The organism is Haloarcula ordinaria, from assembly GCF_029338275.1.
Lineage (GTDB): Archaea > Halobacteriota > Halobacteria > Halobacteriales > Haloarculaceae > Haloarcula > Haloarcula ordinaria.
In genome coordinates this window covers 1449210-1503705 of sequence record NZ_CP119789.1, presented here as the reverse complement: position 1 = coordinate 1503705, position 54496 = coordinate 1449210, and the positions used below count along the sequence as shown (strand labels likewise).

Below are 54496 nucleotides of genomic sequence, written 5' to 3'. Positions count from 1 at the left end.
CCTCCGTGGACTCGGACTCCGCGTCGGCCTCAGCATCGCCATCGGACCCGGCCGCGACTCCCTCCCTGTTGTCTGCATCCTCGGTGGCCTCCGTGTTATGTGTATCGGCCCGTTCGTGACTCACCGAGTCGCTGTTGCCGAATCCGAGGTCTTCGTCGACCGCGTTCTCGAGTTCGCGGAGTCTGACCTTGCATTCGACGAGTTCGTCTGTGAGTCCCTCGACGGAGGCTTCCAGTTCCCTGACGTGCGCTTCGAGTTCCTCGACACGGTTGCCGCACATATGAGAACACCAACCGGTCCGGCCACTTATACCTACGTCAGACATTGACAGAGAAGTTGACAGGTCGGGCGCGCCACACAGGTGTCGGTTCGGTGCGAATCGGTCACTGTCCGGACCAGTCACGAACCGTACGTGTTCTCGACGTAGTCAGTGACGGCGTCGGTCACGTCGCTGTCGAAGGTCCAGCACCCTCGCCACTCGTTTTCCCCCGTCTCCTCGGCTACCAGCGCCGCTTTCGCAGCGTCCGGGCAGTCGGTGTGGACGACGAACCAGGAGCGGCTGAGCTCCTCGGCCGGCGTCGTGTAGACGGAGACGTCCTCACTCACCGACGGCTCTCGGTCCGGGACGCCGTAGACGTTGACGTCCACGTCCTGCTCGACGAGGCGTTCGTACACCCGTCGCGTCCCTCGTTCGTCGTCGATACGCGAGAGGTACTGGAACCCCGAGTGGAGAGCCCCGTCGGCGTGCTGGACCGCCAGCGACTCGATGTGCCGGGACATCTGGATGAGCAGCATCTTCTGTTTGCCCGAGACGGGGAACGTCGTGTCGTCGAGGTTCGCCAGCACCTCGGGCGTCTCGACCCTGTCGACGGAGCGCGTGCCGGTGATATAGAGGTCCGAGTTGACCATCAGGACGCTTCTGGCGATGTCGCTGAGCGACGAGATACCGAGGTTCCTGCCGCGCTCGTCTTCCAGCGTGACCGCGTTCACCACCGAATCCCCCGCTGTCTCCCCCTCTCGCACGTCGACGGCCGGTGCGTCGACCATCCGCCGGAGCATCCGAACCAGCGGTTCGGGTTCGTCCTCGTTGTACACGGTCAGCGTCTTCCCCCCGGCGCTGACCGCGTCGATGAATCGTGCGATTGTCACACACAGCCGTATTAGTTCGATGATATTAGCAGTTGTCCCGGAGCAGTGCGCAGCGGGTACCGGACATCGGCTCGGAGAGCCAGAACGAGCCGCCTTTGCCCCTGCACACGCCACCCACAGCCGACTGGGACGACAACAGTCGGTTCGGGGTCGTTAGCCTTTAGCCACCGGACACCGAACGCCGGGTAATGACTGCACAAGCCGCCGAGTCCGGCGAACTCGCGGCCGTCATCGGGCTTGAGGTCCACGTCCAGCTCGAGACGGACACGAAGATATTCTGTGGCTGCTCGACAGACGTCGCCGACGACGAACCCAACACCCACACCTGTCCGGTGTGTCTCGGCCTCCCGGGTGCGCTCCCGGTGGTCAACGAGGGGGCCGTCGAGGCCGCCGTGAAGGTCGGCAAGGCCATCGACGCCGACATCCCCGAGGAGACTGCCTTCCACCGGAAGAACTACTACTACCCCGACCTGCCCAAGAACTTCCAGATAACGCAGTACGACGCCCCCATCTGCCAGGACGGCGAACTGGAGTTCGGCGTCGCGGGCGAGCGCCGCTCGGTGAACATCCGCCGGGCACACTTAGAAGAGGACCCCGGCTCGATCAAACACGTCCGCGAGGGGACCGGGCCGCTCGAATCGCGGACCTGCTCCATCGACCGGGCCGACTACACGCTCGTCGACTACAACCGCGCGGGGACGCCGCTGATGGAGGTCGTCACCGAACCTGACTTCCGAGCCCCCGGCGAGGTCCGGGCCTTCCTCGAGAAACTGGAGGAAGTCCTGGAGTACCTGGGTGTCTTCGACGCAACGCGCGACGGCAGCCTCCGCATCGACGCGAACCTCTCGATGGTCGACGCGAGCGAGGTGGGTGACGACGGGGCCATCGACGAATCGGTCCTCGAAGGTGCCAACCGAACCGAGGTCAAGAACATCTCGAGCCACAAGGGCGCCGAGCAGGCGCTGGCCTTCGAGGCCTCGCGCCAGCGCAAACTCATCGAGTCCGGCCGCGCCGTCGAACAGGAGACGCGCCACTTCAACGAGACCCACGGCAACACTGTCTCGATGCGCTCGAAGGAGGAGGAGAAGGACTACCGCTACTTCCGCGAGGCCGACCTCCCGCCGCTCCGGGTCAGCCACTGGAAAGAAGAACTGTCGATTCCGGAACTGCCCGACGCCCGCCGGGAGCGGTTCGTCGCCGAGTACGACCTCAGCGAGGAGGCGGCCTCGAAACTCACCTCCACCAAGCAGGTCGCGGACTTCTTCGAGGACGTCGCCGAGCAGTTCGACGCCGACCTCGCGGCTACCTGGGTCGCCGACAACCTGCTGGGCGAACTCAACTACCGGGACCTGCAGATTACGGACGTCTCGGGCCGGTTCGACGAAGTGACCCGCCTGGTCGAACTGGTCGCCGAGGACGAGATCACCGCGAAGAACGCCCGCGAGACGGTCCTGCGAGAGATGCTCGACGAGGGCGACGACCCCGACACCGTCGTCGAGCGCGAGGGCCTGGGTAAGACCTCCGGCGACGCGGTCCAGCAGGCCGTCGAGGAGGCCATCGACGAGAACCCCGAGGCCGTCCAGGACTACTATTCGGGCGAGGGCGGCGCGATCAACTTCCTCGTCGGCCAGGTGATGCAGAAGACTGGCGGCAGCGCGGACCCCGGCGAAGTGAACGGACTACTACGAGACGAACTGGACGACTAGTATCCGAAGCGCGCAGCGCTTCGGTTCGAAACGAACCTGAGCCTACAGAAGGGATTTTATCGTCCGGACAGCAGCCGTTGCCATGCCCTCCCCGCAGTCCCGCCGCCGGTTCCTCCTCGCCAGCGGCACCCTCCTGGCAGCGACGAGCGGGTGTCTCTCCGACACCGGCGGTCGAACACCAACAGAGACCGACACCGAGACGCCGACGCCGACACGGTCCCGTACCGACCAGTCCTCGGAGCCGACCCCAGCGGTCGACACCGTCTGGGTGACCGACAGCGTCGTCCACGTCGCCAACGTCGACAGTCTCGTCGTCGCCGGCGCGCCGGACGGCGAGCGACTGGTGCTCGCGACCTACGTCGACGAGAGCCGCATCGACCCCGAAGCCTTCGACCTGGTCGTCGACGGCAAGTCGTTCGTCCCACAGCCACCGCCGGGGACGTACACGGACTTCGAGACCATCGCCCGGTCGAGCGACCGCGTCGCGGACGGTCAGGCACTCGTCGGCTTTGTCGTCCCCGTGCAGGACGCCGTCGAGCGGGTATCACTCACCTACGGCGAGGGGTGGACGCGCGACCTTCGGGCGTCCACCCGCGACCGATTGACCGTCGAACCGGCGTTCGAGGTCCGCGAGTTCTCCCTGCCCGACATCGCCGAGCCGGATGCGCCGATTCCGGCGACGTTGACGGTCGCGAACGTCGGGGCCGGGGTCGGCGTGTTCCGGGCGGTGGCTCCTGCCTGGGGAATGCTGCCGACCGTTATCGAGCGCGAACTCGCGGCCGGCGAGTCGACGACCTTCGAGACGGAGGTCGGCGAGCAGTACAGCGGCGGCCTCACGGGCGCGAGTGCGGGCGAGACCCGCGAGGTGACGCTGTCCTGGGCCGGCGGCGAGACGACGGCGACAGTACGATTCGAGGAGCGCCAGTCGACCACGAGCGTGACCTAGCTCTCGGTCCCCTCGTTCGTCTCGGCCCGCGCCTGGCGCTCGTCTGGGATGATGGCCGGGTCCTTCCACAGGAGCGTGACGAAGATGGCGATAGCGCTCATCTCGATGATCTTGATGACGCCCTCGACGGGTTCGACGACGAAGTGGTCGAGGACGAGCGCGATCGTCCCGGTGTCGTGGCTGTGGCCCCCGCCGCCTGCCGACGGCGCGCTGAATCCGTCGACGAAGATGGCGCCGTGACCGGTGGTGTGCCAGAACACCCAGGCGGCGATGGAGGCCAGCAGGACGACGGTCCCGGCGATGTAGGCGTCACGCAGCCCGATGACTCGCCGCGTGACGAGGTACGGCCCGGTGAAGAGGAGCGCCGCCATCGCGACGAACAGGAACGGGCGGGGGTCCGGTGGCAGGCCGCGGCCGGTGAGACTCTCGATGGCCTGGAGGTAGATGAGGCTCCGTGGCAGGCCCCACCAGAGGTGGTAGGCCGCCGTGGCGAAGACGAGGGCGGCCGCGGCCCCGCGTAACACTCTGGCAGTCCGGGTGTCCATACCGGGACTCCGGTCGACAGCCCCAAGAGCGCATCGGAAGGTCCGCGTCGGGCCGGACTGGTTCGGTCGCGGTGACTCGAAGGGATTAATCCGCACCGCCCCGCAGGCAGTGGTGTGCTCTCGAGCATCCGGTCGCGCCGCTGGCTCGTCCGCGGCGTCGTCGCCCTCCTCGTGCTATCGCTGCTGACCCCGATGCTGGTCAGCGCCGCGACACACGACCCGTCGGACGCACAGACGCTGCAACGCGGCACGCTGACCAGTCCCGCCAACGGGACGACGGTCGTCAGCGCGCAGGGCTACACCTTCCAGGGGAACACCAACCGCAAGAAGCCCGCGCGCCTCGTCGCGGTGGACGAACGCGGCCGCCTCGAGTGGACCCACCAGAACCCCGAGGGGACCAACGGCTGGTTCTTCGACGTCGACCCGCTCCCCAACGGGAACCTCCTGGTCGTCTCGCCGCGCGAGGGCAACACCCTCATCTACGAGTTCGACCCGGAGACCCAGGAACGGGTGTGGAAACGGCTCCTTCCCTACGAGGACACCCACGACGCGGACATGCTGAACGACACGGCACTGGTCATCTCGCACATGCGGGCGTGGGAGGAGTCCAACCAGACCTCGATGGACGAGATCGTCGTCTACAACCTCACGACCGACGAGGTGACGTGGTCCTGGCAGTACCGGAACCACTTCCCGCCCTCGACGGACGGCGGGATGAACGACGACTGGACCCACAGCAACGACGTCGACCCCGTCGGCGACGACCAGTTCCTCGTCTCGCCGCGCAACTTCGACCAGGTGTTGCTGATCAACCGGACGACGAAGGACATCGACATGCGACTGGGCGCGGACGGCAACCACAGCACCCTCGACGAGCAGCACAACCCCGACTTCCTCCGTGGCGAGGACGCGACGCCGACGATGCTGGTCGCCGACAGCCACAACAACCGCGTCGTCGAGTACGCCTACACGAACGGCACCTGGACGCGGACCTGGAGCGTCGGGTCGAACACGCTGAACTGGCCACGGGACGCCGACCGCCTCCCGAACGGCAACACGCTCATCACCGACACGCTGAACCACCGCGTCATCGAGGTCACGCCCACCGGCGAGATCGTCTGGGAGTACTACGCGACGTGGGGCCCCTACGACTCTGAGCGTGTCGCTCACGGCGACGGGTCGAAGGGGCCGACCATCCGCGAGCAGAACGCCACCGGTACGTACGACATCACGGGGAGCGCCAACCTCACCGCCGGCGGCGAGCAGAGCGTGCCGGTCGGGACCTACATCAGAGCCACCTTCGCCGGGACGCCCCTGTCCGGGGTCGCCACCGAAGTCGGTACCGTCTGGGGCCACTACGCGCCGTGGCTCCGCCCGGTGTGGATGACCGGGTGGGCGCTGTTCTACGGCCTGCTGGCCGGCCTCCTGGCGCTTGGCTGGCTCCTGACCGAGGTCGGCCTGGTCGGCTACCGTCGGTTCAAGGCCCGGTCGAGCGAGAGCCCCGACACGGCGCAGCGTTAGGGAAGTAACACACCTCTCACGCGGGCGCGGGCCCGTACCCGCATCCGCCCGCAACCGCACGCACACCCGCGCTGTCCGGTGTTTTACCCGAAACCCTTTAGACTCCGTGCCGGCGTATCGACCGCTAATGACAGCGCAAGGTGAGACGCCGTGGAGCTGATCATCACCGAGAAGGACAACGCCGCGCGCCGCATCGCGGAGATTCTCTCGGAGGGCAGCGCCTCGGCCGAGCGACGCAACGGGGTGAACGTCTACCGCTGGGGCGACAAGCGGGTGGTCGGCCTCTCGGGCCACGTCGTCGGCGTGGACTTCCCGCCGGAGTACAGCGACTGGCGGGACGTCGAGCCACAGGAGCTTCATCTACGCCGACGTGACGAAGGAACCGACCCAGGAGAACATCGTCACGACCCTCCAGGAACTCGCCCGCCGGGCCGACGCTGCCGTCATCGCGACTGACTACGACCGCGAGGGGGAGCTCATCGGCAAGGAGGCCTACGAGCTCATCCGCGCCGAGACGGACATCCCCATCTCGCGGGTCCGGTTCTCCTCGATTACCGAACGGGAGGTCACCGAAGCCTTCGCCGACCAGGACGAGGTGGACTTCGACCTGGCTGCGGCCGGCGAAGCCCGCCAGATAATCGACCTGGTGTGGGGCGCCGCGCTGACGCGCTTCCTCTCGCTGTCGGCCCGGCAGCTGGGCAACGACTTCATCTCCGTCGGCCGGGTGCAGTCGCCGACGCTGAAGCTCATCGTCGACCGCGAGCGCGAGATTCAGGCGTTCGACCCCGAGGCCTACTGGGAGATATTCGCCGACCTCCAGAAGAACGGGTCGGGCTTCGAGGCCCAGTACTTCTACGACGACGACGGCGCCGAGGCCGAGCGTGTCTGGGACGAGGACGGGGCCGACGCCGCCTACGCCGACCTGACGAGCGTCGACGCCGCGACGGTCACGAGCGTCCGGCGGCGCACCCGGGAGGACAGCCCGCCGACGCCGTTCAAGACCACCGCGTTCATCTCGGCGGCCAGCTCGCTGGGCTACTCCGCCCAGCGAGCGATGTCGATGGCCGAGGACCTCTACACCGCCGGCTACATCACGTACCCCCGGACCGACAACACGGTCTATCCCGAGGACCTGGAGGAAGACGCCCTGCTCGACGCGTTCGTCGGGTCGCCGGAGTTCGGCGAGGACGCCGAAACGCTGCTCGAACAGGACGAACTCGTGGCGACCGAGGGCGACGAGGAGACGACCGACCACCCGCCGATTCACCCGACGGGCGAGCTCCCCTCGCGGAGCGAGCTCTCGGACGCCGAGTGGGAGATATACGAGCTCGTCGTCCGACGGTTCTTCGCCACCGTCGCAGAGGCCGCGACGTGGGAGCACCTCCGCGTCGTCGCCGAGGCCGCCGGCCGCTCGCTGAAGGCCAACGGCAAGCGCCTGGTCGAGCCCGGCTACCACGCCGTCTACCCCTACTCCAGCGCCAGCGAGAACCACGTCCCCGACGTCGAGGAGGGCGAGGAACTCGCCATCACCGAGGTCCGACTGGAGGACAAGGAGACCCAGCCACCCCGGAGATACGGCCAGTCACGGCTCATCGAGACCATGGAGGGGCTTGGGGTTGGCACAAAAAGCACGAGACACAATACCATAGAGAAACTCTACGACCGCGGCTACATCGAGGACGACCCGCCCCGGCCGACGGCGCTCGCGATGGCCGTCGTCGAAGCCGCAGAGGAGTTCGCCGACCTCGTCACGAGCGAGGAGATGACCGCCCAGCTGGAGCGGGACATGACCGCCATCGCCGAGGGCGAGGCCACCTTAGACGAGGTGACCGACGAGTCCCGCGAGATGTTAGAGCAGGTCTTCGAGGAACTGGAGGACTCGCGCGAGGAGATCGGCGAGTACCTCCAGGAGTCGCTGAAGGCAGACAAAACGCTGGGCCCGTGTCCGGAGTGCGGCGAGGACATGCTGGTCCGCCGGTCGCGTCAGGGCTCGTACTTCGTCGGCTGTGACGGCTTCCCCGAGTGTCGCAACACCCTGCCACTGCCCTCCACCGGCAGCCCGCAGGTGCTCGACGAGGTCTGTGACGACCACGACATGAAGCACGTCAAGATGCTCGCCGGCCGGAACACCTTCGTCCATGGCTGTCCCCGTTGTGAGGCCGAGAAGGCCGACGCGAGCGAGGATGAAGTCATCGGCCCGTGTCCGGAGTGTGGCGTTGCTCCGGCGGAGCAACGCGGCGGAGGCGGCGAAGCCGCCGAAGCGGAACCCGACGGCGGCGAGCTCGCCATCAAGCACCTCCGCTCGGGGTCGCGCCTCGTGGGTTGTACGCGCTACCCCGACTGTGACTACTCGCTGCCCCTGCCGCGTAACGGCGACATCGAGGTGACCGACGAGTTCTGCGAGGAGCACGACCTGCCCGAACTCGTCGTCGACCCCGACAGCGACGACCCCTGGGAACTGGGCTGTCCCATCTGCAACTACGAGGAGTACCAGGCCCGCAACGCCGTCGAGGACCTGGAGGACCTGAACGGCATCGGCGGCGCGACGGCCGAGAAACTCGAGGCGGCCGGCGTCGACTCGCTGGACGCCCTGCGCGACGCCGACCCGGACGTCGTCGCCGGGGAGGTCCAGGGCGTGACTGCGAACAAGGTCCGCGACTGGCAGTCGCAGTTAGAGGCCTGAGCCACCCCGGGTGGACAACATCTACAACGACTGACGCCCTTCCGTCTGTATGGGTTCGGCGACACGGTGGTTGTCTCGGTCCACCTACCAGCTTCGGTCACGTGCGCTCGTCAAGACGCTGCTGTACCGACTATTGATGCTCGTCGTGACCGTCACCGTCGCGCTCGCGGTGACCGGGGACCCGGTGGCGGCGCTGAACATCGGACTCGCCGCCAACCTCGTGAAGACGGTGACCTACTACGGCTACGAGCGTCTGTGGGACCGTATCGAGTGGGGCCTGGTCACCGAGTGAACCATCACAGCGACAGGTGCGACGTCGAGTCGGGGCCCTCGTCGTCGTCGATGCCGCCCTCGTGGCGGAAGGTGTAGTCGTCGTCGGTCAACACCACCGTCCCGCGGTTCGTCGCGACGGCCACGCCGGGGAGCGTGGTGCCGGCGGCCTCGCCGTTGTCACAGTCGCCCTCGCAGGCGTCGAACAGCGAGCCGTGCTTCGGACAGACCAGCTGACCGTCGCGCATCGGGACGCCCCGTCCGGTATCGAAGCGCTGGGCCTCGTGCGTACAGCGGTTCACCCACGCGCTGACGCCGTCCTCGCAGGGGACGAGAACGACCTCTTCGAGCGAGCCGTAGGGGTCTTCGACGGTGAACAGCCACGACCCCTCGTCGTGAACCGTCTCGACGTCGGCCAGTTCCTGCATAGTGGCCGATTGACCGCCACCCGATAAGGCGTGTCGGTCGATTCGGCCGTGGGAGCCCAGTGAGGGGCGGTGTCGTGAGACTTTTCCCCTCCCGCCGCGGAATCCGGGTATGTTCGGCGGAGGCGGCGGGATGGACCCGCGCAAGCTACAGCAGATGATGGAACAGATGGGCATCGATATGGAGGATATCGACGCCGAGGAAGTGATTATCCGGACCCCCGACGAGGAGCTCGTCTTTACCGACGCGGAGGTCCAGTTGATGGCAGCGCAGGGCCAGAAGACCTACCAGGTCGTCGGCGAGCCCGAGTCGCGGCCCCGTGACGGCGAGTCGACGGCCGAGAGCGAGGCCAGCGAGACGACCGAGGGAGATGCCGGCGACGACGCGGACGAGAGCAGCGACGAGTCCGGCCCGGTCACCATCTCCGAAGGTGACATCGAGCTCGTCGCGATGCGGGCCGGCGTCGACGAGGAGACCGCGCGCCAGGCGCTGGAAGACAACGGCGGCGACCTCGCCGACGCCGTCGACCAGCTGGAGTAACGTGGCCTACCTCTTCGTCCACGAGGACCGCGAGTACCTGCTGGACCCCGGCGAGCGCTTCGAGTCCGACCTCGGCATCCTCGAGGTGCCCGAGGACGTCGCGCCCGGTGACGTCGTCGAGACGCATCTCGGGACCGCGTTCACCGTCCGCCGACTGCGCGGTCCGGACCTCTTTACCCACTTAGAGCGGACCGGCGCGCCGATGATGCCACGCGACGTCGGCCTCGTCGTGGGCAAGACCGGCGTCGCCGCCGGCGACCGGGTGTTAGACGCCGGGACCGGAACGGGCATCCTCAGTGCGTACATGGGCCGGATGGGTGCCGACGTGGTGACCTACGAGCGGGACCCCGACTTCGCCGAGGTGGCGCGGCAGAACATGGCCGTCGCCGGCGTCTCGGAGACCGTCGAGGTCCGGACCGGCGACGTCACCGAGGACCTGGACGAACTGTCCGGGTTCGACGTCCTCACGCTCGACACCGAGGACGCCCCCACCGTGGTCGAGCGGACGCCGACGCTGCTGGAGCGTGGCGGCTCGCTCGCAGTGTACTCACCGTTCGTCGAGAACACCCGCGCGGCCGTCGAGGCAGCGCGGTCGGTGGGACTCGACGGCATCGAGACGCTCGACACCGTCCAGCGCGAGATGGACTTCGACGAGCGCGGATCCCGACCCTCGACGGCCGGTGTCGGCCACACCGGCTACCTCACCTTCGCCCGGCGACCCTGATTCGGTCGTGGTTATGTTAGTGATTTTGGGAGTGGACAGCCAGAAAGCCCCTGCGTTCGAGGCATACTTTCAAACGTCATCGAGCCGTACAGTCAATCGTATGAGCGAATCAGACAGGCCGGAAGAAACGACCACCTGGCCGGAGCTCGCAATCAGTCTCTACGACCGACTCACTGGCCGGAACGCCGAGATAACCTACGAGTTCGAAGACATGGAGGTCGACGTGCCGAGCAAGACGGGTGAGGACCCCGAGTACGCACACTGGCGGCTCGACGGGGCGCTGACCGTCAAGACGCGCGAGCGCGACTGAGAGAAAGTGAGCCAGCCAGTCCAGTCGGGCGAACCGATAACCACCGCCGCGGAGCTGCTGGACCGCCTCGAGCGACGGCCGGACCTGGCCATCGACTGCGACCTCGACGTGACCATCGACGGGACGACAGTCAACGTCCTGGGCTACGAGGACCTGGTGGCCGTCGACTGCCCGTCGGTCCGGAGCGCCGTCGACCTGGCCCGCCGGCACCGGACGGAGTCGATGGACGCTGCCGCCGCCCTGGCCTCGACCGGCCTCACCGCCGAACTCCGCGTCCGTGGCGTCCCGCTGGCCCGGGTCGGCGACGGCGCGAGGCCGAGCCGGCTAGCGCAGTGGCTCGGGCTCGGACCGGTCGAACTAGTTCCGGAGGGGGCTCTGCTGGCCGCCGTCACTCGACGGCGCGGATAAGCGAGAGCAGGTCGTCGCGGTACTCTCCGGGCGTCCGCCGGAGTTCGTCCGGCGCGTCCGCGATACCGAGCAGGTCCGCGACGGGGTCGTCCGGATACGCCCCGGCCGCGATTCGGAAGCCGTCGCTGTGCCAGACGGCGACCCAGCCCGTGACCGACAGCGTCTCGCCGACGCCCTCGAGGTCGACAGCGGCCGAGTACGACCGGAGCCGGGCCCGGTCGCCAGTACCGACGCGAATCCGTTCGCGTCGCCCCTTCTCGACGTGGCTAAAGCCGCGGTCGCGGAGCTGGTCGGCGAACGCCGACTGGGCCTCCGAACGGACCGTCGGGAGCACCATCGGCGGGCCGATACCGGGCGCGAGCGGCGGTTCGAACGTCAGTCGCGTCGCGAAGAAGAAGCGCCACTGCTGGTCGATATCGGTCGCATCGCGCGCCGCCGTTCGCGTCCGAGCGTCGTCGTAGAGACTCGTCGCCCCGACCACCCGCGCCGTCGGCATCCGGAACACCGTCTCGACGCTCTCGTCGGCGAGCGTCCACCCGCCGTCGTCGAGGCGGTCGGTCGGGAGCACCGGGAACGGAGCGTCATCGGACACGGTATCGCCTCAGTGGTCGTCCTCGCGCCACTTGTGCTCGCACTCGGTGCAGGTGAAGAAGCGCGTCTCGGACTCGTCGGCCGCGCGGATCTGCTTCATCTCGTAGAAGGCCCGCTCGTTGCCACACTCCGGACAGCGCGCGCCCGTCGTCGGCCCCATGTCCTCGGCGTCGACCTCGGAGGTGTCGACGACTTCAGACGCCTCCTGTCCCTGCGTCGTGACCGCCGTCTGTTTCTCTACCTCGGCGTCACGCGCTTTCTCGTAGCCGCAACTACTACAGACCCAGGTGTCGTCCTCGGTCTTCATCATCGAGCCGCATTCGTCGCAGAACTCCATTGGTGTACACCCGTGTATGCTCGGCGAGTGTGTTAAACGCCCGGGTTCGATGCCGGTATCGGAAGCCGGAGCCGCTCAGTCGTTGCGTACCCACGCCGAGCAGGGTTCCATGTCGTCCATGACCGTCTCGTGGAAGGTGCAGTACGGCTGGATGTCGTCGTCCTCGTCCATCACGTACTGGAAGTGCCGGCAGTTGCCACAGTAGGTGTCCGGTTCGCCCCGGTGGGTGGCCGTCTCGGTGATGGGGTCGTGGCCCGTCTCCGTCGTCGTGCCGCCGTCGGTCGAGGGCGAGGCCTCCGGACCGGCGTTGGCGATTCTGGGGTCGAGCGAGTGCTCCGAGGGACCTCGAACCGGCGTGGGGTCGGTGTCCGCCGTCGAGCGCTGAGACGGCTGGTCGGCGGACTGGGTCTGCGAGGACTGTGTGGACTGTCCCGCGTCGTTCGCCTGGGTGCCGCCGTCGCTGACGGTGCCCGACGTCGCGCCGGGGCGGTTGGTCTGTGTCTCGACGGTGCCGTCAGGGTCCTGACCGAAGAAGCCGATGCCGCCCAGGCCGGGAATCGAGCGCGCCTGCTCGACCAGCCTGATGGTCCCCTCCTCGGTGACCTCCATGTGTGCGGTGCCGCCCGGGTCGTTTCGCGTCTTGAACGTCGCGAGGGCGACGAACAGACACCAGAACGTGGTCACCACGCCGCTGAAGTAGACGATGCCGGCCAGCAGCGCCAGCAGCGGCGCACCCTCGAGCCAGCTGTACGGGTACAGGTGCTGGAACAGCGCGACGCCGAGCACGGCGACGCTGACGCCCAGCACGGCCGTCGCTCGCGTCTGTCGACCCGCCGGCAGGACGACGAACACGCCCAAGACGACCGCCGGGAGGCCGAGGCCGGCGACGATACCGGCGATTTCACGTGCGGCGTACCCGTCCAGTCCCAGCGTCGACCCGAGGCCCGTCGTCGCGAGGGCGATAGCCCCGACGAGGCTGGCGGCCCCTGCGACGAACAGTCCGGTGCCGACGAGCTGGCGCCGGCGCGACGCGACACGGCCGACGTCCCCCTCGTAGACGTCTGTCAAACTGGTCATGGCGAGCTGTACCACTGCCTCCGACAAAACTACCCGTCAGACAGGCGCAAGACGGCCGCGTGCGCGGCGCGGTTCCGAAAGCACTAATCGGACCCGCCGGTACACTCGGAGTATGAGCGACGACGAGAACGAGGAAGAAGAGGCACCCGCCGTCGAACTCGGGGAAGGCCCCGACGTCGAGGGCGCGCCGCTCGCGCGCGTCTCGGCGCGGCTCACCTGGAGTATCGAACACAGCACCATCGTCGAGCGCGAGGGCGAGACGACCATCCGCACGCCCGACGGGCCACGGACGCTGGCCGACGTGCTCGAAGACGTCGACGTGCCCTACTTCGCCGACCGTCACGAGTTCGAGAACGCGGTCCGCGAGGTCGTCGGAACCGGGCCGGTCCCGACCGAGTAACGCGACGTTTCTCGGGGACGTATCCCGCTGTGTTCGGCGGCATCGACGCCCCTGGCTCGGTCGGCCGAACGCGGTCACCCCGTCAGAAGAACGGGTGTGCGAACGCGGGCCGGCAGGTGACCCGCCGGTCGACCGAACGCCGTCGCCGGTCGGTCACCGCATGTTCTCGAGCGCACAGACCGTATCGGACATGAGCCACTCGGTTTCCGGATTGTCACCCTCGATGCTGAGCGCGCTGAAGGAGTCGCGGCCGTCGTCGACGGAGATGTGGAAGGCACGGCTCGACAGGGGTTCGGCGGGGCCGGGACCACGCTTGTCGGAGGTCATAGCTCACCCTCACGGATTGGCACCGATAAACGAGTCGATTCGGCCGCGAACCGGCACGACACCTGCTAACACTGTCGTCGCGGGCCCGGTAATCGACGGACAACTATACGGCGGTGGCACCGGGTGCTCCTGTATGGCCATCGAAGAGGCCGGGCAGAACACCCAGGGCGAGACCCCCGACGTCGAACCGACCGTCGAGACGGACGAGGCGACGATCACCGAGGACGCCGAGCTCGAGCGGACCATCGGTCTGACGGGCGGCCTCGCCATCGGTATCGGGACGATGATCGGCGCCGGTATCTTCGTCTTCCCGGGCCTCGCGGCGGGTGCGGCCGGGCCCGCCGCCGCCGGGTCGTTCGCTATCGGCGGCCTCGTCGCGCTGCTGGTCGCGCTCCCGGCCGCGGAACTGGCGACGGCGATGCCCAAGAGCGGCGGGGGCTACTACTTCATCTCCCGCGGCCTCGGGACGCTCGCAGGCACCGTCGTCGGCCTCTCGCTGTGGTTCGGCCTGGTGTTCGCGACGGCGTTCTACCTCGTCGGCTTCGGCTACTACGCGGTCGACGCGCTCACGCTCGCTGGTGTCGCGGTCGGCCGGGAGCTCGTCATCCCGCTGGCACTGGTGCTCGGGGTCGGGTTCACCGTCCTCAACGTCACCGGGACAGAGAACGCGGCGAAGCTCCAGAACGGCGTGGTGGCGCTCTTGCTCTCGATTCTGTTCGTCTTCCTGGGCTTCGGCGTGCTCGACGCGTTGGGCATCGTCGGCGAGCCCACGGCCCCCACGACGCTCGTCCCGCGGGGGTACTTCCCAATACTGACGACCGCCGCGCTCGTGTTCACGTCGTACCTGGGCTTCGCGCAGGTCGCGACAGTGGCCGGCGAGATGAAACGGCCCGGGCGCACCCTTCCCGTGGCGATGATCGGGTCCGTCCTCGTCGTGACCGTGCTCTACGTGACGACCATCTTCGTCGCGACGAGCGCCTTTGGCTGGGAGCGCCTCGCCGCCGAAGGCGAGACGGCGATGGTCGCGGTCGGCCGGGACCTGCTGGGGCAAGCCGGCGCGCTGGCGATTCTCCTCGGCGGCCTCCTGGCGACGATGTCGAGCGCCAACGCCTCCATCCTGAGCACCTCCCGGTCGATATACGCCGTCTCGAAGGACGCCCTCCTCCCGACCTGGGCGAGTCGCATCAACCTGCGCTACGGGACACCCCACGTCGCGCTGGGGCTCGCCGGCGGGCCGATTCTCGCCCTCACGGCGACCGGTCGGGTGCAGGTGCTTGCCGAAGTCGCCTCGTTCCTCCACCTGATGATGTACGGGCTCCTCTGTGTGGCGCTCCTCGTGCTCCGGCGCGACGAGCCCGAGTGGTACGACCCGGACTTCCGGACGCCGGGCTATCCCGCGGTCCCGATACTGGGTGCCGTCGCGAGCTTCGCCCTGGTCGGATTCATGACCCGCCTCTCGCAGGTCATCGGCCTCGCAATCATGGTGGCGACCGCCGGGTGGTACTACTATTATGCCCGCGGCGTGAGGTTACGGGGGGTGCTCTGATGCGCGTCCTCGTTCCGCTGGCGATACTCGACGGCGAGACCGTCTCGCCCGGCCTGATGGACCTGCTGGGCACGATGGACGTCACCGTGCTCGGCTACCAGCTGCTGCCCGAGCAGACGCCGCCCGACCAGGCGCGGGCGCAGTTCGAGGAGCGCGCGACGAGCGCGCTCGAGGACGTGACAGCGGAGTTCCGCGAGGCCGGTGGCGACGCCGACCACCGCCTCGTGTTCACCGGGGACCGCCGGCAGTCTATCGACCGGGTCGCGACCGACGTCGGTGCCCGCGCGTACGCCATCAACGGTGCGACGGGAACCGTCGAGCGACTGCTGGTCCCGCTCTCGGGCGACGTGGCCGTCGAGCGAATCCTCGAGTTCGTCGCGGCCCTGGTCGGGGAGCGTGCCATCGGCGTCACGCTGCTGGTGGTCGGCGAGGAGGACCCGGCGGAACCCCGACTGAGCGACGCGGCCGACCAGCTCGCGGCGATGGGCGTCGACGTCGCCACCCGACGCGGGACCGGCAACCCGCTTGACGCGCTGGTCGACGCCGTGGCGGGACACGACGCCGTCGTCATGGGCCAGCGTGCGCCGTCGCTGGCCTCGCTCGTGTGGGGCGGGGCCGAAGACCGGGTCGCCGCCGCCTCTGTCGGCCCGGTGCTCGTGGTCCGGCGGGAGGACGCGGACACGGCGCCGGACTAGGGGCGCGACCTCACTCCTCGCCCGGCGCGCCGTCGCGCTCCTGTGTGACTTCACGCCGTCCGCGGCGCTTGCCGAGGACGTACGCACCGGCGGCGAGGACGAACGGGAGCGGTATCAGGAACAGCCCCAGTATCAGGACGACGACGAGGAGTTCGGGACCACCGGGCAGGCCGGGAAACAGGAGGGTGAGCATACCCGACCTCTCTCGCGTTGGTGTAAAATAGTTGCCCAGTTTCGGCTCAGAAATCCGAGAGCTGTGACTGCAATCCGGCGACCAGCTGGGACTTCCGTCGGAGCGCGCCGACCGGCACCGGCAGCTGGTCGGACACGGCCGACAGCGTCTCGCTGAACGTCTGGCCGACGCCGGGTTCCCCCTCGAAGGCGTTCCGGACGCCCTCGCGGACCTGCCAGACGCCGACCGGGGCCCAGTAGTCGTCGGTTATCTCGCGCAGGACGAGACACTTCGCCTGGCGGCCCCGCTCCTGGAGGTGCTCGAGCACGCCAAGTCGCGCAGCGTAGTACGCGCCCGCGGTCTCTTCGACGTAGCCGGTGCGCCCCTCGTACCCCTCGTGGGCGCTGGCGAGATAGTAGCCCGCGCCGGGGTTCGGGTTCCAGACGCTCTCGGGGGCTTTCATCTCGACGAGCTCGAACTCCCACCGGCCCGGCGCGAGCAGGACCCAGTAGCGGTTGCCCATGTACTCGTTGTACCACACCTCGGGCTTGTCGATGGTGTCGCTGTTGTGGACGGTTCCCCGGAGGTACTGGCCGACGGTGTCGTCGACAGCCGTGATGGACCACCGCGTCGGGACCAGCGACCGCTCGCGGGCCTGGCCGAGCGCCCCCGCCGAGAGGATGGTGTTGATGTCGTAGACGTCGAACCCGCGCCGGTAGAGGTAGGTCATCGCGCCCTCCGCGCGCCAGTCGTCGTCCGCGAGCGTCTTCTGCACCGGCCGGGGGACGTGAGGGTTCTCGGTGAGGTCGGCGCGCTTCGCGCGGGCCCGTGGCCCAGTCGGCGTCGAGACGTCGTCGAACGCCACGTCGAGGTCCGGTTTCCCGTCGAGTCCGACCTCCACGCCGACGGCCGTGTCGGCGATGGCGACCTCGCGCTGGACGCCGACGAACCCCGTCCAGACGTCGTGGACGCCGTCGGTGCGGCCGCCGCCAGTGCTCACCGCGTCGACGGCGGTGGGTTTCGCCGAGTTGACCATCCCCGTCCGGCGCTGGAGGACGTCCTCGATGCCGAGGCCCTGCTGGTACCACTCGCCGCTGGTCGCGAAGTCGTCGGCCGCGGCGTCGGTGTCGACCGGCGAGAGCAGGCCCGTCGAGACGTTCGGGTAGCCCGACCGGCCGACGAATATCTCCGGCGCCGTCGAGCCCACGAGCGTGTCGCCCTGGAGGGCCTGCTCGAACTGCCGCTCGACGTCCTCGAGGTGGTCCGTGATGGCGTAGGACTTCTCGGCGGCGAGGCGTCGTCGCTCGGCGGCCTCATCCCGTTCGAACCCCTCGATGAACTCGTCGAGTCGCATCTACCCGGGATTGGCCCCAGCCGGCCATGAATGTGTCCCCCGTGCGGTGGACGGACGGCGCTGCTGGGGCGGACCACAACGGCTTTGACCGACCGTCGGCCACCCTCGGACGATGCCGGTCATCGAATGCGACCCGTCGGCCGCCCGAGAGCGCCTGGAAGCCGAAGGTGTCCCCGTCGAGTCGGGGAACACACCACACGAGCGCTGGCGCGCCACGCACGGCGGCGCCACCGCCGTCGCCTACGACGGGAAGGTCGTCGTCCAGGGCGGCGACACCGCGCGGCTGGAGGCGATGCTCCGCGGCGATTCCGGGGGTCGCGTCCACGTCTACTTCGACGGGGCGTCCAGAGGGAACCCCGGTCCGGCCGCCGTCGGCTACGTGCTCGTCGACGACGGTGGCATCGTCGCCGAGGGCGGCCAGACCATCGGGCGGGCGACCAACAACCAGGCCGAGTACGCCGCCCTCGTCAAAGCCCTCGAGGTGGCGAGCGAGTACGGGTTCGACGAGGCGCGCATCCGTGGTGACTCGGAGCTCATCGTCAAGCAGGTCCGGGGCGAGTGGAACACGAACGACCCCGACCTGCGCGAGCAGCGCGTCCGCGTCCGCGAGCTCCTGATGCACTTCGACGACTGGCACATCGAGCACGTTCCGCGGGAGATAAACGACCGCGCGGACGAACTAGCCAACGACGCACTCGACGATGACTGACCTGCCAACCGACGTACTGGAGGAGGCCGAACGGCTCACCAGGCTCGCACGCGAGGCCGTCGACGACGGGGAGACGACGGCGTACAAGGACGAACGCGACGCGTTGCTGGCCGACCACGATTACGACGCGCGCGTCAGGGAAGACGACACCAGTGACGTGCTTGTCTGTCACCCACAGGAGTGGGTCGAAGACGGCGTGATTCGCCCTGGACGAATCGAGGACGTCGACAGGGGCGTCGAAGTCCAGCTCAGCGGCCCCGGCGACCCGGAAGAGTGGGACGTGGTCGACGAGCGGAACCGGGCGGTCGCCGCGGCCGTCGCGGAGGACCACGGGCCCGTCCACGGCGCGACCGCCACGGCGCTGGCCGACTTTATGGGCAACCACTACGCGAAGCCGATCGCCGAGGCGACGCCGGACGAGCTCGAGGAGTTCAAGGCGGAGTACTTCCCGCGGAACACCTGGCCGAGCGAGGACCAGCGGTCGCTGCTCGACGAGTCTGTTCGGTTGTGTCTAAAGAAATCTGACGGTCGGCTACCGGAGCCGTAAGGTCGCGGTAGACGACGATTACTTCTGGCTTTCGACGAGGTTCTCGAGCATGCCCGCGCGGTCGCCGTCGGTGACGAACTTCGAGAACTCCCAGCCGAGCTGGTCGAGGACGGCTTCCTTGCCGTCTTCGGTCAGCGCGTACTGGTTCGTCCGCTTGTCGAGCTCGCTCTTCTCGACCAGCCCCATCTCGACCAGGTCGTCGAGGTTCGGGTACAGCCGGCCGTGGTTCACTTCGTCGTCGTAGTACGACTCGAGTTCGCGTTTGATAGCGAGCCCGTACCGTGGCTCTTCGGCCAGGATGACGAGGATGTTCTGTTGGAAGGCCGTGAGGTCCTTCGCGATGCCGGGGCTTGTGTCGAGTGATTGTGCCTCTGACATAGTTAGCAAAATGTCACCACAGTACTTAACACTTGTTAACTTCATCCTAAGAGACAGGATTAATCGATAGACTGCGGCCCTTTGTAAGGCAATCTATCACTATCAGAGGTGTCGAAATAAATACCGTTATCCCCGGACCACCTCGCGGGCTGGTCGCGGGCCGTAGTAGCCTACTACCGTTTATAGTACCGTCCAACAGCACCGTAAAATATCTTGGGATAGTGCAGAGCCAGAGACATTACGAAAGTACTTTTTGACGCGCCGGTGCAGTCGGTGACGATGACGAACCTCTGGGAAGACCTGGAAACCGGACCGAACCCGCCCGAAGAGATCTACGCGGTCGTCGAGTGCCTCAAGGGCGAGCGCAACAAGTACGAGTACGACAAGGACATCCCCGGCGTCGTCCTCGACCGTGTGCTCCACTCGAACGTCCACTACCCCTCGGACTACGGGTTCATCCCGCAGTCGTACTACGACGACGAGGACCCCTTCGACGTGCTCGTGCTCGTAGAGGACCAGACGTTCCCCGGCTGTGTCATCGAGGCCCGTCCGGTCGCCCTGATGAAGATGGACGACGACGGCGAGCAGGACGACAAGGTCATCGCCGTCCCGATCGAGGACCCGCGGTACGACCACATCGAGGACCTCGAAGACATCCCACAGCAGACCGTAGACGAGATAGACGAGTTCTTCTCGACCTACAAGAACTTAGAGGAGGGCAAGGAAGTCGAGACGCTGGGCTGGGAGGACAAGCAGGCCGCGATGGACGCCATCGAACACGCACAGGACCTCTACGACGAGCAGTTCGACTGAGGCGACCGGCCGCGTCCCGTTCTGCGCTGCGTCAGGGGCGGTATATCCCCGAGTAATGACGGGGGAACCCCCGATGCGTTATGAGCATGGGTAATTATTAGTTCGTTCGGCTGATAGGTCGGGACACGATGGCGACCCAACAGCCCGACGGCCCGCTGGACCGCTCGGCGGTCCCGTTCGACCCCGAGGAGGCCCCGATTCCCGGCATCGCCCACCTGACCGTCGTCCCGACGAACGCGGACGGGGCCTGACCCACCAGACCGGCGTCGGCTCCCGGCGAGGCAGGCGCAGTCGCGAAACGAAGTTTCTTGACCCTGACCGCTATACCGGAAGGCATGGGACTATTCGACCGCTTGAAAGGAGACAGCGGCCCCCGCGTGGCCTTCTTCGGTATCGACGGCGTTCCGTTCAGCCTCATCAACGAACATCCGGACGTGTTTCCGAACCTCACCGAGCTGGCCGCCGACGGGAGCGCGGGCCCCATCGACAGCATCGTGCCGCCCGAGTCCAGCGCCTGCTGGCCCTCGCTGACCACCGGCGTCAATCCCGGTGAGACGGGCGTCTACGGCTTTCAGGACCGCGAGGTCGGCTCGTACGACACCTACGTCCCGATGGGCCGTGACGTCCAGGCGACGCGTCTCTGGGACCGTGTCACCGAGGACGGCCGCGACGCGACCGTGATGAACGTCCCCGTCACCTTCCCGCCCCAGCGCAACGTCCAGCGGATGGTCTCCGGGTTCCTCTCGCCGGGCGTCGACAAGGCCGCGTACCCCGACGACCTCCGGGACAGCCTCGAATCGAACGGCTACCGCATCGACGTCAACGCCAAGCTCGGCCACAGCGACGACAAGAGCGAGTTCGTCGAGGACGCCCACGAGACCCTGGAGAAGCGCTTCGAGACGTTCAAGCAGTACGTCGAGGCCGACGACTGGGACCTCTTTTTCGGCGTCTTCATGACCACCGACCGGGTCAACCACTTCCTGTTCAAGGACTACGAGCGCGACGGCGAGAACCAGGAGGCGTTCTTCGAGTTCTACCGCAAGGTCGACGAGTACCTGGGCAAGCTCCGTGAGCTGCTCCCGGACGACGTCACCATGATGGTCGCCTCCGACCACGGCTTCACCTCGCTCGACTACGAGGTCCACTTCAACGAGTGGCTCGACCAGGAGGGCTGGCTCGAGTACGAGGACGACGAGCACAGCGAACTCGGCGACATCGCCGACGAGACGACGGCCTACTCGCTTATCCCCGGGCGCTTCTACATCAACCTCGAGGGCCGCGAACCGCGCGGGAGCGTCCCCGAGTCCGAGTACGAGACGGTCCGCGCGGACCTGAAGGAGAAACTCGAGAATCTCGAAGGCCCCGACGGCAACAAGGTGGCCGAGCGCGTCGTCACCCGCGAGCAGGCGTTCCGCGGGGACCACGACGACATCGCGCCCGACCTCGTGGTCGTCCCGAACCACGGCTTCGACCTGAAGGCCGGCTTCAAGGGCTCCGAGGACGTCTTCGGCGTCGGTCCGCGCAACGGGATGCACAGCTTCGACAACGCGTCGCTGCTGGTCGACGACCCCGAGGTCCGCATCGAAGACGCGGACCTCTTCGACATCGCGCCGACCGTCCTCGAACTGATGGACCACGAGTACGACCGGACCGAGTTCGACGGCAGCAGTCTGGTCCAGTAAGACCGCGACTCACACCAGTTTTCCTGCCCCGTCGCTCACAGCAGGTTGTCGAGGTCCTCGTTGTCGAACTCCTGGGGGTCGACCTGCCGGCCTTGGGCCGAGGCGGCCTCCCGGGCGCGGTCGAGGAACTCGTCGATTCGCGGGGACCGCTCGACGCCCGAGAGCACCACGAGCGCCGCGATTTTCGAGGAGGCGAGCGGGAAGTCGCCGCCGCGGACCTCCATGCTCCCGGTCTCGTCCTCGACCCACCGCCGGGCCCGTTCGACGCCTTTCCGCGAGAGCCGTTCCGGGTCGCCGGCGACGACCAGCAGCGCCTTGTCGGCCTTGACCGCGTTGGGGAGGCTCATGCTGGAGAGCAGTGCTTTCCGGGTGACACTCGTGACGACGTTGACGTTCTCCTCGGGGTTCTCGCTGGCCGTCGCACTGGCGTAGCCGAGCGAGGCGATACCGCCGCCGCGGAGCGTGTTGATGATCTCCGAAGAGTCGACGACGCTCTCGCCGACGCCGTCGATGGCCTCGCCACTGGCGAGCAGGAGCCCGACCCGCTGTGAGATGGCGTCGTTGATACGCTCGTACCCGGCGGCGACGCTGTCACCGCTGCCCCGCCAGGCGTCGTTGTCCACGAGGAGGAGGGAGTCGGCCTCGCGGACGGTGGTCTTCAGCGACCGGCCGGCGTTCGCCTGGTAGATGCCGCCCTCGTCACGGCCAGGCAGGACGCCCAGGACGTACACCGGGATGTCGTAGATGCGCTTGAGCTCGCGGGTGAGCATCGGCGCGCCGCCCGACCCGGTACCCCCGCCGAGGCCGGCGACGACCACCACGGCCTCGGCTTCGGAGGTAAGCCGGCCATCGAGGTCGTCGAGTACTTCGGCGGCGTTCTCTTCCATCACCTGTGCGCCCAGCTCGTTGTCACCGCCGACCCCGTGGCCTTTCACCCGGTCCTGGCCGATGAGGGTCGTGTCGATGTCGAGGTTCTGGAGGTCCGCGCGGGCGGTGTTGACCGCCAGCGCGCCGCGGACCGCCTCGAACCCCATCTCGTAGTCGAATTCGGCAAGCGACTGGGTTATTTTCCCCCCAGCCTGGCCGACACCAATCAGGACGACTTTCATACGAAACGTCTTGGTAGGGTGACTAATCAACGTTGCCCCGGGCGAAGCGACGGGACCAGAAACGAACGGCGGCGAGTCAGCGAGGCGCGGTCACTCGATGCGGAGCGAGTAGATGCGCTTTCGCGCGTCGGCGAAGGAGAACCGGGAGTCGACGACGCCCGCGTCCTCGAGTCGGCTCAGTGCGTAGCGGACCGTACGTGGCGGCAGCAGCGTCTCGTCTGCCAGCTGACTCTGGGTCAGCGTGTCGTTGTACTCCAGAACCTTCGCGACCAGCTTCGCGCTCGGCGGCAGGTCTCTGACGGCGTCCCAGCCCGCCTGGTCGGCCTCGCTGTCGGCGTCTGCGTGCGTGATATCGGATGCGCTCATGATACTACCCCCTATCGGATACAGGATAATAATATTGTCTGTTCCAGATTATGCACCAAGAGAATCTTCCGGCAAGTATCGCACCGCCCGCCCGAAAGTTTACCTCGCGAAGCCCCTGCATAGGGGACGTGGACGAGATCGAGGTCAGTACGGTGGTACACGTGCCCCCCGAGCGGCTGTACGAGTTCCTGCTCGATTTCCCCGGGTACGCCCGGTACTCCGAGTACATCGACGAGGTGCGACGGGACGGCGACGGGTCGCCTGGGACGCGCTACGACCTCGTGTTCTCGTGGTGGAAGCTCTCGTATACGGCGCGGTCGGAGGTGGTTTCCGTCGACCCGCCCGGGCGCATCGATTGGCACCTCGTCAAGGACATCGACGCCGAGGGCCACTGGATAATCGAAGCGGACCCGGAAGCGGCTCCCGACCGCGTAGAGTCGGCCTCGCGGGTCGTCCTGCGCATCGCGTTCGACCCGGGCTCGGCGTCGAGAGATGCGGTCGACCTGCCGCGACTGGTGTCGCTGGACTGGGTCATCAAGAAGGTCGTCCCGCTGATTCGGCGGGAGGCGGAGCGAATCGTCGAGCGCGTGGTCGCCGACCTCGAGGGCGAACCCCGCGAGGTCGACCTCGAGATACGGAGCGGCGGCGAGACGGTGTGACTACTGGTCGCCGGGCGTCTCGTAGTCGCCGCCGTACCGGATGAAGAAGTACGCGAGCCCCAGCGTCGCCACCATGACGAACGACGTCGCGACGCCGAGGGTCTTCGCGCTACTGGGTACCTGCGGGGAGCCGCCACCGCCGCCACCTCCCTCGCCGCCGCTGCTCACCGTCGGGTAGTCCGTACCGACGACGATGGCGCCTTTCATCCCGAGCCCTTCGTGGGGAACACAGACGTACGGGTAGATGCCGTCCTCTTCGAACGTGTGTTCGTAATTGACGCCGGCGCTCGACACCGCGTCACCGGAGTCCAGCGGTCCCTCGCCCTGGGAGACGACGTTGTGCCCGCCGCCCTCGCCGGTCCACTCGAACTGGACCGTCGCGCCGTTGTCGACGTGGATTGCGGGGGGACCGAACCCGAAGGCGCCGCCGTTGGCCTGGACCCCGACCTCGACCGTCGCCGAGTCCTGTCCGGTCGCGTCGACGGTCGTCCCGTCGAAGTTGCCGACCTGGTCGAGGAAGCCGCCGAAGTCCGGCGGACCGCCGCCACCGCCACCGCCATCACCGCCTTCGGTTCCGTTTTCCTGTGCCGCCGCCGTTCCTGTCGCGGCCGAGGCAGCCGTGGCCCCCGCGGCCGTCCGCAGGAAGGCCCGACGAGATACGTCCACACTACCGTCTGTCATACCAGACCGTTGTGGGGGCCGGGTTCTCAATATGTCGGTTTCCGACCGCGGGGTGACGTAATCCACAACGCATTTCCGAACGACGCCCGTGCCCTCTCGGGATGACACCCACAGCCGACGTCAACGACGTCCCGCGGGCCGACGGCATGCCACTGCTTGGCCTCGGAACCTGGCAGAACGACGCCCCCGAGCAGTGCGCCGAGAGCGTCACGACCGCCCTGGAGAGCGGCTACCGCCACATCGACACCGCCCAGGCGTACGGGAACGAGGCGGCCGTCGGCGACGGCATCGCGGCCGCGGACGTCGACCGCGAAGACGTCTTCCTCGCGACGAAGGTGTGGACGTCGAACCTCGCGTACGACGACGTGCTCGAGTCGACCGAAGCGAGCCTCTCGAAACTCGGCGTCGATGCCGTCGACCTGCTGTACGTCCACTGGCCCGCCGGCGCGTACGACCCCGAGGAGACGCTGTCGGCGTTCGACGAACTGTACGAACAGGGGACGGTTCGGAACGTCGGCATCTCGAACTTCGAGCCCCACCACGTCGAGACGGCGCTGGACGTCCTGGACGCGCCGCTGTTCGCCAATCAGGTCGAGCTGCACCCGTTCCTCCAGCAGGCCGACCTGCGGGCACACGCGAGCGAACACGACTACGAACTGGTCGCCTACTCGCCGCTCGCCCGCGGCGGCGTGTTCCACGACGACGTCCTCGCCGATATCGCCGACACTCACGATGTCAGCGAGGCCCAGGTCAGTCTCGCCTGGCTCCGCGAGAAGGAGATCACCGCCATCCCGAAAGCGACCAGCGAGACCCACATCACCGACAACCTGGGGAGTCTCGACCTCGAGCTCACCGGCGAGGAGGTCGCGCGCATCGACGACATCGAGCGGACCGACCGCCGCGTCAATCCCGACTTCGGCCCCGACAGCTGGGACTGAGGACGGGCTACGACACTGGTCGGCTGACCGACGAGTTCTGTCAGACAGAGCCTCAAAGTTTTAACCGGGGTGAGTCAAATCCTGGAGTATGTCTACCGGGAACCAAGGGGTCGTCGGCGCGATGCGCGTCGATCTCCGTCGGTTACACGAGACGTGGATGGAGCTCGTCTATCCACGGCAGCGCGGCGCGCAGGACACGGTCCTCGGAACGTGGACGCCGGACAGCCAGCTGGGGATGCTGCTGTACCGGGTCTGGTCTGCACTGGGGATGCCGATTATCGCGTTCATCTACCCGCTGGTGCTGGTCGGAACCATCCTCCGGTTCCAGACCCGGCGCATCGGCGGCACGGCGACGCGACTGGGGCTCATCGGCGTCGTGGTGCTCTCGCTCGTCGTCTGGGGCGGGCTGGCCGCGCTCGCGCGGTTCGAACTTGACCTCGTCGCTGGGGGGTTCACCGCCATCGCCATCGCCGGCGGCGTCGCGACGCTCTCGGCCGCACTGGCCGTCGGCTTCCGGAGCATCGGCGGTCGCGGAACGACAGTCCTGTTTGCCTTCCCGCTCGCGGTGACCGCCATCTTCCTCCCGCCGGTCGTCGCGGCGCTGTTCTCGACGACCGTCGCGCAGTACGTCATCCCTGGCAGCGACGCGCTGGCGAGCTGGATACTGCTCGACCTGCTTGGCTCGAACAGCATCGCCCAGTTCCTCGAAGCGGAGTTCGAACTCGAAGGCCCGGCCTACATCATCATGTGGCTCGGCTTCTCGTTCCCGGCCGGCTGGCTGCTCGGCTTGCTGGTGACGCTGGCGGACGTCGTCCGGCCGACGGAGTAGAGAGCAACGTTCAGGTACGTCGGGTCCTAACCCCCGTTCGTCATGGAATTCGACCTGACCAAGACGGCGGTCGCGTTCGTCGCACTCTTCGCCGTGCTCGCGATAGGGACGTTCATGAGCCCGATGACGACGAGCACCGTCATGATGGTGCTCGGCGGGCTACTCGTGTTCGGTGCCGTCACACTCCTGCTCGGCGTCAAGCACGGCGAGTACCGCGCGTCACACTAGCCCGTCCGGCTGAATCACGGTTTCTTCCGGTGCATCGGCCGCAGCGACGGCCACGTCGCCAGCGGACTCGGCGCCGTCGCCGCCGAACCGGACCGTCGCACCCGCACGCATCGGCGCGACGAGGCCGGCGACGAGCGCCCCGGCCGTGGTGACGGGCGCGCGGAGGACGACGGTCGTCCCGCCGTCGAACCCGTAGTCCTCGACGACCCGCTGGCTCGCGGCCAGCAGGTCGCCGTGTGAATAGGTCCGGTCGGCTGCCAACGCGTCGTCGGCAGGCCCTACCTCGCCCGGCGGCTGCAGCGGGTTCTCGCTCCAGAGCTCCCGCTCGAACTGCGCGACGGTCGGGTCGTCGCTCGGCCCGCCGTAGGCCAGCGCCTTCGTCCCCGGCGCGAGTTCGTACCGGCCGAGCCAGTTGGCGGGCGCGACCAGCGCCGTCGTGTCGACGGCCCCTGGCGGGTCCATATCGACCACCGCCCCGTCGAGCGTCGCGGCGAGGAACGCCAGCAGTGCGTCGGGACTGTCGCGGAGATAGCCGGGTTCGTCGTCCCCGGTCGGGTTCTTCGGCCCGGCGACGACGGCGACCCGCATCCCGTGGCGAACCCCGTAGTGGCGCATGAGGTTCCCCGCCTTCCAGACGTTCGTACAGAAGTCCCGGTAACTGAACGGCGTCGAACGGTCCGGCGCGGTAAAGAGAACGCCCTCGCGCTCGCGGCCCGCGGCGACGAGGTCCTGTAAGGTTTCCATGGTCGGAGGTTGGGACGGGACCGCTAAAAGCGCGACGAGTGGCTAGCGATTCGTTTAAACTATACACCAGGTGTGTACAGCCAGAAAGCCCCCGACCGCTCGCGGCCGCTGAGCGACATATTCTCGCTCGCTGCGCTCCCTCGAATAGGGGTCGCTCAGTCGACCAAGTGAACGCGAGCGGTCGGCCCCTTTCAGTCCCACCCAGCAGTGGCTGGGGAGCCGACTACGGGCGGGACTTTCTGGCACTCAGAACCTCGCACGAAGATATCTCCGACCAGAGCAACTGAAGCTTACAGCGAGTTCTTGAGCTTCTCGAAGAAGCCCTCCTCGACGTCGACCTCCTCGCCGCCGGCCTCGGCGAACTTCTCGAGAGCTTCTTTCTGCTCTTTGTTCAGGTCGTCGGGTGTGACGACCTGCACCTGGACGTAGAGGTCGCCGTTGCCACGGCGGCGCAGGCGGGGCATCCCCTTGCCCTGCAGGCGGAACACCTCGCCACTCTGGGTGCCGCTGGGGACGTCGACCTCCACCTCGCCGTCGATTGTCGGGACGGTGATGGTGTCGCCGAAGACCGCCTGCGGGAACGAGATGGCGTGCTGGTGCGAGAGGTCGTCGCCGTCGCGCTCGAAGTCCGGGTGGTCGCGGACGGTGACCTGGATGAGGAGGTCGCCGTTGGGGCCGCCGCGCTCGCCGGGCGCGCCCTCGCGCTCCATCCGGAGGCTCTGGCCGTCGTCGATACCGGCGGGGATGTCCACTTCGAGCGTCGCCTCGTTCTGTTCGATGCCGTCGCCGCGACAGGTCGAACACGTCTCCTCGTATAGCTCGCCCTCGCCCTCGCACCGGCGGCAGGTCGCCGTCTGCTGGACCCGGCCCATCGGGGTCTGCTGGACACGGGTCGTCTGGCCCTGGCCGTTACACTCGGGACAGGTCTCGGAATCCGTCCCCGGTGGGTGGCCGGACCCGTCGCACTCCGCGCAAGTCTCGGGACGGGTGATGGTGAGCTGCTTCGTCGCCCCGTGGTACGCCTCCTCCAGGTCGATCTCCATGCGGGTCTGGAGGTCCTGACCCTGACGTGGGCGGTTGCCACCGCGGCCGCGGCCCCCGCCGCCGCCGAAGAACTGGTCGAAGATGTCCTGCATGTCGAAGCCGCCGGCGCCGCCGAAGGGGTCGCCACCCATGCCGCCAGCGCCGGCACCGCCGCCACCGCCCATGCCGCCGCGTTTCTGGGCCTCCTCGAAGCGGTCGTGGCCCACCTGGTCGTACATCTGGCGCTGCTCCTCGTCGGTGAGCACCTCCTTCGCCTTCTTCGCCTTCTTGAACTTCTCCTCGGCGTTCGGGTCGTCGCTGACGTCCGGGTGGAACTCCCGGGCTTTCTCCCGGTAGGCCTCCTTGATCTCGTCCTCGGAGGCGTCGCGGGAGACACCCAGTATCTCGTAGAAGTCCTGGCTCATTCGTTGTGAGACAGATACCGTATTGAGACACTTGAATAGAACGGCTCCCGGTCGTGAGGGACGGTCCGGGTCCAGTCACCGCGGTGTCTCCCGAATCTCGCCCCGGCGACCGCAGGGCGGGGGACTTATCTTCACCCCGGCAGACAGGTCACGTAATGAGTCCGGCCGTATCGCGCGGGGCGCTGACGCTCGAACGACTGGCCGTCTGGGGACTGGCAGCGCTGGTGGTCCTCGGCCTGGCCGCGCTAGTCGTCGGGCCGGGGGCCGACCTGCGGACCGACGCGCCGGATATCGTCGTCGAAGGCCAGTTCGACGCCGAAACAGGGACGATCACGCTGACCCACGCCGGCGGCGACCGGTTGACCGGCACCGCGACAGACGAGCTCGCGGTCGTCGTCACCGACAGCGACCGGGACGCCACGACGAGGCGCGTCTGGGCGAGCGAAGCAGAGTTGCCCGTCGGCGAGGGTGCACAGTTCGTCGTCGACGACCCGCGAGTCGACAGCGACGGCGACGGGGACTTCCACGACGGCGACGCCACCGTCGGCTTCCACCTCGAAGCCGGTGACACTGTCACCGTCGTCTGGACCGGTCGACTGGTCGGCGCACCCGACGTGCGGACCGAAACGCTGGCGACGGTGCCACTCTGAGACGGAGCGAGTGGTCGAACTCCCGTCGGAAGGGCCTTGTTAGTCCGTGACATATCTGGACGCATGTCGACAGACCAACTCGTTCCGGTCGCCGACCTCGCCACTCTGGAGCGCGAGGGCCACGACGTCGCCGACGCCGGCGGCCACACCGTCGCGCTCTTTCACCACGAGGGCGAGGTGTACGCCGTCGACAACCGCTGTCCGCACATGGGCTTCCCGCTCGCGAAGGGCACTGTCGACGACGGCCTCCTGACCTGCCACTGGCATCACGCGCGCTTCGAACTGGCCTGTGGCGACACGCTCGACATCTGGGCCGACGACGTCCAGACGTTCCCGGTCGAAATCCGCGACGGCACCGTCTACGTCGACCCGGACCCCGAGCCCGACGTCCCACCGAAGACCCACTGGCGCAACCGCCTCGTCGACGCCATGCAGGAGAACCTCGGCCTCGTGGCCGCGAAGGCGGTCATCAACTTAGACGACCTGGGCGAGGGCTTTGCGACGCCGGTCGAGAAGGCCGTCGAGTTCGGGACCACCTACCGCGAGGCGGGGTGGTCCTCGGGACTGACTATCCTCGGCGCGATGGCGAATCTCTACGACGACGTCGGCCACGACGAGAAACTGCGGGCGATGTACGTCGGCGTGAGCCAGGTCGCGAGCGACTGCGCCGGTGAACCGCCCCGGTTCCCCCAGTACGAACTGGGCAACGCCGACCTCTCGAAGGCCCGCCTGAAGTCCTGGTTCCGGGACACCTGCGAGGTCCGTGACAGTGACGGGGCCGAGCGCTGCATCCGGACGGCCGCGGCTACCCTCCCACCGGAGGACGTCGTCGAGATACTGCTCGCGGCGGGGACGGACCACCTCTACATGGACACGAGCCACACGCTCGACTTCGTCAACAAGGCCGTCGAGACGCTGGACCACGTCGGCTGGGACCACGCGCCCGACGTGTTCGCGTCCCTTGTCGACGGGTTCACCGACGCCGTCCGGAGCGAGGAGCGCTCGCAATGGCGCCAGCCCATCGACGTCGCCGAACTGTGTTTCGACGCCCAGGACGCCCTCCCGGCCCTCGTCGCGGCCGGGCAGGGGAAACAGTGGGACCGCCCCGACGACTTCGTCGACACCCTACTCGCCGACGACCCCCACACCGTAGTCGACGCGTTGCGTGACGCAGTTCGTGATGGTGCGACCGCCGAAGAACTGTCGCGTGCGGTCGCGCTCGCGGCGACTCGCCGCGTGGCCCAGTTCGCCACGAGTAACGAGTTCTCCGACTGGAACACGGTCCACCACACGGTCTCCTACGCCAACGCCGCCCACGCGCTGGCGAGTCGAACGGACGCCGTCGATGCGTACCGCCCGTGTTTCGACGGCGCGATGTCGGTGTACCTCGACCGCTTCCTCAACACCCCCGCAGCACCGATTCCCGAACCCGGCGAGTCGGACCGCGACCCGGCAGCCATCCGCGAGGACCTGCTCGCGACGTTCGACGAGCAGGGCCGCGTGAACGAGGCCGGGCGCCTGGTGAGCGAGCACTTCGACGCGGACGGGGACCTCGCGGACCTGAAACGTACCCTCGGTGAGGGCCTGCTACGCGAGGACGCGTCCTTCCACACGCTCCAGAACGTCGAAGCGTCGTTCCGGGGGACCGACCACGCCGAGTCGGACGCCGAGCGACGGCTGCCCCTGATTGCGACGGCGCGCTACATGGGTGCCCACTTCCCGACGCGTCGGGAGCGCGAACAGACGTTTACCATCGCCCACCGGCTGTTCCGGGGCGAGCAGATTCACGGGGACGAGACGGCCTGAAGCCGTCGGTCGACGGTACTGCGTACTCCGGAGCGTCCCGGCCACTCACTCTTCGAAGTATATCCGAATCTGCTCCAGCGAGAGTTCGACGACGGCGTTCGACCCCATCCTGATGTCGTACGGCCCGACGGGGAAGGGGTCCGTCACCGATGGCCCGTCTTCGATGGCGACGGTCACCTCGTACGACCCGGTCTGACTGATTCCGGTGTCGAGTGACGGTTCGTCGGCCGGCGCGACGGAGAGACTCCGGTCGAGGAGGACGCGCTCGGACTCGGTGACAGTCACCTGGACCGTCAGCGTCTCCTCGGTCGTGTTGTACAGGTCGACCGCGATGGGGTCGTCGGGGTCCGGCGTGACGGCCTCAGTCTGCGTGGGGTCGGTAGATGGCGTGGCGGTCGACTCGGTCGCGGGCGTCACAGTCCGGGTCGACGTGTCGGTGGTCGTCCCGTCGTCAGTGCCGGGCGAACTTGGTGCGGAACAGGCAGCGAGCGATGCGACGGAGAGGGCGACCGTGGAGAGGACCTGGCGGCGCTGCATAGCGGCGGTTCCGACGGGTGCAGTAAATGTCTTCTGTGGCGGTCAGGCGCTGTCGGCCCCGTGGCGCACCTTCACGGCCATCCCCGTCTCGAAGTCGCGCATCCCGTGGCCGGGTAGTTCCGCGCGACCGACGGCGAGCAGGTGGCCGTCCGCGTGGACGACCAGCACCTCGTCACCGGGGCGGAGGGCAGAATCGGCGTCCTGGACGAACTTCGCGAAGGCGTTGCGCCCCTCGCGGACGAACGGTTCGCTCTCGTCGCCGACGACGACGCGGTGGCGCGGGGCGTCGAAGCCCTCGACCAAGCGACGGCCACCGACGAAACCGAGCGTGTAGCGGCCGTCGGTGCCGTAGGTGGCCAGCCGGCCGCCGTCGGCCAGGACCTGGCGCGGGCGACCGGAACTGGTGTGTGTCACCTCGATAGCGTCGGGGGCGGGAAAGAGCGTCGCGCCCGCGCCGCGGCCGAACTGGTAGTCGGCGGCACGGCGGAGGCTCCGGAACTCGCGGTCGGTCATTGGCCGTTCTCGACGCCGGGGCGACAACCGACTTTCGGTCCGCTGGCGGAGACGGTGGTCACGAGCGACCCGCGACACTGAATATTCTTCACGATTTTTCGGCCTGTATGAGACTCTCTATCTCACTCTCGTCTGGCGGTTTTGGGGAAATTTATACCGGATGAATTCCAAGTGGCCAGTACAATGGCAACAGACAAGCGAAAAGTGATTCTCGGTGGGGTGCTGCTCGCGGTCAGTACGGCGCTCATCCTGGGCACGGGCCCGCTCGGCGTTTCGGTTCCGCTGGTCGGCGCTGCCATCGCGGCACTCGGCCTCGCCGCCGGCGCGCTACTGGTCGGCACCTCCGAAGAAGGTCGCCCGGTCTAACGCGTTCTCTCGTTCTGTCGACCGAGCAACCCGAGCGACGCCTACAGCAGGAACCGGTCCGGTTCGTCGCTCATGTCGACGAACCCGTCGACGGCCTCGATGAGGTCCTCCGAGGACGACTCGGCGAAGCCCATCGCCTCGGCGCGACAACCCTCGTGGCGCAGGTAGCGACAGAGCCGGGCGAAGTCGCCGTCCCCGGTACAGAGGACAACGGCGTCGTTGTGCTTCGCCAGCGTGACGGCGTCCAGGCTCATCCCCACGTCCCAGTCGGCCTTCTTCGACCCATCCTGGAACGTCTTGATGTCCTTGATGCGCGTCTCGAACCCGATGTCGACGAGCGCCTCGAAGAACGACTCCTCGTCGGGCGAGTCCGCGCGGATGACGTAGGCGATTGCGCGTGACAGCTCGCGGCCACTGACGGCCTCCTCCAGGAGGGCGGCGTAGTCGATGTTGCGCGTGTAGAGACTCCGGGCGGTGTGGTAGAGATTCTGCGCGTCGGCCAGTACGGCGACTCGCTGGCCCGGATGCGTGACGGTCATAGGGGATTTTGACGCCCCCACGGAGAAAGGTGTTCGGGGTTCTAGCCGGAGAGGGGAACTATTAAATCCGTCACGAGTGATGTGTCATGTATGCGACGACGCCTCCTCGTACCGGTCGCTGGGACTGCCACCGGCGAGCGCGTCGTCTCCGCGCCGAAACGCAAACGGTCGTTCTAGCGGCTCGCGGCGGGCGTGGCGTCCCGTCCCGGGTCGACTTTTCGAGAACAGACCGGACGACATATCCCACAGCGACACGACACATATCAGCAATGACCGACATCGATTTCCACGGCGTGTACCCCGCGATGTGTACGCCGTTCCACGACGACGACGACCGCAGTATCGACTTCGAGACACTCCAGCGCGACGCCCAGCGGCTCGAAGCCGCCGGCGTCGACGGCCTCGTCCCCGTCGGCTCGACCGGCGAGTCGGCGACGATGACCCACGACGAACACGTCGAGGTCGTCGAGGCGGTCATCGATGCCGTCGACGACGTACCCGTCATCGCCGGCACCGGGTCGAACAACACCCGCGAGGCCCTCTCGCTCTCGCGACGGGCGGCCGACGCCGGCGCGGACGCGCTCTTGCTCATCTCCCCGTACTACAACAAGCCCGAACAGCGAGGCCTAGTCGACCACTTCACCGCGCTCGCAGACGAAGTGGACGTCCCGCAGATCGTCTACAACGTCCCCTCCCGGACCGGGCGGAACGTCGAACCCGACACCGCCGTCGAACTCGCTTCGCATCCGAACATCCAGGCGTACAAGGCCGCCAGCGGTGACATGAACCAGATATCGGAGATTATCGAGCGCACGCGCGACGAGGAGTTCGCGGTGCTCTCGGGCGACGACGGGATGACGCTCCCGATGCTCTCGGTCGGCGGGACCGGCTGTATCTCCGTGGCCGCCAACGTCGAACCCGAGCGCACCTGCGCGATGGTCGGGGCGGCACTCGCCGGTGATTTCGAGCGAGCGCGCGCGCTCCACCACGAACTGGGGCCGCTGTTCCGGGCCCTGTTCGTCGAGACCAACCCCATCCCGGTCAAGGAGGCCATGCGCATCCGGGGCTACGGCCCGGCACACATGCGCTCGCCGCTCACGCGCCTCTCCGATGACCATCTCGACCACCTCCGTGACGTGCTGGCCGTCCTGGAAAACGAGGACCTGGAAGCGGAGTACGCGGAGATAGAGCGATGACGCGCGTCGCCGTCAACGGGGCGGCCGGCCGGATGGGACAGACCGTCATCGACACCGCGGCCGAGCGTGACGACCTCGACGTGGTCGTCGGCTTCGACGTCGAGGCGGGGGAGTACGCAGGCGTCCCCATCGTCGAAAGCGGCGGCATCGGGAGCGCCCTGGCCGAGCACGACGTCGACGTCGTCGTCGACTTCTCGATTCCCGCGTCGACGCTCCCGCTGGCCGAGACGTGTGCGGACTCCGGCGTCGCTCTCGTCGTCGGCACCACCGGCTTCGAGGAAGAGGAGATGGGCCAGCTCAAGGACGTCAGCGAGCGGGTCGCCGTGCTCAAGGCGACCAACTTCTCGCGTGGCATCCAGGTCCTCCAGCGCACCGTCCGCGAGGCGGTGCGCGCGCTGGACGACTACGACCTCGAACTGATGGAGACCCACCACAACCAGAAGGTCGACGCACCCTCCGGCACCGCGAACACCATCCTCGACATCGTCCAGGAGGAGCGCGACGTCGAACCCGTCTACGGCCGCGAGGGCCACGCCCCGCGAGACGAGAACGAGATCGGCGTCTTCGCCCGCCGCGCCGGCGACATCCGCGGCGAACACGAGCTGATTCTGGCGGGCAACGACGAGGTGCTGTCGCTCTCGCATCACGCCGAGGACCGCGCCGTCTTCGCGGCGGGGGCGCTGGACGCCGCGGTGTGGGTCGCAGGGCGCGACGCAGACTGGTACCGTTTCGGCGAAGTCGTCGATTCGTAAGGTAGCAAGCGTCGTCTTCTCAGCTGGGACATCTGTTGCTGGGTACCCGACCGACTGGCGCGAGTCTGCCACGGTCGAGCGTGAGTGCTTCGTTCGGAACCCCCGGAGGCTATATTTCAGGGCGCAGATACCACCAGACACCAATGCTCGGACAAGACCTCGAAGCGAACATCGGGGACCTGTGGACGGCCTACGAGGGCGGCGCGACCGCCGAAGACGTCGAACCGCCGCAGCTGGACACGCTGGACGACTTCCTGACGGCGCTGGAGAACGGTGACATCCGCGCAGCCGAGAAGGTCGACGGCGAGTGGCAGGTCAACGAGTGGGTCAAGCGGGGCATCTTGCTCAACTTCGCCTTCCGGGAGACCTACAGCCGAAACTACGGTGACGTCCAGTATCACGACGTCCTGCCGCTGCGAGACACCGGCGACCTGGGCGAGCGCGGGACGCGCAACACGCCCGACGGGACGACCATCCGCCGGGGGGCGTACCTGGGCAGCGACTGCATCATGATGTCGCCCTCCTTCGTCAACATCGGTGCCCACGTCGGCGACGGGACGCTCATCGACTCCTGTGACACGGTCGGCTCCTGTGCGCAGATCGGCGAGAACGTCAAACTCGGCGCGAACACGCTCATCGGCGGCGTCCTCGAACCGGTCGAGAACGCCCCGGTCATCGTCGAGGACGACGTCTCGCTGGGCGCCGGCTGTCGCGTCACCTCGGGATTCATCGTCGGCGAGGGCAGCATCGTCGGCGAGAACACGCTGTTGACCCCGCGTATCCCCGTCTACGACCTCGTCGAGGACGAGGTGCTGTACGGCGAGCTGCCGCCCGAGCGCCGGGCCTTCCAGCGGTTCGTCGACTCCTCCGTGGGCGAGAACGACCTCATCCCCGGTGGGGCGTACAAACCCGCTGTGGTGGCGACGGACGTCGAACAGGAGACCCTGGAGGCGACGGAGCGGGAAGACGCGCTTCGAGACTAACGCGGTCTCGACTACTCGCGAGGGGGCCTGTGTCGAACCCCTCGAGCGAACGAGATGCGGTCGAGAGCGGAACCCTTGTTAGCCGGCGCCACCGTGGTTCTGGCAATGAGCCACACCTCGCCGCCGGTCCGCCGTCTCGCGGACTGGGACCACGGGCTCCTCGAACGACTCGCCGCCGAGCACGGCACGCCGCTGTACGTCCTCGACCTGGACCGCGTCGCCGAGAACTACGAACGGTTCTCGGCGGCGTTCCCGGACGCCCACGTGATGTACGCCGCGAAGGCCCACACGGGCCAGGCGGTGCTCTCGAAACTGCTCGAGACTGGGGCGGACATCGAGTGTGCCGCCTGGGGGGAACTCCAGCGGGCCATCGACGCCGGCGCGCCACCGGGGACGCTCCAGTACACCGCCGTCAACCCGCCCGACCACGACCTGGACTACGCCGTCGACCTCTCTGCGGCGCACCCGGGGCTGACCATCACTGCCGGCGCGCGCGACACCTTCGACCGTCTCGAGGAGCGGGGCTACGACGGCCGCGTCGCCATCCGCGTCAACCCCGGCATCGGGACCGGCCACCACGAGAAGGTCGCGACCGGCAAGGACGCCAAGTTCGGCATCCCGTACGAGCAGGTCCCGGCGGTCGCCGCGGACGTCGCCGACCGGTTCGACCTCGTCGGCCTCCACGCTCACGCCGGCAGCGGCGTCCTCCACGACGACCTGGAGGACCACTGCCGGGCCATCGCGAAGGTCGCGGACATGGGGCGCACCGTCATCGACGAGGTCGGCGACCTGGAGTTCGTCGACTTCGGCGGCGGCTTCGGCGTCCCCTACCGCGAGGACGAGGACCCGCTGGACATGCAGGTCGTCGGCGAGAAGGTGCGTGACGCGGTCGGCGACTTGGACGCACAGATAAAACTAGAACCGGGCCGCTACGTCGTCGCCGACGCCGAGTGTATCCTCACCGAAGTAAACACCGTCAAGGAGACGCCGGCGGCCACCGTCGTCGGCGTCGACGCCTCGCTGGCGACGCTCATCCGCCCGGCGATGTTCGGGTCCTATCACCCCATCCGGAACGTCAGCGCACCCGACCGCGAGGCCGAACCGGTGTCGGTGGGTGGCCCCTGCTGTACCAGCGCCGACGTGTTCTGTACGGACCGGCCCATCGCCCGACCCGAGCGGACGGACCTGCTGGCCATCGGGAACGCCGGCGCGTACGGCTACGAACTCGCCAACCAGTTCCACTCTCAGCCCCGACCAGCGGAGGTCGCCATCGAACGCGGCGAGACGCGCGTCGTTCGAGAGCGTGAGACACTCGACGACGTGACCCGCGTGGAGCACACCCAACGATGACGTTCGACCCCGCTACCTTCCACCGGGAGGCCGTCGACATCCCCTCCCACGAGTCGGTCGGCGAGATGCGCGAGTACCTCCTCGAGACACTCGAAGCCGAGGGCGTCGACCCGACGGTCGACGACCTGGGGAACGTCCGGACGTCGCGGGGTGACGGCGACGGAACCCGCCTGCTGTTGAACACGCACATCGACACGGTCCCGCCGCACCTGCCGTACGAGCGGCGGTCCGAACCGCCGGGACTCGACGAGCGAATCGACGGGAGTGGGGACGAGAGCGCCGGAGACGTCGTCTGTGGCCGCGGGACCTGCGACGCGAAGGGACCGCTCGCGGCGCTCCTCGACGCTTTCCTCACGGTCTCGCCGACGGACGGGCGCGTCACGCTGGCCGTCTCCATCGACGAGGAGACCACGCAGACCGGCGGCGCGCACCTCGCGGAGGACATCGACGCCGACGCGGTTATCGTCGGGGAACCGACCGGCCTCGACGTCTGTACGGCCGCGCGCGGCCAGTTCGAGGGGACCGTCACCATCCGCGGCGAGAGCGCCCACGCCGCCGACCCGGCGAGCGGGATGAACGCTATCAGGGCGGCCGCGCCGGTCCTGCAGGCGATGGAGACCTATACCGAGGAACACGGTCCTGCCGAGCACGAGACGCTCGGACGGCCGACGCTCACGCCCTCGATGATAGAGGGCGGCGAGGCGACGAACCAGGTGCCCGCCGAGTGCGTCATCACCTTCGACCGGCGCTCCGTCCCGCCAGAGCGGAGCGGCGAGTTCTGTGCCGACCTCGAAACCCACCTGGCGCAGTGGCTCCCCGGCGCGATGGGGCTCTCGGTGGACCTCATCCGGCCCGACACGCCGTTCCCCGAAGCATTCGCGACCGACGAGGAGGCCGAGGTCGTGCGAGCGCTCCAGCGGGCCAGCGGCGGCGCGATACGGCCGTTCGGTGCGGCGACGGAGGCCTCGTACTTCGCGCAGGAGGCGCCGACGGTCGTCTTCGGCCCCGGCGACCTGACGGACGACCGCGGCGCTGTGGCGCACTCCGAGCGCGAGTACGTCCGCCTCTCCGAGGTCAGGGCGGCCGCGCGCGCCGTTCGAGAGACCGTCGAGCGACTCGTCTAAGCGAGGTAGGCCATCGCGTCCTCGTCGCTGACCTGCGAGAAGTCACGGTAGAACTGGCCGACAGCACCGAAGGAGGCGGGTTCCTCGAGTGCGACCACGTCGTCGACTGACCGGCCGATGGCGGTGACGGTGTCGGGCGACCCGACGGGGACGGCGACGACGATAGCACGCGGGTCGGCCGCTTGCACCCGCTGGACGCAGGCCCGCATCGTCGCCCCGGTGGCAAGCCCGTCGTCGACGACGACCACGCGCTTCCCCGCGAGGTCGAGCGGCGGCCGGTCGCCACGGTACCGGTCGAACTTCTCGCGGGCGGCCGCCTGTTCGCGCTCGCGCGCCGACTCGAGGTAGCCGTCTGTCAGGTCGTAGGAGCCGATTATCGACTCGTTGCGCCAGAGCGTCCCGTCGTCGGCGACGGCCGCCACCGCGAGTTCGGGATTGTTCGGCGCGCCGATCTTCTTCGCGACGACGACGTCGAGCGGGACCCCCAGCGCGTCGGCGACCGGCCGGCCGATGGGGAGGCCGCCACGCGGAATCGCCAGCACGACGTCGGCCTCGACGCCCCGCTCACGGAGTGCTGCCGCCAGCTGCTCACCGGCGTCTGCTCGGTCAGCGAACATATGTAGAACTACTAACGTTACCGGCCTAACCCTTTGGGTCAGTCCGGGGATAGAGACCCATTGGCCCGGAACGTCGGCGGGGGCTCGAAAGCGATGACGGGCCAGCACGCGGGCATACTATTATTCGCTCGGCCGTCCGAGACGGGGTATGCGCGCAGTTGTCTTCACCGGCCACGGTGAGCCACTGGAGGTCAGCACCGTCGACCCGCCGACACCGGACCCGACGGGCGTCGTCGTCGAACTGGAGGCGTGTGGTATCTGCCGGAGCGACTGGCACGCCTGGCAGGGCGACCCGGTCTGGGCGGAGCGGGGCCTGGCCGCCGGCCACGTCCTCGGTCACGAGCCCGCCGGCACCGTCCGCGCCGTCGGCGACGAGGTCGAGACCGTCAACGAGGGCGACCACGTCACGGTGCCGTTCAACCTCGCCGACGGCACCTGCCACCAGTGTCGAACCGGCCACGCCAACCTCTGTGAGAACCGGCGCTCGCTGGGCCTGGAACCGGCGGTCCCGGGCGCGTTCGCCGAACAGCTCCACGTCCCGGACGCCGACGTCAACGTCGTCCAGTTGCCCGACAGCGTCTCCTCCGTCGACATGGCTGGCCTGGGTTGTCGGTTCATGACGGCCTTCCACGGGCTCGTCCACCAGGCCGACGTCGACGCCGGCGACTGGGTGGCCGTCCACGGCTGTGGCGGCGTCGGCCTGTCGGCTGTCCACATCGCAGCGGCGCTCGGCGCGAACGTGATCGCGGTGGACCTCTTCGCGGAGAAGCTCGACTTCGCCGAGCGACTCGGCGCAGCGGCGACGGTCGACGCCGACGCTATCGAGGACGTGCCGAGCGAGATACACGACATCACGGACGGCGGGGCCCACGTCTCGGTGGACGCGCTGGGCATCGCGACGACCTGCCAGAACTCCGTGAACTGCCTTCGGACGCGGGGCCAGCACGTCCAGATCGGCCTGACGACACGGACCGAAGGGGGACAGGTCGCGCTCCCGACCGACCGCATCGTCGGCAAGGAGCTGTCGGTGGTCGGCGCCATCGGGATGGCCCCGGCGCGCTACGACGAGCTGTTCCGGTTCCTCGAGAACGACCGTATCGACCCAGCGAAGATCGTCGCAGAGCGGGTCGCTCTCGAGGAGACGCCCGAGACACTCGCGGCGATGACCGACTACGACACGATGGGGATTCCCGTCATCGACGACTTCTGAGCGCAGGTCAGGCGTCGAGCGTCTCTTCGACCTGCGTATAGGTCAACACGAGTGCGACAACCGCGAGGCCCGCCCCGACGGTGAACGGGGTGCTGAACCCGCCGAAGTTGAAGAGGAGTCCAGACGCGAGCGGGCCGGCGGCGACGCCCAGCCCGAAGGCCATCGTCAGCACAGAGAGCGTGGTACCGGACCCGCGCTCGCCGGCGAGGTCGCCGGCCAGCGCCAGCGACGGCGCGAAGACGAGCGCGACGCCGATGCCCTGGACGAACCGGGCCAGAAGCATCAGCCACGGGTCGGTGACGACGCCCTGGGCGAACACCGACGGAATCAGGACGACGAACCCGGCGACGACGAACGGTCGCCGCCCGAACCGGTCGCTGGCCCGGCCGATTGGGACCTGGAAGGCGACGTTCGCGATGACGACGGCGGCGAACTGCACGCTGAACATGAACGTCGACTCGTCTAACCGCATGCGTATCGGTCCTTCGAGCGTGGCAAAGAGCGCGATGGTCGTCGCCATCAGGAAGGTGCCGATGCCGAGGACGAACACCGAGTCGAGTCCCCGTCCGTTCGGGTTCCGAATGGCGATAGAGAGGTTCTTGCTCGCCGCGTTGGCCGCCTCCGGCGGGTCCGTGATGAGCAGGAAGACCAGGGCGAAACTCACGACCGCACCGAGGACTGCGACGGCGAACGCCGCGGTGAACCCGGAGAACGTCGACCCGAACAGGGTGTACGTGACCACGTTCCGGCTGGCGAGCCCGCCCGTGATGACCACGCCGGCGATGATGGGCCCGAAGCCGAAGCCGATGAGTCGGAACGTGTTGAACACGCCGAAGTTGCCACCCCGCTCGGCGTCGCTGGTCGCGTAGTCGTTGACCAGCGCCACCGTCGCCGGGATGGTGAAGGCGGCGCCGACGCCCTGGAGCGCCCGGGCGCCGAGGACGGTCCAGTAACTCGTCAGGAAGGGGTAGGCCGCACTCCCGACCGCAAAGAGCACCAGTCCGACGAGGACGAAGATTCGTCGCCGACCGGTCCGGTCTGAGGCCCGTCCGGTGAAGGGCTGCCCGAAGCTGTTCAGGAGACCGAACAGCGAGAGCACGAGCCCGATGAGCGTCTCCGTCTGGAGGACGAGACCGAAGACACTGGTGCCGACGATGCCGGCGAGCGATATCTGGCCGCTGGCGATGTACAGTGGGAGGACGATGATGAGAAAGGAGTTGCCCAGCGCGTCGGCCATGCGGGCCAGCGCCAGCGTCAGAATGCGGTTGTCGGTGCCCAGGACCATCAGTTGTGCGGGCTACGGCCGAGCGAGTGGTGACTCTTTCCGTTCCCGGGCGGCTTACACGTCCTCGGCCAGCTGGTCGGCGATGCCGGTGTAGCCCGGGGGGGTCAGCGCCTCGAGTTCGGCGCGGACGTCTTCGGCGACGTCGAGGTCGGCGATCATCGCCTCGAAGTCGGCCATCGTCACCTCGCGGCCGCGGGTGGCCTTCTTGACCTGCTCGTAGGCGTCGTCGTGGCCCTCGCGTCGGAGGATGGTCTGGACGGCCTCGCCGATTATCTCGGGCGTGTCGTTCAGGTCGTCCAGCATCACCTGCTCGTTGGGGACGACCTTCGCGAGGCCGTTCTGGCACTTCCCGTAGCCGATGAGACAGTGCGCGAAGGCCGCGCCGATGTTCCGCTTGACCGTCGAGTCCGAGAGGTCACGCTGGAGTCGGGAGCTCGTGACGTAGTCCCCGAGGAAGGTCAAATCGGAGTTGGCCTTCGAGAGGTTCCCCTCGCTGTTCTCGAAGTCTATCGGGTTGACCTTGTGGGGCATCGTCGAGGAGCCCGTCTCGCCTGCGACGGTCTCCTGGCCCAGGTAGCGGTCGGAGACGTACAGCCACATGTCGAGGTCCATGTCCAGCAGGACGTTGTTCGCGCCACGCAGGGCGTCGAACAGCACCGCGAGGTCGTCACAGGGGTTGACCTGCGTCGTCAGGGGCTCATGTTCGAGGTCGAGGTCGGCGACGAACGCCTTCGAGAAGGCCGGCCAGTCCACGTCGGGGTAGGCCGCGTGGTGGGCCGCGTAGGTCCCCGACGCACCGGCGAGTTTTCCCGAGAGGTCGCCCGCAGCGCGCTCGATGCGGCCGATGGCCCGCCCGAGTCGGGAGGCGTAGACGGCCATCTCCTTGCCGAACGTCGTCGGCGTGGCGGGCTGGCCGTGGGTGCGCGCGAGCATCGGCACGTCGGCGTAGGTCTGTGCCATCTCCACCAGTGAGTCGCGAATCTCGCGCAGTTCCGGGACCAGGACGTCCTCGGCTGCGGGTTTCACGAGCAGGCGGTGGGCGAGGTTGTTCACGTCCTCGCTGGTGAGGCCGAAGTGAATCCAGTGATCGGCGTCCAGTCCCTCGGGCATGCCCAGGCGGACGAAGTACTCGATGGCCTTCACGTCGTGGTTGGTGGCGCTGTACTCGCCGTAGCCCTCGGTCTCGAGTTGCTTGACGACGCTCGCATCGTCGTCGTCGAACTCCTCGTAGAGCGCTCGAAGGGTGGCGCGCTGGTCGTCGTCGATAGTCAGTGGCGTGGCGTCGAGGTCGGCGAGCGCGACGAGGTACTCGACTTCGACCTCCACGCGGGCGCGCATGAGCGCCCGCTCGCTGGCGTACGGGACGAGCGGTTCGGTGTAGCGGGCGTACCGCCCGTCGAGTGGCGACACGGCGGCGAGTGGCCCTCTCTCGGTCATGGTCGAGAGTGCACGGGAGGTCCGAAAAAGCGTGTCGTTACGCGTCGGACGGGTCGGCGCTCGACCCGTCGGTCTCGCTCTGGTGACCGCTGGCCGCCGTCCGGTGGTAGAGGCGCTTGTACCGGGCGAGTTTCCGGTAGAGGAAGTACCCGACGACGGCGTCGAAGACGACGACGAACCCGATGAGGGTGGCGAAGTTCCACGGAATCAGTTCCGGCAGGTACGTGACCGACGTGTTGTAGAGCGCGTGGACCAGCGCGGCGAGGAGCAGCCCCTTCACCACGATGGGGCCCTTGTTCTCGGGGTTGAACTTCGCCAGGCCCAGATAGTAGCCGGCCAGCGAGGAGTAGAGTACGTGGCCCGGCCCGACGAACGCCCGGCTGGTGGCTGTCTGGACGGCCGCGACGAGGGGCGTTCCGCTCTGGAGTGCCATCTGCCGGGAGTAGCCCTGGACGATGTAGATAGCGTTCTCGATGGTCGCGAAGCCGAGGCCGGCGACGGCGCCGTAGACGACCCCGTCGACGACGGAGTTGATCGACTCGAAGGCGCCGATTCGGACCCCGAGCCACTTCACCGTCTCCTCTATCGGGCCGACGACGACGAAGAAGAAGACGGCCATCCCGACGACGGGAACGAACCGGAACAGCGGCTGGAGGGCCGTGTTGACCACCGCGGCGAAGCTCGCAAACAGGATGGCCAGCACGAACACGACGGCCATCGTCTCGACCGGCTCGCGTATCGTCGGGTCGCCGTACCACAGGTAGCCGACGATGGCGAGCGCCGGCACCGCCGACAGCGCGGCGAGGACGCCCAGCGACGGCTGCCGGAGGACGAGCAAGCCGGCGAAGGCGAGCTGGACGACGAAGAGGACGACGCCCAACGCGATGAGGAGCCAGCGCCGCGAGGCGTGCAACAGCGAGTGGACCGCGACCGAGGCCCGGTCGAGACCGGACCGCGGGTCCCACTCCGCGACGTCGTAGAGGTCGGTCGACCCGGACAGTGCTGCCGCCACGGGGTCGTCTGTATCGTCACCTGACACGGTCTGCACGTCGCGAGCGAGACATATGGTAGTGTTGTTATCGGAACACCGGAACGAGGCCGACGGAAACGGTCGCGCGGTCAGTCGTCGCTCGGGTCTTCGCCGCCGTCGGTCTGTCCGAGCGGGGCAGCCGGAGTGTCCGGCGAGCGGCCCGGTCAGCGTCTCGGGACGCATCTCGAATCGGGACACACCATCCGGAGCGAAGGCCTCGGTCACCGTGCTATCGGCCGGAGCGCGCTCGCTCGGCCGCCGCCGCGAACGCGCGTTTCGCAACTACTTTGCACCGGCCGCGCACCCACTCCGATATGAAACTCGCCGGTATGGCCAGCAACCGCGGCCGGAACCTCATGAACATCGCGGACCGCGCCCCGGGCGGGGCCGAGTTCGCAGTCGTCCTGACGAACGACGCCGACGCGCCCGTCCTCGACGCGGCGGCCGAGCGGGGCATCCCCACCGAGGTCGTCGAGCGTGACGAGGATAAGGCGCGCGAGGCCCACGAGGAGCGCGTACTCGACGCGCTCGCGGCGTACGACTTCGACCTCGTGACCCTGGACGGGTACATGCGCGTGCTCAGCGAGACGTTCCTCGACGGTGCGCCGACGACGCTCAACGTCCACCCCTCGCTGCTCCCGAACTTCCCGGGCATGGACGCCCACGAGCAGGTGCTCGACGCCGGCGTGAAGGTCACCGGCTGTACGGTCCACGTCGTCGGCGAGACGGTCGACGGCGGCCCCATCGTCACGCAGGAGCCGATTCCGGTCGTGGAGGGCGACGACGTCGCCGACCTGAAAGAACGGGTCCTCTACCAGGGCGAGTTCACCGCCTATCCACGGGTCGTCAAGTGGTTCGCCGAGGACCGCGTGGAGGTCGACTCCGAGAACAACTCCGTCTCGGTCGACGGCGACGTCGGCGGGGCCTTCCCCGCGCGACGGCTCGTCTCTGACGACCGCGCCGCCGACCTGCGGTACGGGGAGAACCCCCACCAGGACGCCGCGCTGTACGCCGACACCACCGTCTCGGAGGCCAGCGTCGTCCACGCCGACCAGCTCAACGAGGGCGCGAAGGCGCTGTCGTACAACAACTACAACGACGCCGACGGCGCCCTGAACCTCATCAAGGAGTTCGACGAGCCCGCGGCGGCGGTCATCAAGCACACCAACCCCGCAGGTTGTGCGACCGCCGACTCGCTTTCCGACGCCTACGCGAAGGCGCTGTCGACGGACCCGATGAGCGCCTTCGGCGGCATCGTCGCGCTCAACCGGACCTGCGACGCCGACACCGCCGAGCAGATCATCGACTCGTTCAAAGAGGTCGTCGTCGCGCCGGGGTACACCGACGCCGCGCTGGACGTCCTCTTCGAGAAGGAGAACCTGCGCGTCCTCGACGTGAGCCGCGGGGACGGCCGAACGGACGAGTCCGGCCGGTCCGACAACTTCGAGGTCACCGACACCATCACCGAGAAGCCGCTCGTCGGCGGCCGACTGGTCCAGGAACGCGACACCCAGCACCTCACCGCCGACGACCTGGAGGTCGTCACCGAGCGCGAGCCGACCGACGAACAGCTCGAGTCGATGCTGTTCGCCTGGCACACCCTGAAGCACGTCAAGTCCAACGGCATCCTCTTCGCGAAAGGCACCGAGACGGTCGGCATCGGCATGGGGCAGGTCTCCCGCGTCGACGCCGTCCGACTGGCCGCGATGAAGGCCGACGAGCACGCCGAGGGCAAGGACGCCGCGGGCGCCGTGATGGCCTCCGACGCGTTCTTCCCGTTCCCGGACGGCATCGAGGAGGCCGCCAAGGCCGGTATCGAGGCCGTCATCCAGCCCGGCGGGTCGAAGAACGACGAGAGCGTCGTCGAGGCGGCGAACGAACACGACATGGCGATGGTCATGACCGGTCAGCGGTCGTTCCGGCACGACTAGCACCGACCACGTCGCGCCGTTTCTCGCTGTCTCGTCGCACCGGTTCCCGAAGCGGAGTCGCGATAGCCCAGACCGCTTGACGGGCAAACACATTTGCCTCGGGTCGACGTATAGGACGGCGTGTCCCTGGTCGCAGACAACCGCCTCCCGCTCCTGTTTTCCGGCGTCGTCCTGACGACGGTCGGTGCCGTCGGACTCGGCGTGGTCGGCGTCCTCGCCACGCTCTCGACGCTCGTTACCGGCGGTTCGATACTGGCGCCGGCCGTCATCACCGTCCTGGGCCCGCTCCTGTTGCTCGGCCTAGACGTCGTCTTCGCGGTGGCGCTTCTCAGAGAGCTGCGGCGGCGCGCGACGCTCCCCAAGCATCAGCGGTTGGCCAGTGTCCTCCGTCGACTCGAACGCGTCCTCCCGCCGCTGTCGGCGCTGGGGCTGGCCGACCGCTTCGAACCGCCGGCGCCGACGAGCGACGAACGCCGGGCCCAGATCGCCAGGCGCTACGTCGACGGCGACCTCTCGGAGGCCGAACTGGAGCGAGAGTTGCAGGCCCTGCTCGAATCGGAGTCGACGGCGGCCGACGAGCCGCCAGTCGTCGAGTCCCTCGAAGGGGTCGACGAGGAACGGGAACCGATGGTGGAGCGGGGCCAGGGGTAACTTCACGTTCCAGCCACTCGATAGGTCACGTATGCGAGACTACACCGTTCTGCGGGTCGACGTCGATTTCGGCCCCGCTACCAGGGTGCTCCGGAAGGTTCCGGGCGTATCGGTGGGCGATGACCACGAGGAGTCGGCCGCCGAAGAAGAAGTGCCGCTTCAGGACGAGTCACAGAGACCGTCACCCGGCGAGACGCCGCCACCGAGCGAACCGGACGTCGACGAACCCTTCGACCCTGACGACCAAGGAGATGGCGGACTGACAGACCGACTCCCGCCGGTCGTCCGCGAGTGGGGGCTGCTCGTCGTCGGCGTCCTGTTTCTCCTCGTCGGCGTCGCGAGCGGTGCGCTGTGGTGGCTGCGTCGCCGGAACGCCGGAAGCGAGGCTTCGGCAGACGGGCTGTCGGCGGTCGACAGGTTCGACGAACCGGTCGACGAATGGCGGCCCGAGAGGGACGCGGACGACACGAGCATCGTCGAACTCGGTGGCGAGACAACACACGAGTCGGCCGACGACGGCTCGACAGTGGACGTGGTCAGGACGACCGAAGACCCAGGTCCCGAGGAGGAAACCACGCCGCTGGACCCAACGCCCAGCGGTGTCGGCGCCGAGGAGGCCATCGAATCGCCACTCGAAGCGACGGCCGGTGAGGACCGGGCGGAAGACGATACCGAGGGCGAGGACGAGGACGAGACGGCAACCACGCCGACGAGCCGGGCTGACCAGGAAGCCGGGTCCGTCGACGTCGCCCCGCTGCTGGGGCTGAGTTTCCTGGCCGTCGGCGCGGCGGTGGTGCGGTGGGCCCAGCGCGAGTCGGCCGACGAGCGCTAGGTCCGACAGGCTAAAGCGCGCGGCTCCGATTTGTGCGTGCATGGAGTTCCACGAGGCCGCGAACTTCCTCCTCGAGTTGCGCCGGTTCCCGTCGGGAATCGGCACTGACGCCACGCGGGGCCTGCTCTCGTCGCTCGGAGACCCACACGAGAGCCTCCGGTGTGTCCAGATCGCCGGGTCCAACGGCAAGGGCTCGACCGTTCGGATGGCCGAGCGGACGCTCCGCGAGGCGGGCCTCGACGTCGGCCGCTACACCTCGCCGCATCTGGAGGACGTGCGGGAGCGGATCACGGTCAACGGCCGGAAACTGTCGAAGGCGGCCCTCGTCGAGTTCGTCGCCGAGGTGCGACCGTACCTCACCGAACAGGGGGCGACCAACGACTCGCCGACCTTCTTCGAGACGATGACCGCGCTCGCGCTCTGGGAGTTCGACCGACAGGACGTCGACGTGGCGGTCCTCGAGGTCGGTATCGGCGGGAAACACGACGCCACGAGCGTCGTCGACCCGGTCGCCAGCGCGGTCACGTCGGTCACGCTCGAACACACCGATATCCTCGGCGACACCATCGAGGAGATCGCCCGCGACAAGGCTCACGTCGCACCCGATGGTGCCCCGCTGGTCACCGGCGCCACGGGCTCGGCACTCGACGCGGTACGGGACGTCGCCGGTGACGTGGTGACCGTCGGCGCGTCGGACGACGCGGACGTGTCGGTCACCTACGGTGGCCGCGACGGACTGGAAGCCGCCGTGACGCTCGACGGCCCGGACTGGCACGTCGAGACCCACCTCCCGCTGCTTGGCGAACACCAGGCGCAGAACGCCGGTGTCGCCGCGGCGCTGTGCCGGCAGGTGGCCGACGTCGCGACGACCGATATCGAACGCGGCCTGCGCAACGCTCACTGGCCAGGCCGCTTCGAGGTGATGGACGAGTCGCCCCTGACGGTGCTCGACGGGGCGCACAACCCCGGCGGCGTCGAGCGGGTCGTCGAGACGCTCGCGGCCTTCGAGTACGACGACCTGCACGTGGTGCTGGGGGCGATGGTCGACAAGGACCACAGCGACATCGCGGCGGCGCTCGGGGACGCGGACCACGTCGTCGCCTGCAAACCCAACGTCGACCGGGCGGAGTCGACGTCCGTCGTCGCCCGGGCCGTCGAGGGGGCGACCGACGCCACCGTCGAGACGCGCTCTGACGTCGCAGGCGCACTCGACATCGCACTCGACGCCGCAGGCGAGGACGACGCCGTCCTCGTCACCGGGTCGCTCTACGCCGTCCGGGAGGCCCGCACGCGATGGGCCCGCTCGATGGTCCCCAAACGCGTCGACTCCATCCCGGAGGCTCGCGAGACCATCGCAGCGGCCGACGTCACCGACGCCGGCGCCTGGCGGATGCGCGGGAAGGCCGTCCACCGGGTCCTCAGAACGCGCGTCCAGCCGCGACAGGCCCAGTATCTCAAGGAGGAACTGCTCTCACTGGGTGGGGAGTGTGCCATCTCCGGCCTGAACAACCAGGACGAGGAGAACGTCGACGTCGTGCTGATGGCGACGATGGCCCAGTTCAAGCGCCTGACCGACAAGCTCGAGGGACAACCGTACGGCCTGGCGACGTTCAGCGACGAACTGCGCGAGGCGCTCGACATCCAGCAGCCCGCCACCGACCGCGAGTTCCCCTGGGACGACGGCACCGCGGTGATGGGTATCCTGAACGTCACGCCGGACTCGTTCCACGACGGCGGCGAGTACGACGCCGCCGAGGACGCCGTCGCCCGCGCCGAGGCGATGGTGGAAGCGGGCGTCGACATCCTCGACATCGGGGGCGAGTCCACTCGTCCGGGCGCCGAACCGGTGCCCGCCGAGGAAGAGCGCGAGCGCGTCCTCCCCGTCATCGAGGCGCTGGCCGACGCCGACGTGGCGATCTCCGTCGACACCCGGAAGGCCAGCGTCGCTCGCGCGGCACTCGACGCCGGCGCGGACATCCTCAACGACGTGTCGGGCCTCGAGGACCCCGAGATGCGGCTGGTCGCTGCCGAGTACGACGTCCCCGTGGTCGTGATGCACTCCATCGAGACGCCGGTCGACCCGGAGACGGACGTCGACTACGACGACGTCGTCGAGGACTGCATCGACCAGCTGACCGAGCGGGTCCTGCTGGCCGAGAAAGCGGGGTTGGACCGCGAGCAGATAATCGTCGACCCGGGCGTGGGCTTCGGGAAGACCGCGGCGGAGAGCTTCGAACTGCTGGGCCGCATCGACGAGTTCCAGGCGCTGGGCTGTCCGGTCCTGGTCGGCCACTCCCACAAGTCGCTGTTCGGCCTCATCGGGCAGGACGCCGACGAACGCGGGTCGGCGACGGTTGCCGCGACGGCGCTCGCCGCCGAACGGGGCGCGGACATCGTCCGCGTCCACGACGTCCCCGAGAACGTCGCCGCGGTCGACGTGGTGAACGCAGCCGCCGACCCAAGCCGGTTCGAGGACTGACCGAGGTCACGCCTCGTCGGCGGGCGACTCGACCGTCTCGCTCTCGGTCTCGGTGACCTGGATGCCTTTGGAGGCGAGGTGGCGCATCTGTCGCCGGACGAAGTCTTCCTCCGTCGTTCCGCGCGTCGCCAGCAGAATCATCCGCGCCTCGCCCGCGGGCCGCATCGTCCGGCCGGCGCGCTGGGCACCCTGTCGGCGCGACCCCCCGAGCCCGGAGGCGACGACGGCCAGTTCGGCGTCCGGGAGGTCGATGCCCTCGTCGCCGACCCGTGAGACCACCAGCGTGTCCCGTTCGCCACGGCGGAACTCGCCGAACAGTCTCTCTCGCTGGGCGTGAGGCATCTCGCCGCTGATGAACGGCACGTCCAGGGCCTCACTGAGTGCCTTCCCCTGGTCCAGATACTCGACGAACACCAGCGCCTTCGACGCCGGGTACTCCGCCAGCGTGTAGCGGACCTCGTCGATTTTCCCCGAGTTCGAGGCCGCCGCCTGCCGCCGGTCGTGGCCCGACGTGGCCGAGTACTCGGTTCGCTCGTCGGTGGTGCCCCACGGAACGAGGCGAATCTCGACCTCCGGTTCGGCCACGTAGCCCTCGTCGAACAGCTTGCCCCAATCGGTGCCGATGGGCGGGCCGACGAGCGTGAATATCTCCTCCTCGTCGTCGCTCTCTCTGGTTGGCGTCGCCGTGAGGCCGAGGCGGTGCTTGGTCTGAAGGTCGGCGCTGCGTCTGTGAATCGGGCTAGGAACGTGGTGCACCTCGTCGTAGACGATGAGCCCCCACCGGCGCTGGTCGAACAGCTTCCGGTGGCGGTCCATCCCCGCCGTCCGGTAGGTGGCGATGGTCACCGGCCGGATGGATTTCTCGCCGCCGTGATACTCGCCGATATCGTCGTCGGAGAGCGAGGTGTGGCGGACCAGTTCGTCGTGCCACTGCGTGGCGAGTTCTCGTGATGGTACCAGAATCAGCGTCTCGCCACCGACGGCGGCCATCGCGCCCATCGCGGCGACGGTCTTGCCGGAGCCCGGTGGCCCGACGAACACGCCCGACCCCTGGTCGACGAACCGCTCGACCCAGTCCTGCTGGTAGTCCCGAAGCCGGAGCAAGAGGTCCATCTCCAGCGCGTCGCCAGTTTCGAGGTCGCGCTCGTCGCGGACCGGATAGCCGGCCTCGTAGAGGACGTGCTTTATTTCGGCGGTGGTGTCCTCGTTGACCCAGGACTCGGAGTCCGAGATGGGCGCACGGAGGTGGTCGTCGTCGAGTTTCTGCCGGGCGACGTTGCCCATGAGGTCGTCGTTCTCCGCGGCGAGGACGACGTAGCCGTCCTCGTGGGTGTAGAGGCGGAACTTCCGGGCGCGCTCCCACTGGCCTGTCACCCACTCTTCGAGGTGGGGCGAGCGCTCGCCCAGCACGTCACGCATCGTCGACAGCAGCGCGTCCAGCGAGTCGTGGGGCGCGGCCCAGATATCCTCCTCGCGCATCTCGTAGATTGAGCCGCCCGACCGGTTGCTGTCCTGCAACCGGGCGAACTGCGAGAGCTGCGCGCGGGTGAACTGCTCGGGGTGTTCGACCACGATTTCGCGCCGGTCGGGGAAGAGGACGACCCGCTCTCGCCGAGTCACCTCGGCGACGTCGGTCGGGTACCAGACCGACTCGACCTCCGAGACGTCGTGGTGCTGTATCTGTCCGTCCGCTTCGAGTGCCGCCAGCCCCTCGCGGGCCTCGTCGGGCGTGAGGTCGGTCTTCCGCGATAGCTCGGTGGCCGTGAGATGGGGCCGGCCAACGGCGTCGAACGCGTCGTAGACGGCGTCGAGTTGGATGGGACGGTCGCTACCCTCGACGTCCGCGTCGGCGTCGTCCGGGTCCTCGCCGTCGACTGCCTCGTCGTCTGTCACTGCGCCTCGATAGTGGTCGGACGGTCAAACGGGTTTCGTCTGGCCGTTCACTCGCCCAGCGCACGCCGGCGGTCCTCGAGGTACGCGACGACACCGAGGACGTTGACCACCGGTACCGCCGCCGCGTGGACCCACGTCAGGTCCGGGTCGTCCGGTCGCCGTCTGACGTCGAGGTAGACGCCGGCGGGGATGAGAATCTCGACGAGGACAAAGGTGAAGGCAGCGAGGCGTATCGAGACCGAGTACGTCGCGGCGAACGACGAGCGACCGGTGAGACTGAGGCCCAGTAGGAGCAAGAAGAGCGAGAGCGCCACGAGTTCGGGGACGACGAGTGCGAGCAGCAGTTGTCGTTCCTCGGCGGCCATCAGAAGAACCCGTACTCGTCGACGAGCCGGTCGAACAGGGCTTCGTACTCCTCTCGGACGGCGTCGTGGTCGAACTCGGCCCACGATTCGTCGACGTGCTTGCGCTCGAAGTCGGCCGAGTCGACGATACGGGCGGCGATCTCCTGTGGGTTCGTGACCCGGAAGGCCCGGTCGCGCTGTTCGATGAGTTCGTGGGCGCTGGACTCGGCCTGGTACTCGACGATGCCGAGACAGCCACAGGCCATCGCCCACAGCAGGTCGGTGGCGAAGTACTCCCGGAAGGCCGTCTGGACGAAGACGTGAGCCCCCTTGTAGATGGAGACGCGCTGTTCGCGGTCACACGCCCCGACGAACTCGACGCGGTCGTCGATGCGGAGGTCCGCAGCCTCCTGTTCGTACGCCTCGCGTTCGGGGCCGTCGCCGATGACCGTCGCCGACCAGTCCTTCTGTCGGAGTTCCGCCAGTCCGAGGAAGAGCGCGTTGATGTTGGCGCTCTCGTCCAGCGGGTGGGCGTAGACGACGTCGACCGTGTCGGCTGGTTCGACCTCGCGCACGAGGTCCATGTCGATGCTCTCGGGCAGCACGGTCGTCCGGTCGTCGGACGCCCCGCGTTCCCGGAGCGTGGTCCGGACGAGCTCCGAGGGCGTGACGAGGCAGTCCGGTTTCTTGAGTGCGGACTTCGTCGCCCGGCCCTCGGGCAGGGACTCGTCGCCGAACCAGTCGACGACGAGGGGTGCCCTGGCGAGAGTGCCACCGGCACTGGCGGCCAGCACGACGGAGGGCGGTTCCGGGATCGCGTAGACGACGTCGGGGCGAAACCGGGCCAGCAACGCGGGCAGGCGCGTACAGAACGACGGCACGGTCGGCGAGACGGTGACCGCCCGGTAGGTCACTGACCCGGGCGTGAACCGGCTGTCGTAGCCGCCCCACCACTGCGAACAGAAGACGGAGACGTCGTGGCCCGCCTCGGCGAGGTCGGTTGCGACCCGTTCGACGCGCTCGCGGCCGGTCGTCTCCCGGTAGTGACTCGTCTCCATGGCGACGACCGCGATTCGCATACTGGTCGCGACGGTACCGTCCGGCAAAAATCCCCCCGTTCGCCGCAAACTGTTTTGCCCGTGCCACCCCTTCGAGGTGTCGTGTACGAGTACGACCTCGAACGCTACCTGAACGTCCGCAGCGCCTACGGGGCCTCCATCTCGTCGGACGGGACGCTGTCGTTCCTGATGGACACGACCGGCGTGGGCCAGGTCTGGACGCTCGACGACCCGCTCGGGTGGCCCGAACAGCGGACCTTCTTCGACGAACCGGTCGGGTTCGTCGACTACGCCCCCGAGCGCGACGAACTCGTCTTCGGCATGGACGAGGGTGGCAACGAGCGCGCCCAGCTGTACCGCCTCGACAGCCAGAACCGAATCACGAACCTCACCGCCCACCCCGACGCGAAACACCGCTGGGGCGGCTGGCGACACGACGGGGAGGCCTTCGCCTTCGCCTCGAACCGCCGGAGTGAAGCCGTCTTCGACGTCTACGTCCAGCGCCGCGACGTGACAGGGACCGACGCCGAACTGATTTTCGAGGGTGACGGCTGGCTCTCTGTCGGCGGGTGGTCGCCCGACGACACCCACCTCGTCGTGAGCGAGGCGTACTCCAGTTTCGACCAGGACCTCTACGCCCTCGACGTCGAAAGTGGCGACCTGACCCACCTCACCCCACACGAGGGGGACGTCCGCTACCTCAGCGCGTCGTGGGCCCCCGACGGCGAGAGTCTCTACCTGGTCACCGACGAGGGGAGCGACCGGCTGTATCTCGCCCGACTCGGCCTCGATGGGACGCTGGAGACGGTCCGCGAGGACGGCGAGTGGAACATCGACGGCGTCGCACTGGACCACGACACGGGGCGCATCGCCTTCTCGCGCAACGTCGACGGCTACAACGAGCTGACCATCGGTGAACTGACCGGGCCGGCGACTATCGACGCCTTCCCCACGCCGGACCTGCCGGGCGGGCTGGCCGGCGGCGTCGCGTGGGGCCCGGACGCCGAGCGGTTCGCGCTCAGCGTCACGGGCCGGACGGTGAACACGAACCTCTT

General features: G+C 68.1%; 60 protein-coding genes and 1 pseudogene (2 of these 61 only partly in view). 35 read left to right on the top strand and 26 right to left on the bottom strand.

Annotation, left to right across the window (positions count from 1 at the left end; all coding sequences use genetic code 11):
- Positions 1-280, bottom strand: the 5' portion of a protein-coding gene (locus tag P1L41_RS07950) for a DUF7518 family protein (RefSeq protein WP_276298326.1). 29 nt of this gene lie to the left of the window's left edge; only the first 280 of its 309 coding nucleotides appear in the window; its start codon is at positions 278-280; the stop codon falls past the left edge of the window.
- 119 nt (positions 281-399) lie between these two features.
- Positions 400-1149: a DICT sensory domain-containing protein gene (locus P1L41_RS07945; protein WP_276298325.1), complete on the bottom strand. Its 750-nt coding sequence runs from the start codon at positions 1147-1149 to the stop codon at positions 400-402.
- Between the two features lie 188 nt (positions 1150-1337).
- Here P1L41_RS07945 and gatB point away from each other — a divergent pair, with 188 nt between their 5' ends.
- On the top strand, positions 1338-2855 hold the full coding sequence (gene gatB, locus P1L41_RS07940; RefSeq protein ID WP_276298324.1) for an Asp-tRNA(Asn)/Glu-tRNA(Gln) amidotransferase subunit GatB: 1518 nt from the start codon (positions 1338-1340) through the stop codon (positions 2853-2855).
- Positions 2856-2937: 82 nt separating this feature from the next.
- Complete coding sequence (locus P1L41_RS07935) at positions 2938-3801, top strand: hypothetical protein (protein ID WP_276298323.1); 864 nt, start codon at positions 2938-2940, stop codon at positions 3799-3801.
- Here the strand turns inward: P1L41_RS07935 and P1L41_RS07930 are convergent.
- Positions 3798-4346 (bottom strand): hypothetical protein, encoded by a 549-nt coding sequence (locus P1L41_RS07930; protein WP_276298322.1) that lies wholly within the window; start codon positions 4344-4346, stop codon positions 3798-3800. The two genes, P1L41_RS07935 and P1L41_RS07930, sit on opposite strands and share 4 nt — an antisense overlap.
- A 114-nt stretch (positions 4347-4460) precedes the next feature.
- Here P1L41_RS07930 and P1L41_RS07925 point away from each other — a divergent pair, with 114 nt between their 5' ends.
- From P1L41_RS07925 to P1L41_RS07915, 3 genes and pseudogenes are all read left to right on the top strand, one after another.
- Positions 4461-5867, top strand: coding sequence for an aryl-sulfate sulfotransferase (locus P1L41_RS07925; RefSeq protein WP_276298321.1), 1407 nt, complete (start codon positions 4461-4463; stop codon positions 5865-5867).
- Positions 5868-6017: 150 nt separating this feature from the next.
- Positions 6018-8550: pseudogene (locus P1L41_RS07920) on the top strand (DNA topoisomerase I).
- A 49-nt stretch (positions 8551-8599) separates the two neighbouring features.
- Positions 8600-8842: a DUF2061 domain-containing protein gene (locus tag P1L41_RS07915; protein ID WP_276298320.1), complete on the top strand. Its 243-nt coding sequence runs from the start codon at positions 8600-8602 to the stop codon at positions 8840-8842.
- Positions 8843-8846: 4 nt separating this feature from the next.
- Here the strand turns inward: P1L41_RS07915 and P1L41_RS07910 are convergent, their stop codons facing one another.
- Complete coding sequence (locus P1L41_RS07910) at positions 8847-9248, bottom strand: Rieske (2Fe-2S) protein (protein WP_276298319.1); 402 nt, start codon at positions 9246-9248, stop codon at positions 8847-8849.
- Positions 9249-9357: 109 nt separating this feature from the next.
- On the opposite strand from P1L41_RS07910, the gene P1L41_RS07905 reads away from it, so the two are divergent.
- The 4 genes from P1L41_RS07905 to P1L41_RS07890 all read left to right on the top strand — a co-directional run bounded on the left by P1L41_RS07905 (position 9358) and on the right by P1L41_RS07890 (position 11228).
- The gene (locus P1L41_RS07905; protein WP_276298318.1) at positions 9358-9786 is read left to right on the top strand and encodes a nascent polypeptide-associated complex protein; all 429 of its coding nucleotides are present in this window, start codon (positions 9358-9360) and stop codon (positions 9784-9786) included.
- Between the two features lies 1 nt (position 9787).
- A complete protein-coding gene (locus P1L41_RS07900) occupies positions 9788-10510 on the top strand; it encodes a methyltransferase domain-containing protein (RefSeq protein ID WP_276298317.1) in 723 nt (240 codons plus the stop codon).
- A 100-nt stretch (positions 10511-10610) separates the two neighbouring features.
- A complete protein-coding gene (locus tag P1L41_RS07895) occupies positions 10611-10820 on the top strand; it encodes a hypothetical protein (protein ID WP_276298316.1) in 210 nt (69 codons plus the stop codon).
- 6 nt (positions 10821-10826) lie between these two features.
- On the top strand, positions 10827-11228 hold the full coding sequence (locus P1L41_RS07890; RefSeq protein WP_276298315.1) for a hypothetical protein: 402 nt from the start codon (positions 10827-10829) through the stop codon (positions 11226-11228).
- Here the strand turns inward: P1L41_RS07890 and P1L41_RS07885 are convergent.
- From P1L41_RS07885 to P1L41_RS07875, 3 genes are all read right to left on the bottom strand, one after another.
- Entirely contained in the window at positions 11209-11820 is a 612-nt protein-coding gene (locus P1L41_RS07885) for a DUF6517 family protein (protein ID WP_276298314.1), read from the bottom strand. The two genes, P1L41_RS07890 and P1L41_RS07885, sit on opposite strands and share 20 nt — an antisense overlap.
- Positions 11821-11829: 9 nt before the next feature.
- Positions 11830-12156 (bottom strand): transcription factor S, encoded by a 327-nt coding sequence (locus P1L41_RS07880; protein WP_276298313.1) that lies wholly within the window; start codon positions 12154-12156, stop codon positions 11830-11832.
- Between the two features lie 75 nt (positions 12157-12231).
- The gene (locus P1L41_RS07875) at positions 12232-13233 is read right to left on the bottom strand and encodes a cell division protein CdpA domain-containing protein (RefSeq protein ID WP_276298312.1); all 1002 of its coding nucleotides are present in this window, start codon (positions 13231-13233) and stop codon (positions 12232-12234) included.
- 112 nt (positions 13234-13345) lie between these two features.
- Between P1L41_RS07875 and P1L41_RS07870 the strand changes: the two genes are divergently transcribed.
- Positions 13346-13633 (top strand): DUF5789 family protein, encoded by a 288-nt coding sequence (locus tag P1L41_RS07870; RefSeq protein WP_276298311.1) that lies wholly within the window; start codon positions 13346-13348, stop codon positions 13631-13633.
- Between the two features lie 153 nt (positions 13634-13786).
- On the opposite strand, the gene P1L41_RS07865 is transcribed toward P1L41_RS07870, so the two are convergent.
- Positions 13787-13960 (bottom strand): hypothetical protein, encoded by a 174-nt coding sequence (locus P1L41_RS07865; RefSeq protein ID WP_276298310.1) that lies wholly within the window; start codon positions 13958-13960, stop codon positions 13787-13789.
- Positions 13961-14093: 133 nt separating this feature from the next.
- Here P1L41_RS07865 and P1L41_RS07860 point away from each other — a divergent pair, with 133 nt between their 5' ends.
- Both P1L41_RS07860 and P1L41_RS07855 read left to right on the top strand, forming a co-directional pair.
- Complete coding sequence (locus tag P1L41_RS07860) at positions 14094-15506, top strand: APC family permease (protein WP_276298309.1); 1413 nt, start codon at positions 14094-14096, stop codon at positions 15504-15506.
- Positions 15503-16201 carry a universal stress protein gene (locus tag P1L41_RS07855; RefSeq protein ID WP_379789159.1) on the top strand — a complete coding sequence of 233 codons (699 nt, stop codon included), beginning with the start codon at positions 15503-15505 and terminating at the stop codon, positions 16199-16201. The genes P1L41_RS07860 and P1L41_RS07855 overlap by 4 nt, the downstream gene beginning before the upstream one ends.
- A 10-nt stretch (positions 16202-16211) precedes the next feature.
- Here the strand turns inward: P1L41_RS07855 and P1L41_RS07850 are convergent, their stop codons facing one another.
- Both P1L41_RS07850 and nreA read right to left on the bottom strand, forming a co-directional pair.
- The gene (locus P1L41_RS07850) at positions 16212-16394 is read right to left on the bottom strand and encodes a hypothetical protein (protein ID WP_276298307.1); all 183 of its coding nucleotides are present in this window, start codon (positions 16392-16394) and stop codon (positions 16212-16214) included.
- A gap of 46 nt (positions 16395-16440) precedes the next feature.
- A complete protein-coding gene (nreA, locus tag P1L41_RS07845; protein ID WP_276298306.1) occupies positions 16441-17727 on the bottom strand; it encodes a DNA repair protein NreA in 1287 nt (428 codons plus the stop codon).
- Positions 17728-17839: 112 nt separating this feature from the next.
- On the opposite strand from nreA, the gene rnhA reads away from it, so the two are divergent.
- Positions 17840-18436: a ribonuclease HI gene (gene rnhA / locus P1L41_RS07840; protein ID WP_276298305.1), complete on the top strand. Its 597-nt coding sequence runs from the start codon at positions 17840-17842 to the stop codon at positions 18434-18436.
- Positions 18429-18983, top strand: coding sequence for a DUF7108 domain-containing protein (locus tag P1L41_RS07835; protein ID WP_276298304.1), 555 nt, complete (start codon positions 18429-18431; stop codon positions 18981-18983). Before rnhA ends, P1L41_RS07835 begins: the two co-directional genes overlap by 8 nt.
- A gap of 18 nt (positions 18984-19001) precedes the next feature.
- Here the strand turns inward: P1L41_RS07835 and P1L41_RS07830 are convergent, their stop codons facing one another.
- Positions 19002-19361, bottom strand: a complete 360-nt coding sequence (locus tag P1L41_RS07830) for a PadR family transcriptional regulator (protein WP_276298303.1) — start codon at positions 19359-19361, stop codon at positions 19002-19004.
- A gap of 279 nt (positions 19362-19640) precedes the next feature.
- Between P1L41_RS07830 and P1L41_RS07825 the strand changes: the two genes are divergently transcribed.
- The 3 genes from P1L41_RS07825 to P1L41_RS07815 all read left to right on the top strand — a co-directional run bounded on the left by P1L41_RS07825 (position 19641) and on the right by P1L41_RS07815 (position 21856).
- Positions 19641-20174 carry an inorganic diphosphatase gene (locus P1L41_RS07825; protein ID WP_276298302.1) on the top strand — a complete coding sequence of 178 codons (534 nt, stop codon included), beginning with the start codon at positions 19641-19643 and terminating at the stop codon, positions 20172-20174.
- A 128-nt stretch (positions 20175-20302) separates the two neighbouring features.
- Positions 20303-20425 (top strand): hypothetical protein, encoded by a 123-nt coding sequence (locus P1L41_RS07820; RefSeq protein WP_276298301.1) that lies wholly within the window; start codon positions 20303-20305, stop codon positions 20423-20425.
- 84 nt (positions 20426-20509) lie between these two features.
- The gene (locus tag P1L41_RS07815; RefSeq protein ID WP_276298300.1) at positions 20510-21856 is read left to right on the top strand and encodes an alkaline phosphatase family protein; all 1347 of its coding nucleotides are present in this window, start codon (positions 20510-20512) and stop codon (positions 21854-21856) included.
- Positions 21857-21891: 35 nt separating this feature from the next.
- Here the strand turns inward: P1L41_RS07815 and P1L41_RS07810 are convergent, their stop codons facing one another.
- Positions 21892-22965: a tubulin/FtsZ family protein gene (locus P1L41_RS07810; RefSeq protein WP_276298299.1), complete on the bottom strand. Its 1074-nt coding sequence runs from the start codon at positions 22963-22965 to the stop codon at positions 21892-21894.
- Between the two features lie 90 nt (positions 22966-23055).
- On the bottom strand, positions 23056-23331 hold the full coding sequence (locus tag P1L41_RS07805; protein WP_276298298.1) for a MarR family transcriptional regulator: 276 nt from the start codon (positions 23329-23331) through the stop codon (positions 23056-23058).
- A 128-nt stretch (positions 23332-23459) separates the two neighbouring features.
- On the opposite strand from P1L41_RS07805, the gene P1L41_RS07800 reads away from it, so the two are divergent.
- A complete protein-coding gene (locus P1L41_RS07800) occupies positions 23460-23990 on the top strand; it encodes a type II toxin-antitoxin system RatA family toxin (RefSeq protein WP_276298297.1) in 531 nt (176 codons plus the stop codon).
- Here the strand turns inward: P1L41_RS07800 and P1L41_RS07795 are convergent, their stop codons facing one another.
- Complete coding sequence (locus P1L41_RS07795) at positions 23991-24671, bottom strand: halocyanin domain-containing protein (protein ID WP_276298296.1); 681 nt, start codon at positions 24669-24671, stop codon at positions 23991-23993.
- A gap of 146 nt (positions 24672-24817) precedes the next feature.
- Here P1L41_RS07795 and P1L41_RS07790 point away from each other — a divergent pair, with 146 nt between their 5' ends.
- From P1L41_RS07790 to P1L41_RS07780, 3 genes are all read left to right on the top strand, one after another.
- Entirely contained in the window at positions 24818-25609 is a 792-nt protein-coding gene (locus tag P1L41_RS07790; protein ID WP_276298448.1) for an aldo/keto reductase, read from the top strand.
- Positions 25610-25697: 88 nt separating this feature from the next.
- Positions 25698-26438, top strand: coding sequence for a hypothetical protein (locus P1L41_RS07785; protein WP_276298295.1), 741 nt, complete (start codon positions 25698-25700; stop codon positions 26436-26438).
- Positions 26439-26480: 42 nt separating this feature from the next.
- Positions 26481-26666, top strand: a complete 186-nt coding sequence (locus P1L41_RS07780; RefSeq protein ID WP_276298294.1) for a DUF7333 family protein — start codon at positions 26481-26483, stop codon at positions 26664-26666.
- Here the strand turns inward: P1L41_RS07780 and P1L41_RS07775 are convergent.
- Together P1L41_RS07775 and dnaJ are read right to left on the bottom strand one after the other, a co-directional pair.
- Complete coding sequence (locus P1L41_RS07775) at positions 26658-27410, bottom strand: hypothetical protein (protein ID WP_276298293.1); 753 nt, start codon at positions 27408-27410, stop codon at positions 26658-26660. The two genes, P1L41_RS07780 and P1L41_RS07775, sit on opposite strands and share 9 nt — an antisense overlap.
- Positions 27411-27700: 290 nt before the next feature.
- Entirely contained in the window at positions 27701-28858 is a 1158-nt protein-coding gene (gene dnaJ, locus P1L41_RS07770; protein ID WP_276298292.1) for a molecular chaperone DnaJ, read from the bottom strand.
- A gap of 155 nt (positions 28859-29013) precedes the next feature.
- Between dnaJ and P1L41_RS07765 the strand changes: the two genes are divergently transcribed.
- Together P1L41_RS07765 and P1L41_RS07760 are read left to right on the top strand one after the other, a co-directional pair.
- The gene (locus tag P1L41_RS07765; RefSeq protein WP_276298291.1) at positions 29014-29508 is read left to right on the top strand and encodes a hypothetical protein; all 495 of its coding nucleotides are present in this window, start codon (positions 29014-29016) and stop codon (positions 29506-29508) included.
- Between the two features lie 63 nt (positions 29509-29571).
- Complete coding sequence (locus tag P1L41_RS07760) at positions 29572-31314, top strand: Rieske (2Fe-2S) protein (protein ID WP_276298290.1); 1743 nt, start codon at positions 29572-29574, stop codon at positions 31312-31314.
- Between the two features lie 45 nt (positions 31315-31359).
- Here P1L41_RS07760 and P1L41_RS07755 read toward each other — a convergent pair whose 3' ends face one another.
- Both P1L41_RS07755 and P1L41_RS07750 read right to left on the bottom strand, forming a co-directional pair.
- Positions 31360-31851 carry a hypothetical protein gene (locus P1L41_RS07755; RefSeq protein WP_276298289.1) on the bottom strand — a complete coding sequence of 164 codons (492 nt, stop codon included), beginning with the start codon at positions 31849-31851 and terminating at the stop codon, positions 31360-31362.
- A gap of 42 nt (positions 31852-31893) precedes the next feature.
- Entirely contained in the window at positions 31894-32364 is a 471-nt protein-coding gene (locus P1L41_RS07750) for a PUA domain-containing protein (RefSeq protein WP_276298288.1), read from the bottom strand.
- Positions 32365-32547: 183 nt separating this feature from the next.
- On the opposite strand from P1L41_RS07750, the gene P1L41_RS07745 reads away from it, so the two are divergent.
- Positions 32548-32730 carry a hypothetical protein gene (locus P1L41_RS07745; RefSeq protein ID WP_276298287.1) on the top strand — a complete coding sequence of 61 codons (183 nt, stop codon included), beginning with the start codon at positions 32548-32550 and terminating at the stop codon, positions 32728-32730.
- A 41-nt stretch (positions 32731-32771) separates the two neighbouring features.
- Here the strand turns inward: P1L41_RS07745 and P1L41_RS07740 are convergent, their stop codons facing one another.
- Positions 32772-33269, bottom strand: a complete 498-nt coding sequence (locus P1L41_RS07740; RefSeq protein ID WP_276298286.1) for a LabA-like NYN domain-containing protein — start codon at positions 33267-33269, stop codon at positions 32772-32774.
- Between the two features lie 269 nt (positions 33270-33538).
- Between P1L41_RS07740 and dapA the strand changes: the two genes are divergently transcribed.
- The 5 genes from dapA to P1L41_RS07715 all read left to right on the top strand — a co-directional run bounded on the left by dapA (position 33539) and on the right by P1L41_RS07715 (position 38674).
- On the top strand, positions 33539-34465 hold the full coding sequence (gene dapA, locus P1L41_RS07735) for a 4-hydroxy-tetrahydrodipicolinate synthase (protein ID WP_276298285.1): 927 nt from the start codon (positions 33539-33541) through the stop codon (positions 34463-34465).
- Positions 34462-35217, top strand: a complete 756-nt coding sequence (gene dapB, locus P1L41_RS07730) for a 4-hydroxy-tetrahydrodipicolinate reductase (protein WP_276298284.1) — start codon at positions 34462-34464, stop codon at positions 35215-35217. Before dapA ends, dapB begins: the two co-directional genes overlap by 4 nt.
- 143 nt (positions 35218-35360) lie before the next feature.
- Positions 35361-36200: a 2,3,4,5-tetrahydropyridine-2,6-dicarboxylate N-succinyltransferase gene (locus P1L41_RS07725; RefSeq protein WP_276298283.1), complete on the top strand. Its 840-nt coding sequence runs from the start codon at positions 35361-35363 to the stop codon at positions 36198-36200.
- A gap of 105 nt (positions 36201-36305) precedes the next feature.
- Entirely contained in the window at positions 36306-37550 is a 1245-nt protein-coding gene (lysA, locus tag P1L41_RS07720; protein ID WP_276298282.1) for a diaminopimelate decarboxylase, read from the top strand.
- Positions 37547-38674: a M20 family metallopeptidase gene (locus P1L41_RS07715; protein ID WP_276298281.1), complete on the top strand. Its 1128-nt coding sequence runs from the start codon at positions 37547-37549 to the stop codon at positions 38672-38674. The genes lysA and P1L41_RS07715 overlap by 4 nt, the downstream gene beginning before the upstream one ends.
- Here the strand turns inward: P1L41_RS07715 and P1L41_RS07710 are convergent.
- Entirely contained in the window at positions 38671-39291 is a 621-nt protein-coding gene (locus P1L41_RS07710; protein ID WP_276298280.1) for a phosphoribosyltransferase, read from the bottom strand. The genes P1L41_RS07715 and P1L41_RS07710 overlap by 4 nt on opposite strands.
- A gap of 148 nt (positions 39292-39439) precedes the next feature.
- Between P1L41_RS07710 and P1L41_RS07705 the strand changes: the two genes are divergently transcribed.
- Complete coding sequence (locus P1L41_RS07705; protein ID WP_276298279.1) at positions 39440-40501, top strand: zinc-dependent alcohol dehydrogenase family protein; 1062 nt, start codon at positions 39440-39442, stop codon at positions 40499-40501.
- A 7-nt stretch (positions 40502-40508) separates the two neighbouring features.
- On the opposite strand, the gene P1L41_RS07700 is transcribed toward P1L41_RS07705, so the two are convergent.
- Genes P1L41_RS07700 through P1L41_RS07690 form a run of 3 tightly spaced genes read right to left on the bottom strand, consistent with a single transcriptional unit; the run spans position 40509 to position 44262 of the window.
- Complete coding sequence (locus P1L41_RS07700; RefSeq protein WP_276298278.1) at positions 40509-41786, bottom strand: MFS transporter; 1278 nt, start codon at positions 41784-41786, stop codon at positions 40509-40511.
- A gap of 54 nt (positions 41787-41840) precedes the next feature.
- The gene (gene purB / locus P1L41_RS07695; RefSeq protein WP_276298277.1) at positions 41841-43223 is read right to left on the bottom strand and encodes an adenylosuccinate lyase; all 1383 of its coding nucleotides are present in this window, start codon (positions 43221-43223) and stop codon (positions 41841-41843) included.
- Between the two features lie 37 nt (positions 43224-43260).
- A complete protein-coding gene (locus P1L41_RS07690; RefSeq protein WP_276298276.1) occupies positions 43261-44262 on the bottom strand; it encodes a PrsW family intramembrane metalloprotease in 1002 nt (333 codons plus the stop codon).
- 305 nt (positions 44263-44567) lie between these two features.
- On the opposite strand from P1L41_RS07690, the gene purH reads away from it, so the two are divergent.
- The 4 genes from purH to folP all read left to right on the top strand — a co-directional run bounded on the left by purH (position 44568) and on the right by folP (position 50146).
- Positions 44568-46184 carry a bifunctional phosphoribosylaminoimidazolecarboxamide formyltransferase/IMP cyclohydrolase gene (gene purH / locus P1L41_RS07685; protein ID WP_276298275.1) on the top strand — a complete coding sequence of 539 codons (1617 nt, stop codon included), beginning with the start codon at positions 44568-44570 and terminating at the stop codon, positions 46182-46184.
- Positions 46185-46304: 120 nt separating this feature from the next.
- Positions 46305-46835, top strand: a complete 531-nt coding sequence (locus P1L41_RS07680) for a hypothetical protein (RefSeq protein WP_276298274.1) — start codon at positions 46305-46307, stop codon at positions 46833-46835.
- Positions 46836-46866: 31 nt separating this feature from the next.
- Positions 46867-47667 carry a hypothetical protein gene (locus P1L41_RS07675; RefSeq protein WP_276298273.1) on the top strand — a complete coding sequence of 267 codons (801 nt, stop codon included), beginning with the start codon at positions 46867-46869 and terminating at the stop codon, positions 47665-47667.
- A 40-nt stretch (positions 47668-47707) separates the two neighbouring features.
- Entirely contained in the window at positions 47708-50146 is a 2439-nt protein-coding gene (gene folP, locus P1L41_RS07670; protein ID WP_276298272.1) for a dihydropteroate synthase, read from the top strand.
- A gap of 6 nt (positions 50147-50152) precedes the next feature.
- Here the strand turns inward: folP and P1L41_RS07665 are convergent, their stop codons facing one another.
- The 3 genes from P1L41_RS07665 to P1L41_RS07655 are packed head-to-tail and all read right to left on the bottom strand — an operon-like array spanning position 50153 to position 53462.
- Positions 50153-52039 carry a DEAD/DEAH box helicase gene (locus P1L41_RS07665; protein ID WP_276298271.1) on the bottom strand — a complete coding sequence of 629 codons (1887 nt, stop codon included), beginning with the start codon at positions 52037-52039 and terminating at the stop codon, positions 50153-50155.
- Positions 52040-52086: 47 nt separating this feature from the next.
- On the bottom strand, positions 52087-52404 hold the full coding sequence (locus tag P1L41_RS07660) for a hypothetical protein (RefSeq protein WP_276298270.1): 318 nt from the start codon (positions 52402-52404) through the stop codon (positions 52087-52089).
- The gene (locus tag P1L41_RS07655; protein WP_276298269.1) at positions 52404-53462 is read right to left on the bottom strand and encodes a glycosyltransferase; all 1059 of its coding nucleotides are present in this window, start codon (positions 53460-53462) and stop codon (positions 52404-52406) included. Before P1L41_RS07655 ends, P1L41_RS07660 begins: the two co-directional genes overlap by 1 nt.
- A gap of 81 nt (positions 53463-53543) precedes the next feature.
- On the opposite strand from P1L41_RS07655, the gene P1L41_RS07650 reads away from it, so the two are divergent.
- On the top strand, positions 53544-54496 hold the 5' portion of the coding sequence (locus P1L41_RS07650; protein ID WP_276298268.1) for a S9 family peptidase. The gene runs 847 nt beyond the window's last position; only the first 953 of its 1800 coding nucleotides appear in the window; the start codon lies at positions 53544-53546; its stop codon lies beyond the right edge, outside the window.

Excerpts from the sequence above, each read along its gene's own strand:
- P1L41_RS07880 (WP_276298313.1), bottom strand. The coding sequence starts at position 12,156 with ATGGAGTTCTGCGACGAATGCGGCTCGATGATGAAGACCGAGGACGAC.
- purH (WP_276298275.1), top strand. The coding sequence starts at position 44,568 with ATGAAACTCGCCGGTATGGCCAGCAACCGCGGCCGGAACCTCATGAAC.
- P1L41_RS07780 (WP_276298294.1), top strand. The coding sequence starts at position 26,481 with ATGGAATTCGACCTGACCAAGACGGCGGTCGCGTTCGTCGCACTCTTC.
- nreA (WP_276298306.1), bottom strand. The coding sequence starts at position 17,727 with ATGCGACTCGACGAGTTCATCGAGGGGTTCGAACGGGATGAGGCCGCC.
- P1L41_RS07905 (WP_276298318.1), top strand. The coding sequence starts at position 9,358 with ATGTTCGGCGGAGGCGGCGGGATGGACCCGCGCAAGCTACAGCAGATG.
- lysA (WP_276298282.1), top strand. The coding sequence starts at position 36,306 with ATGAGCCACACCTCGCCGCCGGTCCGCCGTCTCGCGGACTGGGACCAC.
- P1L41_RS07830 (WP_276298303.1), bottom strand. The coding sequence starts at position 19,361 with ATGTCAGAGGCACAATCACTCGACACAAGCCCCGGCATCGCGAAGGAC.
- gatB (WP_276298324.1), top strand. The coding sequence starts at position 1,338 with ATGACTGCACAAGCCGCCGAGTCCGGCGAACTCGCGGCCGTCATCGGG.
- dapB (WP_276298284.1), top strand. The coding sequence starts at position 34,462 with ATGACGCGCGTCGCCGTCAACGGGGCGGCCGGCCGGATGGGACAGACC.
- P1L41_RS07705 (WP_276298279.1), top strand. The coding sequence starts at position 39,440 with ATGCGCGCAGTTGTCTTCACCGGCCACGGTGAGCCACTGGAGGTCAGC.
- P1L41_RS07865 (WP_276298310.1), bottom strand. The coding sequence starts at position 13,960 with ATGACCTCCGACAAGCGTGGTCCCGGCCCCGCCGAACCCCTGTCGAGC.
- dnaJ (WP_276298292.1), bottom strand. The coding sequence starts at position 28,858 with ATGAGCCAGGACTTCTACGAGATACTGGGTGTCTCCCGCGACGCCTCC.
- P1L41_RS07790 (WP_276298448.1), top strand. The coding sequence starts at position 24,818 with ATGCCACTGCTTGGCCTCGGAACCTGGCAGAACGACGCCCCCGAGCAG.
- P1L41_RS07710 (WP_276298280.1), bottom strand. The coding sequence starts at position 39,291 with ATGTTCGCTGACCGAGCAGACGCCGGTGAGCAGCTGGCGGCAGCACTC.
- P1L41_RS07870 (WP_276298311.1), top strand. The coding sequence starts at position 13,346 with ATGAGCGACGACGAGAACGAGGAAGAAGAGGCACCCGCCGTCGAACTC.
- P1L41_RS07715 (WP_276298281.1), top strand. The coding sequence starts at position 37,547 with ATGACGTTCGACCCCGCTACCTTCCACCGGGAGGCCGTCGACATCCCC.
- folP (WP_276298272.1), top strand. The coding sequence starts at position 47,708 with ATGGAGTTCCACGAGGCCGCGAACTTCCTCCTCGAGTTGCGCCGGTTC.
- P1L41_RS07930 (WP_276298322.1), bottom strand. The coding sequence starts at position 4,346 with ATGGACACCCGGACTGCCAGAGTGTTACGCGGGGCCGCGGCCGCCCTC.
- P1L41_RS07815 (WP_276298300.1), top strand. The coding sequence starts at position 20,510 with ATGGGACTATTCGACCGCTTGAAAGGAGACAGCGGCCCCCGCGTGGCC.
- P1L41_RS07765 (WP_276298291.1), top strand. The coding sequence starts at position 29,014 with ATGAGTCCGGCCGTATCGCGCGGGGCGCTGACGCTCGAACGACTGGCC.
- P1L41_RS07805 (WP_276298298.1), bottom strand. The coding sequence starts at position 23,331 with ATGAGCGCATCCGATATCACGCACGCAGACGCCGACAGCGAGGCCGAC.
- P1L41_RS07910 (WP_276298319.1), bottom strand. The coding sequence starts at position 9,248 with ATGCAGGAACTGGCCGACGTCGAGACGGTTCACGACGAGGGGTCGTGG.
- P1L41_RS07915 (WP_276298320.1), top strand. The coding sequence starts at position 8,600 with ATGGGTTCGGCGACACGGTGGTTGTCTCGGTCCACCTACCAGCTTCGG.
- P1L41_RS07935 (WP_276298323.1), top strand. The coding sequence starts at position 2,938 with ATGCCCTCCCCGCAGTCCCGCCGCCGGTTCCTCCTCGCCAGCGGCACC.
- rnhA (WP_276298305.1), top strand. The coding sequence starts at position 17,840 with ATGCCGGTCATCGAATGCGACCCGTCGGCCGCCCGAGAGCGCCTGGAA.
- P1L41_RS07750 (WP_276298288.1), bottom strand. The coding sequence starts at position 32,364 with ATGACCGACCGCGAGTTCCGGAGCCTCCGCCGTGCCGCCGACTACCAG.
- P1L41_RS07755 (WP_276298289.1), bottom strand. The coding sequence starts at position 31,851 with ATGCAGCGCCGCCAGGTCCTCTCCACGGTCGCCCTCTCCGTCGCATCG.
- P1L41_RS07725 (WP_276298283.1), top strand. The coding sequence starts at position 35,361 with ATGCTCGGACAAGACCTCGAAGCGAACATCGGGGACCTGTGGACGGCC.
- P1L41_RS07820 (WP_276298301.1), top strand. The coding sequence starts at position 20,303 with ATGGCGACCCAACAGCCCGACGGCCCGCTGGACCGCTCGGCGGTCCCG.
- P1L41_RS07835 (WP_276298304.1), top strand. The coding sequence starts at position 18,429 with ATGACTGACCTGCCAACCGACGTACTGGAGGAGGCCGAACGGCTCACC.
- P1L41_RS07860 (WP_276298309.1), top strand. The coding sequence starts at position 14,094 with ATGGCCATCGAAGAGGCCGGGCAGAACACCCAGGGCGAGACCCCCGAC.
- P1L41_RS07895 (WP_276298316.1), top strand. The coding sequence starts at position 10,611 with ATGAGCGAATCAGACAGGCCGGAAGAAACGACCACCTGGCCGGAGCTC.
- P1L41_RS07700 (WP_276298278.1), bottom strand. The coding sequence starts at position 41,786 with ATGGTCCTGGGCACCGACAACCGCATTCTGACGCTGGCGCTGGCCCGC.
- P1L41_RS07745 (WP_276298287.1), top strand. The coding sequence starts at position 32,548 with ATGGCAACAGACAAGCGAAAAGTGATTCTCGGTGGGGTGCTGCTCGCG.
- P1L41_RS07655 (WP_276298269.1), bottom strand. The coding sequence starts at position 53,462 with ATGCGAATCGCGGTCGTCGCCATGGAGACGAGTCACTACCGGGAGACG.
- P1L41_RS07850 (WP_276298307.1), bottom strand. The coding sequence starts at position 16,394 with ATGCTCACCCTCCTGTTTCCCGGCCTGCCCGGTGGTCCCGAACTCCTC.
- P1L41_RS07660 (WP_276298270.1), bottom strand. The coding sequence starts at position 52,404 with ATGGCCGCCGAGGAACGACAACTGCTGCTCGCACTCGTCGTCCCCGAA.
- P1L41_RS07825 (WP_276298302.1), top strand. The coding sequence starts at position 19,641 with ATGACGAACCTCTGGGAAGACCTGGAAACCGGACCGAACCCGCCCGAA.
- P1L41_RS07675 (WP_276298273.1), top strand. The coding sequence starts at position 46,867 with ATGCGAGACTACACCGTTCTGCGGGTCGACGTCGATTTCGGCCCCGCT.
- P1L41_RS07760 (WP_276298290.1), top strand. The coding sequence starts at position 29,572 with ATGTCGACAGACCAACTCGTTCCGGTCGCCGACCTCGCCACTCTGGAG.
- P1L41_RS07785 (WP_276298295.1), top strand. The coding sequence starts at position 25,698 with ATGTCTACCGGGAACCAAGGGGTCGTCGGCGCGATGCGCGTCGATCTC.
- P1L41_RS07875 (WP_276298312.1), bottom strand. The coding sequence starts at position 13,233 with ATGACCAGTTTGACAGACGTCTACGAGGGGGACGTCGGCCGTGTCGCG.
- purB (WP_276298277.1), bottom strand. The coding sequence starts at position 43,223 with ATGACCGAGAGAGGGCCACTCGCCGCCGTGTCGCCACTCGACGGGCGG.
- dapA (WP_276298285.1), top strand. The coding sequence starts at position 33,539 with ATGACCGACATCGATTTCCACGGCGTGTACCCCGCGATGTGTACGCCG.
- P1L41_RS07775 (WP_276298293.1), bottom strand. The coding sequence starts at position 27,410 with ATGGAAACCTTACAGGACCTCGTCGCCGCGGGCCGCGAGCGCGAGGGC.
- P1L41_RS07740 (WP_276298286.1), bottom strand. The coding sequence starts at position 33,269 with ATGACCGTCACGCATCCGGGCCAGCGAGTCGCCGTACTGGCCGACGCG.
- P1L41_RS07795 (WP_276298296.1), bottom strand. The coding sequence starts at position 24,671 with ATGACAGACGGTAGTGTGGACGTATCTCGTCGGGCCTTCCTGCGGACG.
- P1L41_RS07810 (WP_276298299.1), bottom strand. The coding sequence starts at position 22,965 with ATGAAAGTCGTCCTGATTGGTGTCGGCCAGGCTGGGGGGAAAATAACC.